General features: G+C 66.6%; 55 protein-coding genes. 44 read left to right on the top strand and 11 right to left on the bottom strand.

Going from position 1 to position 42095, the window contains the following annotated elements:
• From KK7_RS22960 to KK7_RS0113840, 7 genes are all read right to left on the bottom strand, one after another.
• Positions 1-243 (bottom strand): hypothetical protein (locus KK7_RS22960; RefSeq protein ID WP_010545245.1); only part of this gene is annotated, 243 nt, incomplete at its 3' end.
• The gene (locus KK7_RS0113865) at positions 231-497 is read right to left on the bottom strand and encodes a DUF6948 domain-containing protein (RefSeq protein ID WP_010545244.1); all 267 of its coding nucleotides are present in this window, start codon (positions 495-497) and stop codon (positions 231-233) included. The genes KK7_RS22960 and KK7_RS0113865, both read right to left, overlap by 13 nt.
• Positions 498-570: 73 nt before the next feature.
• On the bottom strand, positions 571-789 hold the full coding sequence (locus tag KK7_RS0113860; RefSeq protein ID WP_010545243.1) for a hypothetical protein: 219 nt from the start codon (positions 787-789) through the stop codon (positions 571-573).
• Positions 789-1172 carry a hypothetical protein gene (locus KK7_RS0113855; protein WP_237709215.1) on the bottom strand — a complete coding sequence of 128 codons (384 nt, stop codon included), beginning with the start codon at positions 1170-1172 and terminating at the stop codon, positions 789-791. The genes KK7_RS0113860 and KK7_RS0113855 overlap by 1 nt, the downstream gene beginning before the upstream one ends.
• Positions 1160-1309 carry a hypothetical protein gene (locus tag KK7_RS22955; RefSeq protein ID WP_158000012.1) on the bottom strand — a complete coding sequence of 50 codons (150 nt, stop codon included), beginning with the start codon at positions 1307-1309 and terminating at the stop codon, positions 1160-1162. Before KK7_RS22955 ends, KK7_RS0113855 begins: the two co-directional genes overlap by 13 nt.
• Positions 1306-1572 (bottom strand): hypothetical protein, encoded by a 267-nt coding sequence (locus KK7_RS0113845; RefSeq protein WP_010545241.1) that lies wholly within the window; start codon positions 1570-1572, stop codon positions 1306-1308. Before KK7_RS0113845 ends, KK7_RS22955 begins: the two co-directional genes overlap by 4 nt.
• An 82-nt stretch (positions 1573-1654) precedes the next feature.
• Complete coding sequence (locus tag KK7_RS0113840; RefSeq protein WP_010545240.1) at positions 1655-1966, bottom strand: hypothetical protein; 312 nt, start codon at positions 1964-1966, stop codon at positions 1655-1657.
• Positions 1967-2060: 94 nt separating this feature from the next.
• On the opposite strand from KK7_RS0113840, the gene KK7_RS0113835 reads away from it, so the two are divergent.
• The 43 genes from KK7_RS0113835 (at position 2061) to KK7_RS0113630 (ending at position 36285) form a co-directional block, all read left to right on the top strand.
• The gene (locus KK7_RS0113835) at positions 2061-2276 is read left to right on the top strand and encodes a hypothetical protein (protein ID WP_010545239.1); all 216 of its coding nucleotides are present in this window, start codon (positions 2061-2063) and stop codon (positions 2274-2276) included.
• Positions 2273-2674 carry a hypothetical protein gene (locus KK7_RS0113830; RefSeq protein ID WP_010545238.1) on the top strand — a complete coding sequence of 134 codons (402 nt, stop codon included), beginning with the start codon at positions 2273-2275 and terminating at the stop codon, positions 2672-2674. Before KK7_RS0113835 ends, KK7_RS0113830 begins: the two co-directional genes overlap by 4 nt.
• The gene (locus KK7_RS22630) at positions 2664-3020 is read left to right on the top strand and encodes a ZIP family transporter (protein ID WP_138983966.1); all 357 of its coding nucleotides are present in this window, start codon (positions 2664-2666) and stop codon (positions 3018-3020) included. The genes KK7_RS0113830 and KK7_RS22630 overlap by 11 nt, the downstream gene beginning before the upstream one ends.
• A 250-nt stretch (positions 3021-3270) precedes the next feature.
• Positions 3271-3747, top strand: a complete 477-nt coding sequence (locus KK7_RS0113825; RefSeq protein WP_010545237.1) for a hypothetical protein — start codon at positions 3271-3273, stop codon at positions 3745-3747.
• 34 nt (positions 3748-3781) lie between these two features.
• Entirely contained in the window at positions 3782-4042 is a 261-nt protein-coding gene (locus tag KK7_RS0113820; RefSeq protein ID WP_010545236.1) for a hypothetical protein, read from the top strand.
• A complete protein-coding gene (locus KK7_RS20730) occupies positions 4042-5247 on the top strand; it encodes a hypothetical protein (protein WP_010545235.1) in 1206 nt (401 codons plus the stop codon). Before KK7_RS0113820 ends, KK7_RS20730 begins: the two co-directional genes overlap by 1 nt.
• The gene (locus KK7_RS0113810) at positions 5247-6128 is read left to right on the top strand and encodes a hypothetical protein (protein ID WP_010545234.1); all 882 of its coding nucleotides are present in this window, start codon (positions 5247-5249) and stop codon (positions 6126-6128) included. Before KK7_RS20730 ends, KK7_RS0113810 begins: the two co-directional genes overlap by 1 nt.
• The gene (locus tag KK7_RS0113805; RefSeq protein WP_010545233.1) at positions 6125-6334 is read left to right on the top strand and encodes a hypothetical protein; all 210 of its coding nucleotides are present in this window, start codon (positions 6125-6127) and stop codon (positions 6332-6334) included. Before KK7_RS0113810 ends, KK7_RS0113805 begins: the two co-directional genes overlap by 4 nt.
• A 26-nt stretch (positions 6335-6360) precedes the next feature.
• On the top strand, positions 6361-6597 hold the full coding sequence (locus KK7_RS0113800) for a DUF2312 domain-containing protein (protein WP_010545232.1): 237 nt from the start codon (positions 6361-6363) through the stop codon (positions 6595-6597).
• A 2-nt stretch (positions 6598-6599) separates the two neighbouring features.
• Positions 6600-6878 (top strand): hypothetical protein, encoded by a 279-nt coding sequence (locus tag KK7_RS0113795; protein ID WP_010545231.1) that lies wholly within the window; start codon positions 6600-6602, stop codon positions 6876-6878.
• A gap of 23 nt (positions 6879-6901) precedes the next feature.
• A complete protein-coding gene (locus KK7_RS0113790; protein WP_010545230.1) occupies positions 6902-7264 on the top strand; it encodes a DUF1064 domain-containing protein in 363 nt (120 codons plus the stop codon).
• Complete coding sequence (locus tag KK7_RS21575; protein WP_010545229.1) at positions 7261-8175, top strand: DUF1376 domain-containing protein; 915 nt, start codon at positions 7261-7263, stop codon at positions 8173-8175. The genes KK7_RS0113790 and KK7_RS21575 overlap by 4 nt, the downstream gene beginning before the upstream one ends.
• Complete coding sequence (locus tag KK7_RS0113780; protein ID WP_237709214.1) at positions 8126-8692, top strand: hypothetical protein; 567 nt, start codon at positions 8126-8128, stop codon at positions 8690-8692. Before KK7_RS21575 ends, KK7_RS0113780 begins: the two co-directional genes overlap by 50 nt.
• Positions 8693-8746: 54 nt before the next feature.
• Entirely contained in the window at positions 8747-9430 is a 684-nt protein-coding gene (locus tag KK7_RS0113775) for a hypothetical protein (protein ID WP_029623282.1), read from the top strand.
• A 341-nt stretch (positions 9431-9771) separates the two neighbouring features.
• Positions 9772-10269 carry a hypothetical protein gene (locus KK7_RS0113770; protein WP_010545226.1) on the top strand — a complete coding sequence of 166 codons (498 nt, stop codon included), beginning with the start codon at positions 9772-9774 and terminating at the stop codon, positions 10267-10269.
• Positions 10232-12220 (top strand): phage terminase large subunit family protein, encoded by a 1989-nt coding sequence (locus KK7_RS0113765; RefSeq protein WP_010545225.1) that lies wholly within the window; start codon positions 10232-10234, stop codon positions 12218-12220. The genes KK7_RS0113770 and KK7_RS0113765 overlap by 38 nt, the downstream gene beginning before the upstream one ends.
• 2 nt (positions 12221-12222) lie before the next feature.
• On the top strand, positions 12223-12441 hold the full coding sequence (locus KK7_RS0113760; RefSeq protein ID WP_010545224.1) for a phage head-tail joining protein: 219 nt from the start codon (positions 12223-12225) through the stop codon (positions 12439-12441).
• Between the two features lies 1 nt (position 12442).
• Positions 12443-13933, top strand: coding sequence for a phage portal protein (locus KK7_RS0113755; protein ID WP_193378024.1), 1491 nt, complete (start codon positions 12443-12445; stop codon positions 13931-13933).
• Position 13934: 1 nt separating this feature from the next.
• Positions 13935-14477 (top strand): NUMOD4 motif-containing HNH endonuclease, encoded by a 543-nt coding sequence (locus KK7_RS21940; protein WP_010545222.1) that lies wholly within the window; start codon positions 13935-13937, stop codon positions 14475-14477.
• A 22-nt stretch (positions 14478-14499) separates the two neighbouring features.
• Positions 14500-16533, top strand: a complete 2034-nt coding sequence (locus tag KK7_RS0113745; protein WP_010545221.1) for a ClpP-like prohead protease/major capsid protein fusion protein — start codon at positions 14500-14502, stop codon at positions 16531-16533.
• A 50-nt stretch (positions 16534-16583) separates the two neighbouring features.
• The gene (locus KK7_RS0113740; RefSeq protein ID WP_010545220.1) at positions 16584-16841 is read left to right on the top strand and encodes a hypothetical protein; all 258 of its coding nucleotides are present in this window, start codon (positions 16584-16586) and stop codon (positions 16839-16841) included.
• 6 nt (positions 16842-16847) lie between these two features.
• Complete coding sequence (locus KK7_RS0113735; protein ID WP_010545219.1) at positions 16848-17183, top strand: DUF2190 family protein; 336 nt, start codon at positions 16848-16850, stop codon at positions 17181-17183.
• 60 nt (positions 17184-17243) lie between these two features.
• Positions 17244-17432, top strand: a complete 189-nt coding sequence (locus KK7_RS0113730; RefSeq protein ID WP_010545218.1) for a hypothetical protein — start codon at positions 17244-17246, stop codon at positions 17430-17432.
• Positions 17425-17733: a hypothetical protein gene (locus KK7_RS22625; protein ID WP_010545217.1), complete on the top strand. Its 309-nt coding sequence runs from the start codon at positions 17425-17427 to the stop codon at positions 17731-17733. The genes KK7_RS0113730 and KK7_RS22625 overlap by 8 nt, the downstream gene beginning before the upstream one ends.
• Positions 17733-18164: a hypothetical protein gene (locus KK7_RS0113720; RefSeq protein ID WP_010545216.1), complete on the top strand. Its 432-nt coding sequence runs from the start codon at positions 17733-17735 to the stop codon at positions 18162-18164. Before KK7_RS22625 ends, KK7_RS0113720 begins: the two co-directional genes overlap by 1 nt.
• A gap of 12 nt (positions 18165-18176) precedes the next feature.
• On the top strand, positions 18177-19409 hold the full coding sequence (locus KK7_RS0113715; RefSeq protein ID WP_010545215.1) for a hypothetical protein: 1233 nt from the start codon (positions 18177-18179) through the stop codon (positions 19407-19409).
• Positions 19410-19419: 10 nt separating this feature from the next.
• A complete protein-coding gene (locus tag KK7_RS0113710) occupies positions 19420-20109 on the top strand; it encodes a hypothetical protein (protein WP_010545214.1) in 690 nt (229 codons plus the stop codon).
• 23 nt (positions 20110-20132) lie between these two features.
• Entirely contained in the window at positions 20133-20279 is a 147-nt protein-coding gene (locus tag KK7_RS22950) for a hypothetical protein (protein WP_158000011.1), read from the top strand.
• An 89-nt stretch (positions 20280-20368) separates the two neighbouring features.
• A complete protein-coding gene (locus KK7_RS0113700) occupies positions 20369-20968 on the top strand; it encodes a hypothetical protein (RefSeq protein WP_010545213.1) in 600 nt (199 codons plus the stop codon).
• A gap of 50 nt (positions 20969-21018) precedes the next feature.
• Positions 21019-21690, top strand: a complete 672-nt coding sequence (locus KK7_RS0113695) for a DUF6441 family protein (protein WP_010545212.1) — start codon at positions 21019-21021, stop codon at positions 21688-21690.
• 21 nt (positions 21691-21711) lie between these two features.
• Positions 21712-25476 (top strand): hypothetical protein, encoded by a 3765-nt coding sequence (locus KK7_RS0113690; protein ID WP_010545211.1) that lies wholly within the window; start codon positions 21712-21714, stop codon positions 25474-25476.
• Between the two features lie 7 nt (positions 25477-25483).
• Positions 25484-25846, top strand: a complete 363-nt coding sequence (locus tag KK7_RS0113685; protein ID WP_010545210.1) for a hypothetical protein — start codon at positions 25484-25486, stop codon at positions 25844-25846.
• Positions 25846-26637, top strand: a complete 792-nt coding sequence (locus KK7_RS0113680) for a hypothetical protein (protein ID WP_010545209.1) — start codon at positions 25846-25848, stop codon at positions 26635-26637. Before KK7_RS0113685 ends, KK7_RS0113680 begins: the two co-directional genes overlap by 1 nt.
• Positions 26637-29198 carry a hypothetical protein gene (locus KK7_RS0113675; protein ID WP_010545208.1) on the top strand — a complete coding sequence of 854 codons (2562 nt, stop codon included), beginning with the start codon at positions 26637-26639 and terminating at the stop codon, positions 29196-29198. Before KK7_RS0113680 ends, KK7_RS0113675 begins: the two co-directional genes overlap by 1 nt.
• Positions 29195-29734 carry a hypothetical protein gene (locus KK7_RS20715; protein WP_138983965.1) on the top strand — a complete coding sequence of 180 codons (540 nt, stop codon included), beginning with the start codon at positions 29195-29197 and terminating at the stop codon, positions 29732-29734. The genes KK7_RS0113675 and KK7_RS20715 overlap by 4 nt, the downstream gene beginning before the upstream one ends.
• A gap of 100 nt (positions 29735-29834) precedes the next feature.
• Positions 29835-30275 (top strand): hypothetical protein, encoded by a 441-nt coding sequence (locus tag KK7_RS0113665; RefSeq protein ID WP_010545206.1) that lies wholly within the window; start codon positions 29835-29837, stop codon positions 30273-30275.
• Complete coding sequence (locus tag KK7_RS0113660) at positions 30263-30664, top strand: hypothetical protein (protein ID WP_138983964.1); 402 nt, start codon at positions 30263-30265, stop codon at positions 30662-30664. Before KK7_RS0113665 ends, KK7_RS0113660 begins: the two co-directional genes overlap by 13 nt.
• A complete protein-coding gene (locus KK7_RS0113655) occupies positions 30661-31203 on the top strand; it encodes a glycoside hydrolase family 108 protein (protein ID WP_010545204.1) in 543 nt (180 codons plus the stop codon). Before KK7_RS0113660 ends, KK7_RS0113655 begins: the two co-directional genes overlap by 4 nt.
• A complete protein-coding gene (locus KK7_RS20710; RefSeq protein WP_010545203.1) occupies positions 31200-31469 on the top strand; it encodes a hypothetical protein in 270 nt (89 codons plus the stop codon). Before KK7_RS0113655 ends, KK7_RS20710 begins: the two co-directional genes overlap by 4 nt.
• Complete coding sequence (locus KK7_RS0113645) at positions 31466-31849, top strand: hypothetical protein (RefSeq protein ID WP_010545202.1); 384 nt, start codon at positions 31466-31468, stop codon at positions 31847-31849. Before KK7_RS20710 ends, KK7_RS0113645 begins: the two co-directional genes overlap by 4 nt.
• Before the next feature lie 211 nt (positions 31850-32060).
• On the top strand, positions 32061-35375 hold the full coding sequence (locus tag KK7_RS0113640) for a hypothetical protein (RefSeq protein WP_010545201.1): 3315 nt from the start codon (positions 32061-32063) through the stop codon (positions 35373-35375).
• A gap of 305 nt (positions 35376-35680) precedes the next feature.
• Positions 35681-35902 (top strand): hypothetical protein, encoded by a 222-nt coding sequence (locus KK7_RS0113635; RefSeq protein ID WP_010545200.1) that lies wholly within the window; start codon positions 35681-35683, stop codon positions 35900-35902.
• Positions 35893-36285 (top strand): hypothetical protein, encoded by a 393-nt coding sequence (locus KK7_RS0113630; RefSeq protein WP_029623279.1) that lies wholly within the window; start codon positions 35893-35895, stop codon positions 36283-36285. The genes KK7_RS0113635 and KK7_RS0113630 overlap by 10 nt, the downstream gene beginning before the upstream one ends.
• Here KK7_RS0113630 and KK7_RS0113625 read toward each other — a convergent pair.
• Positions 36257-36553 (bottom strand): hypothetical protein, encoded by a 297-nt coding sequence (locus KK7_RS0113625; protein WP_010545198.1) that lies wholly within the window; start codon positions 36551-36553, stop codon positions 36257-36259. The two genes, KK7_RS0113630 and KK7_RS0113625, sit on opposite strands and share 29 nt — an antisense overlap.
• Before the next feature lie 430 nt (positions 36554-36983).
• Here KK7_RS0113625 and KK7_RS0113620 point away from each other — a divergent pair, with 430 nt between their 5' ends.
• Positions 36984-38099, top strand: coding sequence for a glycosyltransferase (locus KK7_RS0113620; RefSeq protein ID WP_010545197.1), 1116 nt, complete (start codon positions 36984-36986; stop codon positions 38097-38099).
• On the opposite strand, the gene KK7_RS20705 is transcribed toward KK7_RS0113620, so the two are convergent.
• The 3 genes from KK7_RS20705 to KK7_RS0113605 are packed head-to-tail and all read right to left on the bottom strand — an operon-like array spanning position 38091 to position 41889.
• The gene (locus KK7_RS20705) at positions 38091-39038 is read right to left on the bottom strand and encodes a glycosyltransferase family 2 protein (protein WP_010545196.1); all 948 of its coding nucleotides are present in this window, start codon (positions 39036-39038) and stop codon (positions 38091-38093) included. The two genes, KK7_RS0113620 and KK7_RS20705, sit on opposite strands and share 9 nt — an antisense overlap.
• 5 nt (positions 39039-39043) lie before the next feature.
• The gene (locus KK7_RS20700; RefSeq protein ID WP_010545195.1) at positions 39044-40315 is read right to left on the bottom strand and encodes a nitric oxide synthase oxygenase; all 1272 of its coding nucleotides are present in this window, start codon (positions 40313-40315) and stop codon (positions 39044-39046) included.
• Entirely contained in the window at positions 40315-41889 is a 1575-nt protein-coding gene (locus KK7_RS0113605; RefSeq protein WP_010545194.1) for a radical SAM protein, read from the bottom strand. Before KK7_RS0113605 ends, KK7_RS20700 begins: the two co-directional genes overlap by 1 nt.
• Positions 41890-42095 lie beyond the last annotated feature (206 nt).

The raw sequence follows: 42095 nt of genomic DNA, 5'->3' as shown, positions 1-42095 counted from the left end.
GCCGTCGCCGTAGCCGTAGCCGGAGCCGTCGCCGTAGCCGTCGCCGGAGCCGTCGCCGTCGCCGTCGGCCTGGGCCGCCTTCAGCACGTAGCGATGGTCCTTGGCGGGGACCAACTCCAACACCTCGCTGACAGGCATGGCGGCGGCGATCTTCTTGGCATGGCGCCGCACCAGGGTGCCGACGCCATCGAAACAGGCTCCACCCAGACGAACGACGTCGTCCGCGGTGATTACTTGTTCCATGCTGCCCAGGCCTCCGGCTTGATCGCGAAGATCGCGGTGATGTCGTGCAGCATCGGGATATCGGCCGGAGCGCTGATCTTGCTGCTGCCGGTCGGGCCGGTGTCGGCCAGCTGCATCACGCCCTTGGTGGTGCCCCAGTAGATCGCCATGCGGGCGTTGCTGAGCGGCATCGCCTTCGCCGACAGATCCTGATCGTCGGCGATCTCGCCTGCGAAGACGCCGCGATGTGCCGTGGTGACGAGAACTTGCTTCATGATGTGCTCCTGAGATGCCCGCGGGAAAGCAGCGCGGCGGCATCAGACCGCGCGACCAGAGGACGCGGCCCGCCTATCGGGCGGTGCTCGCGCTATCGAATGAGGTGCTCCGGCCGGCCTCCGCGGCCGGAGCGAGGGTGCGCGCGTTCGCGCTGCTTGCGACCACGAGGGTTTGTGCGGAGGCCACCTCGGGGGAATGGGGCTGGTACGCCGCGACGACGCACCGAATGAGCATGCTGGCCAGCAGCAGGGCGGCAACGCCGAGCATGGCGACGGGGAAGCGATCGCGCATCAGCGGCACCTTTCCTGGACGAGCTGGCGGTTGAAGGGGTGGGGCTCGTCGGCCCAGCCGTCCCGCATCACGATCTTCACATCGCCGTTCGGCGCGATCACCCGCAAGCGATGGTCCCTGGTGACCGAGAGCACCGGGCAATCGAACTGGAACACCTGCGGAACATCGCCGCGCCGGTGCCCGCCCTCGCGTTGCGTCGCCTCGCGGTAGACGGTGACGAACATCGCGTGCGCCTCCGGATCGATGCCGAGCTTCTTCATTTCGTAGCGCTGGGCGCGCGTGAACCGGTCCTCGGGCGTCTCGCCCCAGCCGATCCACGGGCTCCAGCCCGAGGGGGAGAGGTTGATGTGCTGCGGCTGCCGGGGGAACGTCACAGGAGCCACCAGCGGCGCCGGGGGCGCTCCTGCGTGTGCTCGACCTTGAACGGCTGGCGCCGATCGGCCGCAATCCATACCGAGCCCCAATGGCGGGTCTGCTCGGCGCGCTCGCTGGCGCGAAGCCGGGCGGGGGCGGGCTTCATGCCGCCACCGCCGCCCGCTCGGCGTCGATCGCCATGTTGATCAGCTCGAACAGCATCAGCCCGGACATGCCCAGGCGCACGGCGCGCAGATCGATGCCTTCAAGCAGTTCGTTCACCCGGCCGCCGATCGCGGCGCGGCGCGGGTGGCCCAGCGGCAGGCCCACCAACGGGCCGGTGATGTCGCGGATTTCCAGCACGGCCGGGCGGAAGTCGTCGACCGCCTGCAGAACGTCTGGATCGTTGAGTGAGGGATGCTGCTGCATCGGGTGCCTCCCATGCGCGGCCTTCATGGCCGGCTACGAGAGGCTGTTTAGATCATCTAAACAGGGTTCGCAACAAGAAAGTTTAGCTTATCGAAACACGCCTTGGCGCCGTGGAGGCCTGCGGGATTTCCTTACTTTCTACGAGCCGGATCATATCGGACCTGAGTCGCCGTATTGTCATCGCATCGTCTGGATGCATCAGCAGTTCGTAAGGCGCTAGGTTCAGATAGTAGGACAGCTCATTGACGGCATCGCGGGTGTAGGGCTGACCACCCCGGATCATCAGACTGACGCGCGCCTTGTTCCATCCGAGGTCCCGCACAATGTCCGCCTGGCGCTTTCCCAGCGCGGCAAGCCATTCCTTCAAATACCAGTCGTGGCGCGGTGCGGTCATGCTGTGATGATACTCTTTTACACGCGCCAATGCGTTCAGGCTGTCTAAACACGACGCTTGACGATTTACGTTTAGATAGGCTAAACCGTTTGGCATGACGCTGGACGACTATCTCGCCACCGAAGGTGCGCCCACGCTGACCGAGCTCAGCGCTCGCATCGGTGTTTCGAAGGGGCGCCTGTCCCAGCTCCGAAAATCCTCAGAATGGCCTGCGCAGCTTGCGCTTGACGCCGAGCGCGCGACTGACGGTGCGCTGGTGGCAGCGCAACTTTGCCCACTTATCGGGCGGATCCGGGGCGAAGCAGCATGATCACCAACCAACAGGAGGGCCTGATGGCCGACAATCCAGTCGCCGACGCGATCAAGGCAGCCATTGACGATGGTGCGCTGCGCGGAATCAACGGGGGCGTTGCTGGGGAAGGCGATGCGATCGGCCGGGTGGAGGCGCTGGCAGATTCGCTCGCCGAAACGGCAAGGCGCTTCGAGGCCGCGCTGGATTACCAGCGCAGCCAGACCTTGAGCATCCGGCTGGATGCCAAGGGCAAACCGCGCTGGTTCCGGCCGAACGGCACGATAATGAGCCGGCGCGAACTGGAAGATTACTATCGCGCCCTTAACGGTCCTATCCGTCCCCGCCATGAGCGTCTGCGGAAAATCGCAACCGCGCTTCGAGTGCTGGCCAGTCTTGGGGCTTATAATGCTCGCTGAACTGGCAAACACTTTCCTGGTCGGTCGGCACAGTGCACTCGCGCAGCCACCACATGCCCATCCGCATGGACACGGCCTCGTCCGCGTCGAAGCCGACGCCAGCGCTGTCGATCGCGCCCGCGGCGTTGAGGCACAAAGTCGTTCGCTCTTCGATGCAGCGGATGGTGTGCATGTCCAGAACGCCTGCATCGCGCAATCCATCAACGAGCGCGCGGATAGCATAGAGGGCAGCTTTGCCCGCATCTGCACTCGGCATTTTTCGATTTCTCCGGTGGTTGTTGGCTCCTCCACCGTAGCCGAAGGGGAGGGGTGTGAAAGCCCCTCCCCGAAGGCGGCGATCGCATGATCACGCTCGATCGCGACAGCGCCACGCGCGCCCGGCTTGCCTCTTCCTGCGCCCGTTGCGGCGTGGGCGGTTGGCACCCCGAGGCAGCCAGGTGCGCCGAACAGAATTGCGGCCTCTCGGCCGTTGGCGATTCCCTCTCCCTGCTCGCCGGCGGCGTTTCGGGAGCGGGCGCGGAGCTTTCCCCCCTGTGCTCCGCGCCCGTTGTTCCCGCGATTGTGAATTTCCCTGCTCATGTATCGGAGAATGCACGTTGAGCCGCCCGCATATCCACGGCCGTTATGCAACCGTTCCCGCATCGTTGCTGCTGGAGACGCTGGGCGACAGCCTGGCCAAGATCCGCCGCGAAGATGGCGCCACCGATGACGACCTGGGCGCCGTGCTGGGAAAGAGCGGTGACACGGCCGAGCGATACCGCGCGGGCGGCAGCGAGATGGGCGTCGTGGCCTTTCTGCGCGGCTGCCGCGCCTGGGACGGCCGCTTCGCCAATGCCGCGCTGGCGCTGGTCGGCATGAAGCTGGTGGAGATCGAGAGCGGCGCGCGCAGTGACCGCGCGGGTTTCACCGCGCTGGCCATGCTGCTCGCCCAGCTGTCCGAGGCCCTGGAAGACGACAACATCGTCGACGATCGCGAGCTGGCCGCCATGTCGGCCGCTGTCGAGAGCGCCGGCAAGCACATCGACCGCCTCCGCGAGCGGCTTCGCCCGCGGCTGATTTCGAACCGAGGATGAACCGCCGGCGCGGGGCCGGCTGAAGGAGTGCACCATGATCGCCACGAATGGCGCGGCGGCTGCTCGGGCAGCTTCCGCGAGCGAAGATTTGCGCGCTGACCCCCGGGCAGGGGAGCGGTATCCCTTTCGCAACCACCGCACCGTCGCCGAGCTCTGGGCCGACTGCGGCCCGCTGCCATGCGTCGGTGGCGTTTGGCGCATGCAAGACGAGCGTGTTTCGACCGTCCATCGCGAGATCGACGGTTTCGTGTTCATACCGATCGCCGCGCGCACCGGCGCCGCAGAGGTTTGCTGATGCCCGCGCACCGCAACCCCAGATGGACGGCGGCCGAGGTGGCCATTCTGCGCGAGAGCTATGTCGATGGTGGGATGCCGGCGGCGCATCAGGCCTTGCCCCACCGCTCGATCTACGCCCTCCGCGTGAAGGCGGCCAAGCTCAACCTGCGCTCACCCCTGCGCGCGCCTGCCCGGAAGCACATGCTGCGCGGCGAAGCGCTCGCCCAGGCTATTGCGCTGCGGGAGCAGGGCGTTCCGTTCTCCCGAATCGCCGCGCAGTTCGGCGTTTGCGAGGTGGCTGCATCCAACGCGATCACGGCGGCGCTCTGCGCGGCCCGCGGACATCGTCCGGCTGAGCGTGATCGCGCGGGCAAGCTGATGCCCGCCGAGGTCGAGCGGCTGCGCTACATGCTCAAGAAGGGCGTGAAGCACATCGAGATCCAGCAGCGCATGGGCATCAGTGCGTCTACCGTCTCGCATTACCGCAGGTCCTACAACGCCGAGCTCGAGGCGCGCGGCAAGGCGCTGCTGCCGCCGCCCGGCAATGGCGAGCGCTACTCCGGCGTTCCGGTGGATCCCAAGGATCGCAAGCAGGTCGAGGCGCTGCTGATGACCGGCCTCGGCTCGATCAAGGTGTCGGACCAGACGGGCGTGAGCAAGACGACCGTTGTAGGGATTCGCAGGGCACTGGTGAAGCGACTGAAGGTGAGGGGTGAAGTGCTCCCGGGGTGCGACAGCAACGGCCGCCGAATCAAGTTGATCGCCCAATCCGGCAGCATCCCGGAATCGACGAAGGAACGTTTTCGCGCATTGCTGCTGAAACGCATGCCGGTGCTGCGCGCGACCACGCTGTGCGGCATCAGCGCGTGCAGCGGCTATCGGCTGCGCAACGCTTTCCGCGACGAGTTGGTCGCACGCGGCGAGCAGCTGCCCACGCCGAGGCGCCCGGGCAAGCTGACCCCGCAGGCGCGCGCCATACGCAGCACCGAGGCCCTCAGCCGGGAAGAGCGCCGGCGCCTGCGTGCGCTTGTGCATGCACATGGCGAGGAAGAGGGGCGGCGCGCATTCCAGCGCGAGCGCCAGGCAGCGTCCATGGCACCCAAGAGCTTCGAGGAGCAGCTCGCCCGGGTCGCTTCTGGCGCGGCCGGCATCACCCGCAACGTCAGGATCACACGCACCGCGCCGGACATGACGCTGGGCGGCATCGCATCGGGTGCGCTGTGATGTCTTGGAAGCACGACGAGCTGGCCGCCGACCTCGCGCAGCACCTCCGCTCTGATCAGCGGATGGTGTGGACCGACATGCAGCTCGGCCCGTCCGGCAGTCCGCGCCCCGACGTCTACACGATTGAGCGCTCCTACAGCCGGCCGATGCCGACTGCCTACGAGTGCAAGATCAGCCGGTCCGATCTGCGTTCAGATACCACCTCGGGGAAGTGGCAGAAGTACCTCGCCTATGCGGGGGCAGTGGTGTTCGCTGTGCCTGATGGCCTCTGCACGGTCTCGGACATCCCGGCCGGCTGCGGCCTTATCGTACGGAAGGCCAACGTCTGGCGCCACGTCCGGAAGGCGACGCGCCAATCCGTGACGCTGCCGATGGACGCCTGTATGAAGCTCCTGATCGACGGCGTGAGCCGAACCGAGATGGTGCGCGCTGCTCAGCCGCGCAGGGTCGACCTGTGGCGGGAACATGAAGCCGTGCGCCAACGGTTCGGCGAAGCCGTCTCGCAGGCGGCGCGTGATCTCGCCAAGGTGCGCGCCGCCACCGTGGACCATCAGGCGATGATAAACGAGGCTTACGCCCGCGTTGATCGGGAAGCAGCGACGCGTCGGACGTACCTGATGGATCAGGCGAAGAAGGAGGTCGCCGAGTTCAACCAGGCGCGCGCCGAGCTTTGCGAGATCCTCGACGTCAACGTCGACGCCAGCATCTACGAGGTTCGCCGCCAGATCGTCGCCATGAGGGCGCGGTGCGACGCAGACGCGAGGGTGGAGGCGATCGAGCGGCAGCTGCGTTCGGCGCGCATGGCGGTAGAAGCCGCGCTCAATGCACTGCGCCCGGCGGAGCCGGAGCAGCCCGCCAGCGATATGAGCGCTGCGGCATGATCGACCAGCCTGAAGCCCCGAACCCCGAGCGGCTGCGCTTGGAGGTGCTGGTCGGCATGGCCGCCAAGCGCCTGGCTCGCGCCGACCACAAGGTTGCCGCCGCCCAGGCCGAGCGCGTCGCGGCCGGCATCGCCCACACCGCCGCGATCGAGCGCCTCGCCGCCTGGGACGAGGCGAACCCCGATCCGCAGCTCGCCCTAATCTGAGAGGAGCCACCATGTCCGAGAAGGCTATGACCGACCACATTTCCGCCGAGCAGCTGCGGCTGCTGATCGAAAGAGTGGAAAGACTTGAAGAAGAGAAGAAGGGCATCAGCGACGACATCAAGGATGTCTATGCCGAGGCGAAGTCGACCGGCTTCGACGTGAAGACCATGCGCGAGGTCGTGAAGCTCCGGAAGATGGAGAAGCACCATCGCGACGAGGCCGACATCCTGCTCGAGACCTACAAACAGGCGCTGGGGATCTGATCATGGCAAAGCTGCTTGTCGAAGCGCTGGGCACCGAGGACGGCGATGTATGGGGCGTTTACGCCTATGGCCATATCGACCCGTCGACGCTGACCCTCGAGCTAATCAACGAGGCGCTGGACTATGCCGGCTTCGAGCCGCTCGACCATGCCGAGCCGCAGCATCTCTGGATGTACGCAGAAGAGGACGAAGACGGCATCATTGGCGACTTCCCTTGGCGGTTTTGCCCCGAAGGGACGGAGCGCGCGATCGCCGTCACCGGCATCGACCTGCAGGCCTGACGATGGGAATGCGACCATCCGTCATGCTGCGCGTCGCGCGCAAGCCGCGGGGCAACAAGTACAGCGCCAAGCAGACCGCCTGCCGGGCTGGGCACGCACACCCGTCCAAGAAGGAGGCCCGCCGGTGCAACGACCTGCACCTGCTGCAGATGGCGGGCGAGATCAGCGACCTGCAGATCGGCCCGAAGTTCTTCTTCGAGGTCAACGGGCGCACGCTGCTGCACGATAACGGCCGGCGCGCCGTCTACACGCCGGACTTCGTCTACCGGCAGCGCGGCGGCCAGCTGACGGCCGAGGACAGCAAGGGGATGCGGGTGCGCGACTGGCCGCTCCGCAAGGCGCTCTTCCGCGCCTGCTACCCCGATATTGAGGTGATTGAATCATGAGCGACCGGGAGCGCCCTGCGCCCCTGACGCCGGCGGACGCCGACCTTCAGGACTTCCCTTTCATGCCGCTGCACGTCGCCCGGCTGCGCGATAGCGATCTTGCTGCCGAGGCGCACCCGGAGGCGTGCTGGTATGCGGTGCTGCTGTGGGCCTCGTCATGGCATCAGGTGCCGGCGGGATCGCTCCCGGACAATGATGCGGTGCTGGCGAGGCTCTGCGGGCTGGGGCGCGACCTGCGCACCTTCCGCAAGCACCGCGACGACGCGCTGCGCGGCTTCGTCCCGTGCAGCGACGGTCGGCTATACCACCCCGTCGTTGCCGAGCTGGTGATCGAGGCCTGGCGGCGGAAGCAGGAGCAGCGTTGGCGGACCGAGCTGGCGCGCATCAAGAAGGCCAACCAGCGCAACGGCACGGAACTGCCGTCCCCGACGCTGGAAGAGTTCCTTGCAAGGGACAAACCAGTCCCGGTCCCCGATCTGTCCCTAGGGACACGGCCCGAAGTCCCCAAGGACAACGCATCCAAGGGACAGGGACAGGGACAGAGAGAGGGACAGGGACATACTAGTTCCGATGCTGACGCATCGGGCGCCGCGGCGCCGCCGACCCCGCCAGATCCCGAGAAGGTCATGTTCGACGCTGGGCGCCAGCTGCTCGGCGCTGCGGGCATGTCGGCGGATGCTGCGGGCCGGCTGCTCGGCAAGTGGAAGCGAGACTACGGGCCGGAGGCGGTGATCACCGCGCTCGGCAAGGCCCAGCGCGAAGGCGCGATCGACCCGAAATCATTCATCGAAGGATGCTTGCGAAATGGACACCGAGGCAACCAACAGCACCGCGCTCGCTCTGTCGGCAACGGATTGCTCAATGCCTGCATTGACGACGAATATGCGGAGCGTTTTGGCCCGAGCCACTGACGCGAACGCCCAGTTCACCGCTGCCGAGATCGCGCTGATCGAGCCGATCGCCCGAGCCGTCGCGCCGATCAGCCCTGCCGACCGAACGAAGGTGCGCCAGTCGATCACCGCGCTCGCTGCGGCTCTCCCGGCGCAGGCGACGGACGAGGTGACCGGGCGGCTGAAGCTGACGACGTACTACAAGATGCTGGAAGGCTGCGACGAGGCAGCACTCGACTACGCCTGCCGCCGCTGCCTGGATGAACTCGACTGGTTCCCGACGATCCATCAGCTGAAGGAGAGGATGGCGCGGTTCGTCAGCACCGATCAGCATGCGATCAACGTCGCCCGCTACATCGTCCGGAACGGGAAGCGTGTCGTCGTGGACGAACCGGTCCAGCCGCTCACCGACGCGGAGATCCGGCGCATGGGACCCGACCTCCGTCGCATGGGAATGCAGATGGGCTACCTCAGCAAGGATCAGGTCGACCGAGCCTTGGCTGAGGTTCTGGCGGAGCCGGAGCAGCGCGCCGCGTGAAGGTGAGAACAAAGCGTGATTCAGGTGCCGGTTGGGAGTATTGGGGTGGTTGATATGAGCGGGACGACGGGCACGGCTGGCACCTGGTGCATTCTGCGGACGAGCGGCGGGCGCACCGTGCCCTTGGCGCGGTCGCTGACCGCGGCCGGGTTTGAGGTGTGGACGCCCGTCCGCACGATCCGCCGGCCCGCGCCGGGGCAGGGGCGCCGCCTGGTCATGGGCCAGCGGCGCAAGCTGATCGACGTGGATCTGGCGATCCTGCCGGGCTTCGTGTTCGCCCGCGCTGATCAGCTCCATGATCTGGTGCGGGCGGCTGGCGCTGAGCTGAGCCCGCATCCCGCCTTCTCCGTGTTCCACCAGGCAGGCCGCGTGCCGCTGGTGCGAGATGCCAGCATCACGGGCCTGCGGGCGGCGGAGGATGGCGCGCGCGAGCTGCGACGTGCCGAGCTGGAAGCAGAAACGCGAGAGGAGGCGCGTCGGGCGCGAGCTGAGCGCATGCGAACCGAGAGCAATCGGCGCAAGGCGTTGCGGCGGGTGTCCAAGGACCTACCCAGCAGAACCGAGGTGATGGTCGAGGGGATGCAGGCCTTCGACGGTCTGGTCGGCATCGTGGTGGAGGGCCGCGGCTCGACGGCAATCGTCGAGTTCGGCGGTTCGTTGCGCATCGAAATCGAGGCTTGGCAGCTGACGCCGACGTTGCTACAAAACGGGAACACTCGTCAGGGTGTTGCCGCTTGAGCGGCTTCGGGACGATCGATCTGGGGCATCGCCCTTGCGCCTCCCACCGCAATCTGCCCCGGCGCTACACCCCGCCGGAGCGGAAGTTAAGATAGCGCAATAATATTGCTAGGTATTGAAACAATTCGACGTGAGCGTAACAATATTACGTGTGCAGATCACGCAGCGTAATATTATTTCGCGTTACCCCCCCCCCCTTCGGGTCCTTCCGGCATCAGGGCGGTATGCGGGGGCCTAAGGCGCAACTTAGCTCTAGCCACGAAATTGCCTATGGTTCTTCCTCCTTGGGGCAGAAAATGGCGGTTTTCTGCGGGGTTCAGCCCTGTCGACCGGGGAACTGGATGGAAATCGACCTAGACAGCCCCTCGCGGCCGCAGATCGCCGCAGTGCTCGGTTGCAGCAGCCGCTGGATCGGCGAACTGCGGGCCAAGGGAGAAATGCCGGCGGACGGCGCGCCGATGTCGGAGAACATCGAGGCGTGGGTTGCTCGCCACCTGCCCAGCGCGGGCGCTGACGGCGAACTCGACAAGGAGCAGCAGCAGGCCCGCCTCGCGAAAGAGCAGGCGGACGCCAAGGCGATGGACAACGCCGAGCGCCGCAAGGAGCTGGCATCGCTGCCGGACATGACCGCCGCAGTGGTCGGCCTGATCACGCTGGCGGTGTCGAGATTGCAGCAGGTGCCGGCACTAGTCGCCAAGGGCGACCACAAGCTGCGCACCCGGATCGAAACGGCAATCAACGACGCCCTGGAAGAACTCAGCGTCACCCGGGTTGAGGAGGCGGCTGGCGGAGGCCTGGAGGATGAAGAAGATTCCTCCGGCGAAGACGAAGGAGCCTGACAGCCTCGCGGTACGCGGGGCCGACATCGGAGCAGCAGCGCGCGAATGGCTGGCGGCATTTCGCCCCCGCAAGCGCGTGCCTCTGTCGGAGTGGATGGCCGAACACGCCCGTCTGGACGACGGCAGCAAGTTCCGAGCCTTCCCGTTCCAGAACGGCATCGCGGATGCGTTCACGGATCCAGAGGTCAACCAGATCTCGGTGCGCAAATCGAGCCGCATCGGCTACTCGACGATCGTCCAGGGGTATGTCGCCTACAGCATCGAGTGCGAGCCGCGCCGGCTGCTGATCTATCAGCCGACGATCGACGACGCGGAGAAGTACAGCCGCGACGATCTCGACCCGGTGCTGCAATGGCCGGTCGTCCGGAAGGTCGCGACGTTCAAGCCGCGGCACGCCGACAACCAGATCAGGGCCAAGCGCTTCAAGGGCGGGTGGATCCAGATCAAGGGCGCGAACAGCCCGAAGGAGTTCCGCCGCGTCACCGCGGACAGCGTGCTGCTGGAGGAGCCCGACGGGTACCCGTGGGCGGCAAAGGAGGAAGGCGACCCGGCGCGGCTGGCGTTCAAGCGCAACCTGACCTCGCCGCGACGGTTTAGCGCCGCCGGATCAACGCCGAAGGTTCAGGGCAAGAGCCGGATCGACAAGCTGTTCGAGCAGGGCAGCCAGGAGTTCCGGTATGTGCCGTGTCCGCACTGCGGGCATATGCAGCTGCTGGTGTTCGGCGACGGCACAGGCGCCGGCATCCGCTGGCATCCGAAGGAGAACCCTACCACCGCGTGGTACCGGTGCGAGAATGGGTGCGACATCGACGAGGCCGACAAGGTCTGGATGGATGAACACGGCGAATGGCGGGCGCACAACCCTGCCGCGTTCCCGCGCCACCGGTCCTTCCATATCTGGGCTGCGTACAGCCAGCACCCCGGCGCCGCCTGGCTGGAGATTGCGCGCGAGTTCATGGAGGTCCGCAAGGATCCGAACCTGCTGCGGACGTTCGTCAATCAGGTGCTCGGCGAAGCATGGGCCGAGAAAGGCGAAGCGCCGGAATGGCAGCGCCTCTACGATCGCCGGGAGAAGGACATGGTCCTTGGCACCCCGCCGGCGTTCGTCGGCCTGCTCATCGGCGCAGCAGACGTGCAGCGCGCAGGCGGAGGCCGCATCGAACTGGACGTGTGGGGCTACGGGCCCGGCCGTCGGCGCGTGCTGGTCGAGCATATCGAGGTCGAAGGCTCAGCCGCTGACCAAGCGACCTGGGCGAAGATGGATCAGCAGCTCGCACGCAACTGGATGACGGCAGACGGGCGGGAGCTGAAGCTGCACCGCCTCGGCATCGACTCCGGCGACGGCGAGAATACGATGTTTGTCTACGCCTGGGCGCGGCGGCATCCCGGCGTTGTGATGGCGCTGAAGGGCCGCCCAGCGGTTGGCGTGTCCCAGGCGATCGCGGGCCCGACGCGGCAGGACGTGACGATTGGCGGGCGCAAGATTGCCGGCGGCGTGAAGCTTTGGACGGTCGGCACGTCGATGCTGAAGCTGGAGCTCTACGGGCAGTTGCAGCTCGAGAAGCCGGTCGACGGCGAGGAGTATCCGGAGGGCTACGTCTTCCTGCCGGACGGCACCTCGGACGAATGGATCAAGCAGCTGGTCGCCGAGCAGCTCGTGACACGGTCGCTGCGCAACGGGCGCAGCAAGAGCGAGTGGGAGCAGACCCGCCCCCGCAACGAGGCGCTCGATAATGCGGTCTACGCCCGGGCGATCACCTACGCGCTCGGCATCGATCGCTGGTCCGATCGTAAGTGGCAGCAGATGGGCGGGCTCAGGTCGAAGCCTGCCCGCGCCCACCAGATCGAGAAGAACGAACCACCCGCCGCCGCTCCGATGGAGCAGCCGGCACTCCGCCCGGTTGGACGCGCACCGCGACGACCGAACCCATTCACGACGCGAAGGAGATAGCTATGGCCTGGGCCGAGCAGGATCTCACCACCATCCGCGCCGCGATTGCGAGCGGGACGAAGGCTGTGACCTTCGCCGATGGACGCAAGCAGGAATATCAGTCGCTCGACCAGCTGATCGCCGCCGAGAAGGTGATCGACGCGGCGCTGAAGATGCAGGCGCAGACGACCGCCGGCGCCGTCCGCCGCCGGTTCGCGCCGTACTACCGGAGCGGCCTCTAAGGTGGCGTCGATTCTGTCGCGCCTATTCGGGCGCAGCGAGCAGTCAACGCCGCCAGCCCCTGCGAAAACGCCGCGCATCCGCACCGGGCGCGGCGCGCGCGCTGAATATGACGCAGCGACTGTCGGCAAGCGAGCCGCTGGCTGGCGCCGTACGCTACTAGACGCGAATGCTGAGCTGTCGCCGGCCGTGATGCAGGCGCTTCGCGGCATCGCCCGCGACCTCGAACGGAACAACCCATTCGCGGCGCGCGGCGTGTCGACGATCGCGAACAACATGGTCGGTACCGGCATCACCTTCCAGGTGCACCGGAACGGCAAGGTAGATGACCGGCTGAACAAGATCGCGCGGGAGCATTTCGACAAGCCGAACTGCGACGCGGCGGGGCGGCACGACCTATACGGGCTGCAACTGCAGGCCGCGCGAACACTGGTTGTCGGCGGCGAGGTGCTTATGCGCCGCCGTTGGCGCAGGGCGAGTGATCGGCTGCCGATGCCCTTCCAACTGCAGGTTCTAGAGCCAGACTATATCGATTCTTCGAAGCACGGGCTCGCCGCGAGCGGCGGCGGGTACTTCGTGCATGGCATCCAGTTCTCGCAGATTGGGCGCCGGACCGGGTACTGGCTCTTCGCGGGACATCCTGGCGACGCACGGCCGCGGCAGACCGGATCGAGTTTCGTTCCCGCCGCCGACATCGCTCACGTTTTTCGCGCCGATCGCCCGGAACAGGAGCGCGGTGCCACCTGGCTCGCCCCCATCGTTCTGCGAATGAAGGACTTCGCGGACTACGAAGACGCGCAGCTGACGCGCCAGAAGATCGCCACCAGCTTCGTTGGGTTCGTGTCCAATGAGGAGGGCGATGGCATCCCAGGCGTCGAGCAGGATGAGCAGGACGAACGCCTGGATTATGTCGAGCCCGGCACGTTTCAGTATGGCCGACCGGGCGACAAGATCGATTGGTCAAATCCGCCTGGCGTGGACGGCTATGCAGACTATTCGCGCGTCTCGCTTCGCGCCATCTCGGCCGGTCTCGGCGTGCCCTATGAGGCGCTCACCGGCGACCTCTCGAACGTCAACTTCTCCTCCGGCCGCATGGGCTGGCTGGAATATCAGCGCTCGCTCGCCGCCTGGCAGTGGACGATGTTCATCCCGCAATTCTGCGGCGCGGTCGGTCAGTGGATGATCGAGGCGCTGGAGGTGATGGGCGAGGACGTCAGCGGCGTTGAAGTCCGCTGGACCCCGCCGGGCCGAGAAATGATCAACCCGTCCGAGGAAGTGAAGGCGACCCGCGACGCGATCCGCGCCGGGCTCGACACCATCTCGGCGGCAGCACGCCGCCGCGGCGAGGATCCCGACGTTTTCCTGGCGGAATGGGCGGCTGACGCGGCCCGCATCGACGCACTGAAGCTCACCTTCGACAGCGATCCCCGCAAGGTCACCGCGGTCGGCAACCCCGCCGACCAGGGCGCGGCGAACAGCACCCAAGGAGCCTAGAATGGCAGAAATCTGGCGCCCTGTGCCCGGCTGGGAGGGATATTACGAGGCATCCTCTGAGGGGCGAGTACGGTCTCTCGACCGGGAAGTTCGTTTCCGCAACTCGCGAGGCACCGAGGTTAGGCGGGTACTCAAGGGCCGGGTTCTCAAGCCTCACAAAAACGAGGGACGAGGCGGATACCTATCGATCAACCTCAGCGTAGATGGGGTTATCAATCATCGTGAAGTGCATACGCTGGTCTGCGCAGCATTCCACGGGCCGCGCCCCGGTGGGATGCAAGCCGCGCACCGCGACGGCAATCCTTCAAACTGTCGATCAGATAACCTTAGGTGGGCAACGCCAAGTGAGAACGCGCTAGATCGCGTCGACCACGGCACCATGCAATGCGGTGAGCGGCACTACGCGGCGAAACTCACAGCGGATGCGGTAGCCGGCATTAAGGCCAGCAACCTGAGCCTTGCCCGGCTCGCCGACGAGTACGGCGTGGCTCCTCAGACGATAAGCAAAGTCAGGACCGGCAGGGCCTGGCGGCTCGCAGCATAACCACTTCAACAAGGAGGCTGCCGTGGCAGAGATCCTCATTTATGGAATAGTTGGGGATTCGTGGGACGGTCTCGACGCGAACACGCTCGTGTCCGCGATCTCCGGCAGCGAGGGCGACCTCGACATCCGCATCAACAGCCCCGGCGGCTATGTGATGGAAGGCCTCGCCATCTTCAACGCCATTGCGCGCGAGAAGGCGAAGGGCCGCAAGGTCACCACGCATGTCGACGGGCTGGCGGCCTCCATGGGCTCGGTGCTGGCGATGGCCGGCAACGAAATCGTCATGGCTGATAACGCCCTGATGATGATCCACAATCCGTGGGACTGCGCCTGCGGAGATGCGAACGAGCTGCGCCGGAAGGCCGACCAGCTCGACGTGCTGCGCGATCAGCTGGTGGGCATCTACGCGCGCCAGACCGGCCTAACCGCCGACGAACTGATTCCCATGCTTGATGCCGAAACCTGGCTGACCGCCGATCTCGCGCTCGCACAGGGCTTCATCACCTCCATCGTCACGGCAGAGCGCGCGGTAGCCGCATGCAACGTGCAGAAATTCGGGTTCCGGAAGGCTCCCGAAAGCCCGCTCATCGCCGCCGCGGCGATGGCGCGCACCACCGGGACGGCCCCCGCCGCTCCGCCCCAGAAGAAGGAACACACCATGCCTCAGGGTACCCAGCCGGGCGGCGACAATCAGCCGTCCATCACCGAGCAGGACGTCCAGGCGCGCGAGAATGCCGCTCGCGCAGCCGAGCGCCAGCGCGTCAGCACGATTCGCGCGCTCGGCACCAAGCACAACCTCGACGCTGCGTTCATCGACGGCCTGATCGACAGCGACACCGGCATCGACGATGCCCGCGCCAAGATCCTGGACAAGCTCGCCGACGCAGGCGACGCCGTCAGCATCGGTCACAACTCGCCGGCGCGAGTGACGCAGGACGCGCGCGACAAGTTCGTCGAGGGCGCCACCAGCTGGCTGCTCGTCAAGTCGGGCGTCGCCTCGCTGGTCGAGAAGGCTGCCGCGCTGAAGGGCGAGAAGGTCCGCATCGATCCCGGCGAGTTCCGCGGCATGCGCAACGTCGATCTCGCCCGCGAAGCAATCGAAATGGCGGGCGGCCGCGTTTCGGCGCGCGACCCCGATACCATCGTCAAGGATGCGATCACCGCGCGCGGCACGATCACCCAGACGACCAGCGACTTCCCGATCCTGTTCGAGAACGCGGTCCACAAGATCCTGCAGGCGTCCTATGCGACCACGCCGGACACCTGGAGCCGGTTCTGCGGCATCGGGTCGGTGACCGATTTCCGCGCCCATACCCGCTACATGCGCGGTTCGTTCAGCGCCCTCGATCAGGTCAACGAGGCCGGCGAGTTCAAGAACAAGCCGATCCCGGACCTGGCGAAGGAGCAGATTATCGCCAGCACCAAGGGCAACATCATCAACCTCTCGCGTCAGGCGATCGTCAACGACGACATGGGCGTGTTCACCGGCCTGGCCGTGGACCTCGGCCGCGCCGCGAAGCTGACCATCGAGGTCGACGTCTACGCCCTGCTGGCCGCGAACCCGCTGATGTCCGACGGCTTTGCGCTGTTCTCGTCGCAGCACGGCAACATCCTCACGGCAGCGGCCCCCAGCGTCGCCGCGTTCGATGCCGCTCGTCAGTCGATGGCGCAGCAGAAGGATGTGAGCGGCAACGAGTTCCTCGACCTCCGCCCGGCGGTCTGGCTCGGGCCGCTGTCGCTTGGCGGCCTCGCGCGCGTGACCAACGGCAGCCAGTACGACCCGGACGCAAGCAACAAGCTGCAGCGCCCGAACATCGTCGCCGGCATGTTCTCGGACATCGTCGACACGCCGCGCCTGTCGGGCACGACCTGGTACGTCTTCGGCGACCCGAGCGTAGCGCCGGCAATCGAGGTCGCGTTCCTGAACGGTGTGACCGAGCCGTTCACGGATAGCCAGGACGGCTGGCGGGTCGACGGGGTCGAGTGGAAGGTCCGCCACGATTACGGCGTCGGCGCCGTGAACTGGCGCGCCGCCGAGCGCAACCCGGGCGCCTAACCTGACCCGCTGGGCGGGTGCTTTGCATCCGCCTCGACAGGAGAACGACCATGAAGATGATCAAGCTGCTGGACGCTGCCTATGTCGGCGGCGTCCTCCACTATCCGCGCGACGGCGTGCTGAAGACGACCGAAGCCGAAAGCTCGCACCTCATCAAGGAGGGCATGGCCGAGGACGTGACGGCGGACTTCGATGCCGAGGCCGAGGAAGCGCCGACGATCGCGGAAGCGCCCGTTGGCGAAGCGCCGGCCGACGATACCCCCGACACCAAGCAGGCGCGCCGCAAGGCCGCCGATTCCAAGGAGTAAGCCATCATGGCAGCCAATTTTGTTCAGGACGGCGAAGCGCTCACCTTCACCGCCCCCTATGCCGTCTCCAGCGGAAGCGGTTTCCGCGTGGGCGCCGTGTTCGCGGTTGCCCTCACTGCAGCAGCTTCTGGCGCTCAGGTCGAAGGCCGTCGCCGCGGCGTCTGGACCCTCACCAAGGCCACGGGCGAGGCGTGGACGGCCTATACCACGGTTCTCTACTGGGATGACACGAACAAGCGCGTCACCTCGACGGCGGGCAGCAATCTGAAGATCGGTGTCGCCGGGACAAACGCCGCCTCGGCAGACACCACAGGCCGCGTGGTTCTGTACCCGCAGGTCTGATGATCCTCCCCACCTCGGCCGGGCAGCAGCACGCCGCCCGGCCAACCTTTGGAGGCGACCATGTCCGCCATTCACCTGCACAGCCCCGCCACCACCAATGCTGGCACGTTCATCGATGCCGGCGAAGACGTGACGATCGGCAACGGCAAGACCCAGATCGACGCCGATCGCGCTACCGAGCTGGTCAACGCGAAGCGCGCCGTTCGCGTCGCGAGCCAGCCAGCAGCGAAGAAGGCGGATAATGCCTGATCCTTGGTCGGCAGCGGCCGCGGCGATCCGCGCGCAGTCTCCCGACACCGTGACCTATACCGGGGGCGGCCTGCCTGTGCCGACCGAGATCCGCGTCATCTGGACGGACGCCCCCGGTGACCCATTTCAGGGCCCTGGCAACACGACGCGAACGGTCTCCATGGAGATCGCCGTCGATGCGCTGCCGCAACGGCCCAGCAAGGCAGATCGAGCGACGCGCAACGGCATCGTCTGGGCACCACAGCAGGTGACCAAGGACGAGAACGTCGGTGCCTATGTCGTCGTGCTGGAGCGTGCCTGATGACCGCCATTCGCGCTCAAATCGTCGCCGAGATCGCCCGCCGCATGGCGCTGGTGCCCGGCATCAACGAGGTGGAGGTGATGCCTAGCACCGACCCGGATGTCTGGCCCGCCCTCCACCTGTTCGACGATGGGCAGGAGCCGTCCGAGTATGGGGCAGAGATCACCCGCCAGAACTTCGCGCCGCGCATCGAATGCTATGTCGAGCAACCCGGCGGCGCCGCAGCCTACGCACTGCTGAACGATATCTATTCCGCCGTCATCGCCTCGCTGATCGACGGCACCCAACTTGGCGGCCTTGTCGAGACGATCGATGAGGGTCGCATGGAAATAGATGTCGCGCCGCTCGCCTCCGCGCCGCGCCTCTATTTCAGGCTCGACCTGCCCATCACCTTCGCCGCGCGCCGCGGCGATCCCAGTCTACCCGCCTAGAAGGAGTTCCACATGGGTGACGTTACGCAGCGCTCGGCGTTCATCGCCGTGGGCATCCGGCTAATGGCCGATGAAAATGACACCGCGCTTCCCGATCCCTCGACCGACTTCATCGGCATCGAGCTGGATGGTATCACGCGCGGCTCGCCGTTCACGCAGGAGCAGTCCAACGAGGCGACCGGCTCGATGGTGTCCGGCGCCGCGCAGGTAATCGGCCAGGCGGCGACCTTCGCCTTCCGCTCCCGCATCCGCGGTGCCGGCGCAGGCGTGACCTATACCTCGACCGTGAAGCCGCCGCTGCACGCCGCGCTGTCGGCCTGCGGCAAGCGCGCGCAGTTCCAGGCAGCCGTTGCCGCCGCGGCGATCACCGCCGGCACCGCGACCAGTGCGACGCTCGCAACGAGCTTCCCGGCAACCGCCGGCGCGCTCGTCGGCATGCCGCTGCTGTTCACGTCGGGCGCAAACAGCGGCCGCTCGCCGCTGATCACCGGCTATACCGCTGGGCGCCTCGCCACGCTGTCGGAGACCTTCGACACGCCGCTGACCACGGAAGCTGCCGCGATCCCGGCGAACTGGACCTATTCCGGCACGTCGCCGGCGGACGCGACCGCGAAGGCGACCGATCAGCCTATGGCGGTCATCGCGTTCTATCGCGACGGCGTGCTGTTCAAGTACACACACTGCCGCGGCGTCGTGAACCTCGACGGCCGCGCTGCCCGCCCGGGTTTCGCCGCCTTCAACTTCACCGGCATCTTCGCCGGCAAGAGCGATGCCGCCATGCCCAGCCTCGCCGCGCTCAAGCAGCACGCGGCGCCGAACCTCGCCAAGGGCACGGATGCGTCGAGCGTCGCGATCATGAATCGCAAGCCGCTGTCGCTGTCGACCTGGTCGTTCAACGACGGTGCGAACGTCACCTCGAGCGAGGACCCGAACACCGCCATCGGCTTCGGTGCCGGCGAGATTGGGCAGCGTACCCCGGTGCTCACCGTCGATCCGCTGGCGACGCTGGTCGCCACGCGCGACGTGCTCGCCCAGATCGCAGCCGGTGCCGTGGTGCCGGCCTCGTTCCGCTATGGCACGCAGGCGGGCAACCGCTGGGCGCTGACCATCCCCGCCGCCCAGGTGACCGGCGAGAGCGACACCCAGCGCGACAACCTCGTCGGCGAGCAGATCACCGCGCAGGCGATCAGCCTCGGCAAGGACGCCTACGCGCGCGACACCGACTCCATCCTGACGTTCTACTGAGCTCGGCAGCATGATCCTCACCAGCACCACCGAAACCGTGCCCTTCACGCCCCCGTGGCTGGAGGGCACACCCGGCGCGCCGATCTTCCACCTCCGCGCGGGCTCCACCATTGAGCGCGGGCAGATGTGCGCGCAGCTGGACGGCCCGCTGCAGGCTGCCAAGGTCTGGAGCCACCAGCTGCGCGAAGCTCAGCTGTCGGGCATCGACAAGCTGTTTGCGGAAGATCCGGAATATGACCGGCTGGTCGCGCTCTTCAGCGCCGAGGGAGACGAGGCCGAAGCGCTCACCGACGACGACCGCAAGCTGATCGAGCAGGTCACCAACCTGCTGGTGCAGCACTGGCCGGACTTCGCCGACCTAGTCGCCCAGATGCAGCGCCGGCGCGAGCTGGTGCCGATCGTGGCGCTCACCCGATTCTGCGCGGGCTGGGAAAATGTACGGGACGTAGCCGGCGAGCCGGTGCCCTTCGAGGCCGACCGCAACGGCCATGTCGCCGATCGCGCGCTGCGCCGCGTCCAGGAGCTGGATCTGCTGGCCGCAGGCAACTGCGCCTATGCGATGCAGTTCGGCGCGGGTGAGGAAAAAAACTCCGAGCGGCCGTCTTCGTCCGAAGGCGGCCAGACGACTTCGGAGGAGGCCGCACCGCCGGCGAAGGCTGGGAAATCGAAGGGACGCGCTGGCGCGAAAACCCGCGCATAGTCCTGCCCTCGTGGACCTGGGCGGTGGTCGACCTCTATTTCCAATGCCGCCGCTTCGCCTCCCCGCTGACCGGTCGGGCTCTGCCTTGCCCGGGCAGCGTCGGCGAGCAGCCGGCGGCATTGATGGATGCCTTCCAGATCTTGGAGAGCATGGAAGAGAAGCAGCAATAGCTGGAAATAAACCGGCTATACATTGCGAGCGATTGGGGTAGCTTCTGCGCCCGGCCAAGCATGGCCGGAGAGGGCAAACAGGGGCAAATATGAACACGTTGCAAGTTGCGGCTGCGATCGCGGCTGTTCTCGTCGGTGGTGCTGCGCAGGCGCAGACTATGGCGCAGCCAGCGGTAGCAGTCGTCGCACCAGCGAGCGGATCTGTTCTGCGGGTGGGGTCGGAAGTTCCGCTGAAACTCAGCGAGGAGCTGACGACCAAGGGGAAGAAGCTGAAGACCGGCTATCGATTCCACCTTGAGGTGGCAGAGAATGTGCTGGTCGATGGTCGGGTTGTCATCCCTGCGGGAACGCCCGCGTTCGGGGAAGTCACCGACGTGCGAAACAAGGGCATGTGGGGAAAGTCCGGGCACATCCATGCTCGGGTTCTGTATGCACTTGTCAATGGCCGCCAGATCCGCCTGACTGGCAACTTCGACGACAAGGGCGTCACGGGCACGGCAGGAGTGGTCGGCGCGGTGGCGTTCGTCCCGGTAGCAGGGTTCTTCATGACCGGTACGAGCGCGAAACTAGCGGTGGGCACTCCGGTCAAGTCGTTCGTCGACGAGGACGTGCCTTTGTCGTTCAGCGCAGCTGCGCCCCCCGCGATGGAAGTTCCGGCCGCAAAGCCTGCGACGGGAACAGCGCAGTAATTTTCTGAGGCCCCGATGGTTTCGGGGCCTCCTTTTGACAGGAGGAGCGTATGGCCTCGGCTGCCGACCTCATCCTCGACGGAAAAGCGCTGGACGCCAGCGCCGACAAGCTGATCCGGCAGTATCTCAGCGCGGGCACGAAGGCCGTCTCAACCACAGGCCGGAACCTTGAGAAGAAGCTGGAATCCGCGACCCAGGCAGCCGTCCCCGGCAAGCTCTGGCGGGCATGGCAATCCAGCGCATTCCCCAAGACAGGACCTGCCCGTAATCCAACCTCGACTGTCTGGCTGAAGGGCAATGCGAACGGACGCACCGGCGGCGCGGTGACCTTCTGGACGCAGCCTGGCACCATCCGCGGCAAAAACGGCCAGTTCCTCGCCGTCATGCTGCCGTCCGCTGGCGGCAACAATCGCCAGCGGAATATGACCCCTGGCGAATGGGAGCGGAGGACGGGCCAGAAGCTGCGATTCGTCTATCGCAAAGGGCGCGCCTCGCTATTGGTTTTAGACAACGCCACGCTGAACGGGCGCACGGGTTCAGCCCGAACCCTCACCGATCGCCGCAAAGCCAGCGGACGGGGCGCTACCACAGTCCCAATTTTCGTCCTGCTTCCGGTTGTCCGCTTCCGGAATGCCTTCGCGATTGAGCCGCTCGTCAACGCTTCTGATGGCGAGCTGGCCCGAGAGTTCTTCAACGCGGTGCGCGGCATCTCGCTGCGCTGACCCTCACCGAAAGGCAGCCCCATGGCACAGACGGACATCATTGCCCGCCTGCAGCTGAAGGCAGAGCAGTTCACCTCCGAGGCCGGCGCGTCCATGACCCGGCTGAAGGAGTTGTCCCGCGCGGCCGCTGCCGACGTGCGTCGCGAGTTCAATTCCAGCTTCGCGGACGTTCAGAAGACGGCGCAGACGGCGCTGCAGCTTCCGCGCACCACCACGGGCGGGCTGGACCTGTCGTCGCAGATCGCGCAGCTGAAGGCGCAGGAGGCGGCGGCGCAGGCCAGCGCGCAGGCCCAGCGGGAGCTGGCGGCGGCGGCGAACGCGGTTGCAGCGCGCGGCGGCGAATCTGCGGCGGCGCAGCGCCTGACGGCTGACGCCTCCATGGTCGCCGAGCGCGCGTCTGTGCAGGAGGCAACCGCCATCCGCGCGAAGATCGTGGCGCTTGAGGAGCTGCAAGCCGAGCTGAACCAGGCCGCCACCGGCACCTACCGCTTCACCGAAGAGCAGAAGCGCCTTGCCACGGCGAGCCGGGCGGGCGGCGCGGGGTTCACGAACCTTGGCCAGCAGCTGGGCGACTTCACCGTTCAGGTGGTGTCCGGCCAGAGCGCTGCCGTCGCATTTGCACAGCAGCTCCCGCAGGCGGCCTTCGCGCTCTCCACGATGGGGGGCGCCGCCGGGAAGGTCGGCGCATTCCTCACCGGCCCCTGGGGTACTGCGCTGACGATCGCCACGATTGCCATCACTCCGCTGGTTGCCAAGCTCATCGAGGGGTCGAACGCGGCCGACGAGAGCGCAAAGAAGCTGCAGCAGGCCACAGCCGCAGCGGATTCGTTCGCCTCTGCGCAGTCCCTGCTCGGGCAGATTATCGACCTGACGACCGGCAAGCTGAAGAGCCAGAACGAGGTTCTGATCCAGTCGATCAAGCTGCAGGCGCAGGCGAACCTGCTCGCGGCGAACAAGAAGATCGACGGCCTGACGGGCAAGAAGGATCCCGAATCAACGCTCGTCCAGACCGTGGGCGGCTTGTTCGGTGCCGTGGGACCGGGGGGCGGTATAAGCCCAGACCGGCGCGCGATCGAAGCCGGCGCAGTCCAGGCGCGTGCGCAGCGTCGACAGGAGGCTGTGCAGGCCCAACTGCTGGCCCAGCTGACGCGGTCGGTCGCCAACGACAAGCTCGCGAACGCCGATCCCTCCCTCTACGCCAAGCAGGTAGGCGCGGATCTCACGATTGCGCTCGGGCAGCTGGACCAGCTGGCTGTGAACGGCAAGTTTGCTGGGCAGTCGCTGGTTGACGTGAAGGCGAAGTTCACGGACCTCGCCAAGACCGCGACCGACAAGGCCGCAGCGCATCAGGTCATCTCCGTTGCCGAGGGCGGCCCGCTGCCGGACGAGCTGCGGCGGGAGAAGGCCGCGCGAAAGCCGCGCGCGCCGAAGAAGCCCCGCGACTTCTCCCGCTCCGACGACGCGGCTGAGCAGGCCATCACCGCAATCAACGCCGAGTGGGACGCGCAGCCGCGCCTCATCGACCGCGCCCGCCTGGCTACGCTGAAGCTCGACAATCTGCAGGAGCAGCTGAGCAAGCGGAAGCTGACCCCCGAGGTGCAGAAGCTGCTCGGACTGATCGATCAGGCCAGAGGCTCCATTCGCGATGGGCTGGACCGGCCGTTTCAGGACTTCGTGAAGTCCCAGCGCGAAAGTCTCGAGGTCGGCAAGCTGGTGCTGGCCGGTCGCGACGCCGAGGCGGAGGCGATGCAGAACATCCTGCGCCTGCAGGACCAGCAGGGCCCGCTCACCGACGCCCAGATCGCCCGCGTCTACCAGCTCGCGCGGCAGCACGAGGCCATCAGCCGCCTGCTGGAAGACCAGCGCCGTATCGTCGGCATCTACGAGAACGCCTGGGGCGGAGTCCGCGACCAGATCGATGGCGTGTTCGCCAAGATCCAAGGCAACGCCGGCGGCATCGTAGGCGTGGTGCAGAAGCTGCAGCGGGACCTGCTCAGCAACGCCCTGTTCGGCGGCATCGATCGCGAGATCGAGGATTACATTCGCAAGGCAACCGGCAAGCAGACCCCGGCGGAGATCCTGCAGGATCAGGCGCAGGGTGCAGGTGTCGCCCTACACAACAGCGTCGCGAGCGCGGGCTCTGCGCTTGACGAGTTCGTCGCGGCCATTTCCGATGCCACGTTGCGCATCAAAGGCGTGGACCCGTCGGCAGCGCGGGCAGCCGCTGGCTTCATCGGTGCAGGCCCTGCCGGCCTTGCCGCGGGCTTCAGCTCTGCGCTCTACGGCTTCAATGACAACGACATCGTCGTCAACGGCAAGGCCTCCCTTGGCGCGGAGCTCGGCCTTGTTCGGTCGAGCAAGGTTCTTGAAATCGCGATCGACGGCTGGGCGCGTCGCATGGAGCGCCTCGGCATCACGGTTCCCGAGACCATTACCAAAGGGCTGAAGGGCAATCTCAGCACCATCCTTGAAGGCGCGGCCTTTGGTGGCATCGGGGGCTCGGTGTTCTCGGCGATCGGCGGCGGCAAGGCCGACGGCACTGCCAGCAGCATTGGCGGCATCCTGGGTGAGTACGGGGGCAAGGAACTCGGCAAGCTTGTGCCCGAGGCGGCTAAGGGCCTGATGAAGACCCTGGGCGGCCTCGCCGGCCCGCTCGGTGGCATCGTCGGTGGCATCCTGGGCAACGTCGTGGGCGGGTTGTTCAAGAAGACCGAGCGAGGCTCCGCGCAGATCACCGGCGTCGATCAGGCGGCGGTCGTCAACGGCAACTATTCGGCCGTGCAGTCGGACCTGGGCGGGCTCGCCACGAACGTGCAGACCGGCATCCGCCAGATCGCCGACGCGCTCGGCGCGGATGTTGGCAACTTCGCGGTGTCGATCAACAAGTACAAGGACAGCTACCGCGTCGACCCGTCGGGCGGCACCAGCGTCGGCGGCAAGTACGGGACCAACGACGGCGTCCTGAAGTTCGACAAGGATCCCGAAGGCGCGGTGCGCGCGGCAATCGCCAACGCCCTGCAGGACGGCGCCGTCAAGGGCATCAGCGACGCGGCCCAGCGCATCCTCGCCAGCGGCAAGGACCTCGAGACTTCCATCAACAAGGCGGTGCTGATCGAGGCCATCCCGAAGAACCTGAAGAAGATGCTGGACCCGGTCGGCGCCGCGATCGACGACCTCAACCGCGAGTGGCGGAAGACTGTCGCCGCCCTGAAGGAGGGTGGTGCCTCCGCCGAGCAGATGGCGCAGGCCCAGCAGCTCTACAACCTGCAGCTGGATCAGGTGAAGAACTCGACCGCCAGCGCGAGCCAGACGCTGAAGGATTTCGCCTCCAGCCTGAAGCTCGGCAGCAACTCGCCCTACTCGCTGGGCGACCAGCAGGCCGAGGCGCTCGCAAAGCTGCAGCCGTTCCTGGACAAGATCGCGACCGGCTCGACGATCGACCAGCAGGCTTACCAGTCGGCGGCGAACACCGCGATCGACATCCAGCGGCAGATCTACGGCTCGACCAAACAGTTCTTCGACTTCCTCGACCTCATCCAGGGCGCGACGAACAAGGCAATCAGCACCATCGACAACGCGACGCCGGTGTCTGGCGCGGTCGAGAGCCCGTTCGCCAAGGCGACGGCCGACAGCGCGGCCAGCACCGCCCAGAACACCGCGGCTGCCAACGACCTCCTCGACCAGCTGTCCCGCCAGGCCGAGATCACGAACCAGCTGCTCGCCCAGCTCGCCGGCGGCGGATCGTCATCCACCGGCTTCCTCTCCGCCGCCCGCAACTTCGCATAGGTGACCCATGCCAGCTACTGACGCCGATATCGCGGCCGCGTCGCGCGACGTGGTGACCGCAACCTGGTCGAACGCGACGATCGCCGCCCGCTACCCCTCGGCCCGCGACGGCTCGCTGGACCCGGCACGCGGCTATTTCGACAGCCTCGCCGATGCCCAGGCGATGGCCGACGCCCGCGGCGCGCTGATCGGCGTCGAGCGGCGGCGCTTCGCGGTGGCAGTCGAGGAGGTGCTTACGATCGATCCGGCCGCCGGTGTGCCTCAGGCGCGCGTGATCGACAGCGAGCAGGCGCTGGACGCCACCATGCTGGCGGCGCGGCTGGAGGTGGACCTGGAGCAGGACCGCTCGAGCCTGGAGGTGTTCGGCTGATGGCGAATGCGTTCTTGGTCAAGCCGCTCGACATCGTTGGGGCACAGGCGTTCAGCACGGTCACCAAAGGATCGGCGATCAACGTTGCCAATGACTATGCGGGCGTGACGGTCGGGCTGGCGTGCGATGCGAGTCCGAACGCGGCCGCGCTCCGGGTGGATCTCGGCGCTGACTTCGCCTTCGACACCATCATGGTGTTCGGCGTCACGACGCTGCCGGCGAGCGGCACCTACGCGGTCCTCTATTCTACGGCGGCGGTCCCGGGGTCCTTCAGCGTGATTGCGACGGGCCCCGCATATGCTGGCGCGACCGCGCGCACGGATGGCAAGGGCGTCACGCTCGTGCAGTTGTCCGCACCGATCGCCGGCAGATTCATCCAGATCAACTATTATGCCCCCGCCGCCGGGCAAAGCGTGGAGCTGGCGCGCGTCGTCGTTGGCCGCCGGTTCCAGCCGGCTATCGGCTTCGAATATGGCGCGCAGTTTGGTGTTCGCGATCTCGGCGCGCTCGATGTCAGCCGGCGCGGCGTGCTGCTCCGCAACCGCGGCAAGAAGCTCCGCACGGTTTCGCTGAACTTCCCGGCCATGACCAGGCAGGAGGCCGAGGGCACGGCGCAAAAAGTGATGGAGCAGGTCGGAAACACCGAATGCATCGGGCTCTGCACCGACCCCGCCGCAGACGCTGAGCTGCAGAATCGCTGCTATTTCGGGCCGCTGGTGGGCGACCTTGGCCGCACTTGGGCGACGGCCCGTGGCCACGAGGTGCGCGTCAACCTGCTGGGACTCCTGTGATGCCGGTCTGGATCCAGATCGACGCATTCGATCCCGTAGCCGGCGCGGCGGTCACGCTGCGCGCGAGCAATCAGGACGAGGCGGCCGTCTGCATGGCGGCGAACGGCCCGTGGTGGCCGATGGTCGCGAAGGCGCCGGTCCTGCGCTACGATCTCTTCGACGGGGCGTTCGGCGGCGAGATCACGGCGCCCACCACCGCGTTCGATCTTCAGGTCGAGGCTTGGCCGGCCTTCGCCCGCTACGCCATCGCCGATGCGCGCGTTCGCATCTGGACCGACATCGCCGGAAGCCCGGTCTTCGACGGCCGCGTGACGACGCAGCCCCAGATTGCCGACGGCCGCGCGCAGATCAGCATCAAGGTCGATGACAGCTGGCTCGATAAGCCGCTGCTCGCGACCTACGGGGGCACGACCGGCATCGAGGGGCCGGCGGCGCTCAAGGGGCAGCCCAAGCCGCTGGCCCTCGGCGCGCCGCGCTATGTCGCCGGCAAGCTGATCGACAGCGTCAACAACGTGTTTCAGGTGTCGGCCTATGGCGCGGTGCAGGGCTTCGAGGCAGCGCTGGAGCGGCTGGCGCGGTTCGGCTCACCGGTAGCCAACTATTCGACCTATGCCACCCTCGTCGCTGCTTCGATCCCGGCGGGGGCTTGGGCGACCTGCAACGCCCAGGGCTTGGCGCGCTTCGGTGCACCCACAACGGGGCAGGTATCATTCCTGCTCCAGGGCGATGCCGCCGGCCCGGATGGCTGGGCGCGGAAGCCCGGGCAGTTGATCCGCCGGCTGGCGCTGCTCTCCGGCGGCTCGGGCAAGATTCACGACGCTTCGCTGAACGCGTTGGACACCGCACGGCCCTACAACCTGTCGATCTACGTCGACCAGCAGACCACCGCCCGCCAGCTGATCCAGTCGATCGCTGCGAGCGTCAACGCCGTTGCGGGGGTCAGCTGGACCGGCCAGCTGTTCGTCGTGCCGGTCGGCCTCGGCACCGCCACCATGACGCTGGCGGCCGACGGCACCGCGCTGCCGCCTGTGCGCAGCGTCGAGCAGATGGAGATCGCCGCGCCCTTTGCGAAGATCGCTCTGACCGCCGAGCGCGCATGGACGGTGCACCAGCTGGCCGATATCGCCTTCGTTGACCCGCTGGTCGACATGGGGGTCTACAATAACGGCACCTACTACCGCCCGGGCAACATCGTGCAGTTCGCCGGGGCGAGCTGGCGCTACAGGACGGGGGTGGCGCCGGGCAGCGGCAATGCGCCGCCCACGCCGCCGACGACGAGCAACACCTGGTGGACCGTCCTCGCTCAGCAGGGCCTTCAGGGTGTGCAGGGCGACAGAGGCTCCGACGGCACCAACACGGCCACTATCAACATCTTCCAGCGGGCGACGTCGGCGCCGGCACTGCCTAGCGGCACGACCACATACACCTTCGCGACCGCGTCGCTCGCCGGGCTGAACAACGGGTGGTCGACCAGCATCCCAAGCGGGTCAGATCCCATCTGGCAATCCGCCGCGACCGCCGTCAGCACAGGCCCCTCCGACACCATCGCGGCAGGTGAATGGGCGTCGCCGGTGCAGATCGCGGCCAACGGCGCGACCGGTGCGACGCCTGCCAAGTCCGCGCCGGTGCTGCTATACCAGCGCACCGCCACCGCCACCCCGCCCGCGGTGCCCAGCGCGACGGTGACCTACGATTTCACCAGCGCGGTGGCGACCGGCGCGAACAACGGCTGGGTGCAGAGCCTGCCGGCAAGCGGTGGCGCCTATCGCTGGCAGATCAACGCGACCGCTGTCAGCACCTCGGGCTCGGATACGATCGCGCCTGGCGAGTGGAGCACGCCGCAGATCCTCGCGCAGGATGGAAGCGACGCGCTCAGCGTGTCCATCACGCCCTCGGCGGTGAGCGTGCCCAGCACGGCCAACGGCACCCCCAAGGGGGCGCTGCCCGGTGCCCAGGTAACGGCGTTCAAGGGAACCGCCGACGTTACCGGCTCGTCCAGCTATACCTTCACCTCCAGCGGCCTTTCGGGGGTGAGCGTGTCCAGCACGGGCGCCGTGTCGGTGACCGGCATGTCAGCGGATGTCGGCCATGTGGAGGTGACCGCGACGAAGGACGGTTCCAGCCAAAAGGCGCAGGTAATCTATTCCAAGGTCCGCGACGGCGCTCCCTTTGTCACCGACTCGAGCGGCGTGTCTTTCCCGACTTCCACGAGCTACGAGACGGTAGCCCAGATCGCGCTGCTGATGGGGCCGAACGGAACGATCGGCTTCGACACCAATGGCGGGTTCCTGGTGTCGAGGGGCACGGTGAACGTGCAGGGCACGGTGGACTGTTCGCTGAACGGGGGCGGGGCCTGGACGACGCTGGCCAGCTTCACCGGCAATCCTTCCTCGGCCGGCGCGGGCGAAGGCAATTGGGCATCGGCCAACACCGTATCCGGCGCCTCGATCGGGCTCAGCACCAAGCAGACGGTCCTCTTTCGGGTGACCATGCGCAAGACGAATTCGGGGGGCTTCGCCGACTGGTTCGGCTCGAGCTTCGCCGTGACCTGGAGCGGATGATGGGCAAGGTAATCCTGTGGCCGGATCGTCCGGAGGCGCTGCACCGCGCCGATGGCGACACGGACGGCTATGACCTGACGGGCGCGACAATCATCGACGTGCCCGCCGATTTCAACTGGCTCGGCCGCTGCGTTGATTGGGCTACGCTGACGATCGCGGACGAGCTGACGCCGATCCGCTCCCGACTGCGCGATGCGGTATGCGCGAAGGCGGAGGATGTCCGCAGCCGCTTCATCACGACCGGCAGCGGGCAGGCGATCACCTACACCCGGAAGGAAGCCGAAGCGCGGGCCTGGGCGGCGGGCAATGATCCTGCGACCGCGCCCTTCCTCGCGGCGGAGGCGGCGGCCACCGACACGACGATCGACGCGCTTGCGGCGCTGGTGGTGCAGCTGGCGGACGCATGGGTCGCAGCCGGGTCCGCGATCGAGGCGCGGCGGCGCGCGCTGCTCGTCGCAATCGAGGCGGCTGCCACGCGAGAGGCGCTCGACGCAATCGACATTGCTGCCGGCTGGCCGGAGGCCGCCGACGCCTGAGTTCACCCTGAAGGAGAAGCACAATGCCGGACGATCAAGCACACCCTGTTCCGACCCCAACCCCGACCCCGACACCTCCCAAGCCCGCGGAGGACTGATCATGCAGCACCCCGAATATCTCTACTGGCTTGCCCTGGCGGTGTTCGGGGTGCCTGCCATCAGTATCGCGCGGGCGTTCGTCCCGGCAGCCGCAATTCTGATCGTCGCGGTCAATGTCCTCGTCTGGCGCGCAGGCATATCGATCGCCGGAGAAGGCATCATGCTCGCCGGGCTCTATGCCGCGATGCTCGCCGCATCGCTGCGTATGCGGCTCGGCACCGCAGAAACAGTGGCTTCGGCGCTCTGGTCGCCCATGTGCGTCTGCGCCCTTGCCCAAGCATGTGGCGCGTACCCGGTGGCGACCTATTGGACAATCTACTGGCTCGCGATGGCGCAGGCCGCAGCCTTCATGTTCGTCGGCAACTGGCCCGCGCGGCTTGTCCGCCGGCTCACCACCCGTTCGCGGGCTCGCAGCGGGGGGTATGAGGCATGCCAGGCGTAGAACTGATGGGGCCGCACGGCGGCGAGCTGGCAGCGGCCTATGCGGGCGGGTTCGTCTCCGCCACCGGAATCATGATGGCTGCCGGACGCTGGGTCTGGACCAAGTTCGGCGACAAGCGAATCGACGAGCTGAAGGCCGAGCTGGCGAGCATCAACGCCGCGCGGGTGGAGGATCAGCGCCGCCACGAGGAGGAGCGCAACCGCGACCGCGAAATCTACCGGCGCGAGCTCGACCGGCAGTCGGATCGCATCCTCGTGCTCGAAAGCATGCTGCTCCAGGCGGGCGGCGCACAGCGGCAGTCGGTCCAAGCCGCACTGTCCGAGCAATCCGTCCGCGTGACCGAGGTCGCCCATGGGGCGGTGAAGATCGAAACGGAGCCGAAGCAATGAAAACCATCGACGACATCATCGAGGACGTGCTGCGCGCAGAGGGCGGCTATGTGAACGATGCCGCGGATCGCGGCGGGGAGACGAACTTCGGCATCACGATCGCCGTCGCCCGCCAGAACGGCTACACCGGGCCGATGCGCGCTCTGCCGCGCGACCTCGCGAAGGAGATCTATCGGCGCAAGTATGTGACTGCGCCGGGCTTCGACAAGCTCGCAGGCATCTCGATGCCCATCGCTGCCGAGGTGATCGATACCGGCGTCAACATGGGGCAGAGCGTCGCCGCCAGTTTCCTGCAGCGCGCGCTGAACGGGCTGAACAATCAGGGCCGCGACTATGCCGACATCGCCGTCGACGGGATGGCTGGTCCGGGCACGCGGGCGGCGCTTCAGACCTATCTCGCCAAGCGCGGCAGCACGGGTGAGACGCGTCTCCTCCGGTTGCTCAATGCGCTCCAGGGCGCGCGATATCTCGAGCTTTGCGAAATGCGGCAGGCCAACGAGAAGTTCCTGTTCGGCTGGCTCGATCGGATCGCAGCATGACCGACGAAACCAAGATGCTCGGCCCGCCGCCGGCAGAGGGCAACCGCTTCCGTGCGGCTGTCGGCATTGCCGCCCTCTCCGCTGGCCTGCTCGGCCTGATCCTGCTGTTCTTCGTCGAGATCCCGCAGCGCAACGAGAACGCGCTGCTGCTGGCCCTCGGCATCGTGCTCGGCTGGGGCGGCTCGGTCGTCCAGTCCGAATACGGCGCCAGCACCACCGGGCGGAAGGCTGCTGACCTCGCCCTTCGCAAGGCTGGCGAGCAATGATCGGCTGGACCTGGCTCGTTGCCACCTTCGGGCCGCGCGACGCCCGGCGCGTCGCGATCGGCGGCGGCATCATCCTCGCGCTGGTCGTGATCGTCGGCGGGCTCGTGCTGTGGCTGAACCGGCACGATGACCGGGTGATTGAGCAACATGCCGCCCAGCAGCAGGCGGCCGCGCGCCCGGCAGACGCCGCCGCAGCAGATGATCGCCTCAGCACCACCCAGACCATTGCGAACGAAACCCAGGAGGTGAAGCATGCCGTCGACAAGCTACCGGATGCCCCGCTCACTGATCGCCAGCGCGCTCGTGCTTGCGCTGTGTTCCTGCGCCAACACCCCGGCGCTAATCCACCCGCCGCTTGCCGACCTGAAACCGGCCGCTGAGCCGGTCATCCCAGCGGAAGCGCTGACCTCGGCCGCTGCGCTCGACGCGTTCGACATCGCGCACGAAGCATGGGGCCGCGGCGAGCATGCCAAGATCGTCCGCCTGTGCCGCTGGTATCGCGACATGGGCCTGAAGCAGCTGATCTGCTGACCACCTGACCCGCGCGCCCGGCGCGCCAACACCACCCGTCATCAAAGGGGCACCTACCACATGGCTGACATTCTCCTCTGGGACCAGCGGTTCCCGGATCGCCACCCGCGTCGTCTCTCGGTCAACGATACGCTCGCCTCAGCCGCCGTTCGCGCGGGTGTGGCCGCGCCGGTCAACCAGGCCGACTTCGCGACGCTCAACGCAGGCGGTGCCCTTGATCCGGCCACGCCGACCGAGATCGTGGTGGAGGACGGCTTCGCAAAGCGGATGCGGCGCATTGTGGTGCCGGTCAGCGTCGCTGCCATCGCGCTATCTCTCGGCATAGGCGCGAGCGTTGGTGTGCCGGTCACGCCGTCGCCCACCCCGACACCGACGCCTGCTCCGACCATCTCCCAGCCTTCAATCAGCCCGACGAGCGGTACGGCTGGCAGCACGATCTTCACCGGCACGGACGGAACGCCGACGAACGGCTCGATCACGGCTCGTGAGTGGCTGCTGAACGGCATCGTGGTGGCGACCGGCGGCGTGTTCGCTCCTACCAGCGGCCAGACTGGTACGCTGATCTATCGCAACACTGTCAGCGGCGCGGGCGGCACGGCATCGAACACCAGCACGCCGGTGACGATTGCCGCCGCAGCGGCGACCGCAGGTGCGCTGCTTTCGCTCACCGCTGCCAACGGCACTGTCACTACTGATAGCGGCTTCTCTCCGACCGTCACGGGTGCCGCCATCGCGCTCAAGTTCGCGGATATGGGGCGGCGCCATCCGATCAACGATCCGGTGTTCGACGCATCGAAGATCACCCTCACCGTCACCGATCCCGGCTACGATGTCTCGGGGGGCGCAATCGTGCCGGTCACCCGCACGCGGACGGTGAAAGGGACGCTGCCTCTCAAAAATCCGTGGCCCGCAGCATGGACCGATATCGCGTCAAGCGTCCCCGCGCGCAGCTATTGCTGGTCCACCGCTGGTGGCGTCCGCCGTGCCTATTATACCGAGGCTGGAGGCACCAAGGGGGCGACGGCGCCGTCCCATACCACGGACGGGCAGACCGTTTCGGATGGCGGCGTGCTGTGGACGCTGGTCGCGAACAACAGCTACACGGGCTTCGTCGAGCAGGCGGATGGCGCGGACGTCTGGGTCTATGCAATGCTCGACATGCCGATCTATGCTGGCTCCACCATCACAAGCATCACGATCGACGCCGGGGCGTATACGGTGGGCGCCACCAGTTCGCTCGCCGCAACGATCTCGGGAGCCGCGATCACGAACAGTTCGACGCTGCCCTACCCGTCCGTGATTCCGCTGATCCTGACACCTCCGCATCAGCGCACGACAAGCGGCTCGGTGCGCGTCGAAGTGCTGGCCGATCATGGCTGGGGGATACACTACGGCGGCGGTAGGCCGATTGCGGGCATCCGTGGGCGGGCCTGGAATATGGCCCGAACCACGGGTTCGGCAGCGGTCGATATTGTCGATACGAGCCTCTCCACGCTGGTAACCACCTCCAGCCCCGGCGCGGCAGCGGTCGAAGTGTTCCCGGTCGTGATCGATACTTCGGCTGTTCCTGCGGGCGATGCCTTTGTCGAGCTTGAGTTTTACCCGTGGCTGGGGACGCCGTTGGTCACGCGGACCGATTGCGAGGGGGCCGACTGGCGCGGGAACCAAAACTATAGCTTGGTAGGGACGATCAGTCGCAACGGTGCCAATTTCTACCAGTTGATCACGCCGGGCACCTCCGCCGCGTCTGGCGGGCCGACCGGCACGACTGTGGATTCCGCCATCGTCGACGGCACCTGTGTCTGGAACTATATCGGCAACGATAGCATCATTCAGAACAGCCCTAACATCCCCGCACGTTGGCACTTCTACAATGACCCTGCCGACGCCTATAAGGTCGGATATTGCTTTGTGGATCCCTCGGGGACCGCGACCGGCACCGCTGGCATTTTCTCAACCTTTGCCGCTGCTGACGCGGCAAAGGGCACGCTCTCCAACTGCTACCCGACCATTTCCGCGGCGGCGCTCGCGCTGGAAACTTTCAATAACACCTCAGGCGCCGGGAAGACTACGCACAATGATGCGGGCGGCGGCATGATCTATCTCAAGGCCGGCACGCACTCCGGCTTCGGCAGCTCGCTCGGGACTCGACCCAGGGGCAGCGTGTGGCTCTACGTTCGCGCGGATCCGGCAGCATCGGCCGGCAGCGTGGTCTTCGCAGCCGGGGCGGTGAAGGCCAACCATCCTCGTATGTGGTTCGGCGAGGGGATCGCCAGCACTGCCTCGGGCACCGGCACCGCCAATGTCTTCCTCGACCGCGGGGCAGACAACACGACCGCTGGCAAGAGGCAGGTAACAGGCGAGTTGGTTGTGAGTGGTCTTACCACCACGCAATTCGACACTGCCCAACCCTATGCGTATCGCAGCGGCCTGATTTGGACGATCAACTGCCGGATCAACAACGCTGTCCTCTTCCGGGAGGACGCTAATGTGCAGTACCGCAATGTCCTGGTCGCCGGTTGTTACCTTTGGGGCTCTGCCGGAGCATCGGCCATCGCGATCAGCACCCCGAATTTGGTTGGCAACACGATCTACGGGACCAACCCGATCCGAGATTATCGCCTTGGATCGATCCCGACCCAGTTCTCGACCCATGCGGATAACCGTGTGATCGGGAGGGCTGCGACCTCGTCCGGCATGCTCGTAAAACTGTATGCATCGGTCGCAGGCAATGACACGCCTGCCCTCGGGTACTCCCAGAGGGGTAACCTCGTAAAGTCGACCAATTACTCTGGCATCGACAAATGCGGTGAAATTGCAGCGGATGGCAACAATCTGCAATCCTACAACGTGGTCCAGACCTACAATACCTTCGTAGGCCAGCGGCTTAACTACGGCTACAATGACACCAATTATCAATACCATACGCAATGGTATCGCGGCTTCAACGTCGAAACCACGACCAACACTGTTTTTGACTCGGTGACGCACGGCGCGACTTTGCGCAACGGCTTGCGCTGCCAGAATTATTGGGTGGTGTACGATGTGGCATCGGCGCTCAACGTCAACCTGCTCGGATCGGAGTCCGGAACTGTGCCTGGCCCGAATACCTACCTCGGCACGCGCAAGGATCCGAGCAGCCTTTACAACGCACTGAACGGCACAACGTCCCTTTATCCGGCACAGTTCGTGCAGGACACGACCAGTGTGGCGGCTGGCAGCAGTCCGGCGGACACGGCCGGCGACTTCCGGCCGGTGGCTGGTTCGGTGATTGTCAACAAAGCGGCGCGGCAGGCGAAAAAGTTCGACTTGCTTGGCGTCACACGGCTCACAGACGGGTCTGGCGCTGTCGGTGCATATGAGCGGGCGTCCTAAAACCTATTCGAGGTAGCAGCTGGTGCAGTCCTTGTGGCCTGCGTCAGCTGGATTCTCGTGACAGATAACGCATTTGCCGGGTGTGGGATTATAGTTTTTCCGCACCCACATAAGCCAAGCGATTAATACAAAAAGGCAGCTGGCGGAGGCAATGCCCAAGTAGAACGTCATTGGCCTCCCTCCCGCAACCACTTTGTTTCAGTCAAGAAACGAAGTCAACGGGGTGGGCGCGGATTGAAGCCGCCAGGCGCGACTAGCGTGACGCTCCGGCCATAGGCGGGGCCAGTATCTGTAAGGAGTACCCTATGTCCCAAGCTGCTTCCGGCGCATTCGTTTTGGCGACAATCCTGCCGGTCGAGGAATTGCCCGGCTTCGCGATTGTCGCCACCGCGAACGGTGACGCGCTCTTGGTCGGCCGCGGGCAGTATGTCGCCCTGCCGACGGGGATTGAGGATGCCGAGTTCACCGCGCGCGTCGTTCACCTTCTCCGAGCAACCCGACGCGACGGCGAGCCCGAGTGGCCATGACCAGCGGCTGTGCCTTCTGCCCCGCCTGCGGGCGGGAAACGCCGGAGCGGCTCACCTGGGAGGAGTGGGCGACCGAGGGTGTACTCGACAAGCCCCCTTTGATCTACTGGCGCGGCGTCCGCGTGGCGATCGGCGGCCGCGCCGCGGTGATCCTGGCAGCGTTGATCCGCAACCATGGCGCCCTGTCGATGGGTGGGGCGGCGTTGCTGGCCGCGAAGGCGTGGGACACCGACGGAAAGTCGGTCGTCGGCGTCGTCGTGTGGCGGCTTCGGAAGGCGGTGGCCCAGGTCACCGGCAGCGCCTGGGCGATCCCGCGCGGCGGGGCGGGGGACTGTCAGTATCGGCTCGTGCGGGTCACGTCGCCCGGCGAAGCACCGTCCTGAAGCCGCGCGGCTGGCGCATGCGGATCGCGTGCGCTCGGCGGTCGTCCATCCGCGCCGGCGCGCCGAAGTGCGGCCCGGGCAGGCCGAAGTAGCGAGCCACCTTGTCGCGGTCGGCCGAGGCCAGCTCGTATGGCACCTGGTCGCGGACGAAGCGGGCGATATAGCCGTCTTGCTTGCCCAGGATCCGCGAGAGCTGCGCGAGCGATATGCCGCTCTTCGCGCACTGCTCCGCAACGCGCTGCCGGATGACGTCCGGTGATGGTCCCATGATGTGCGCCCGATCTGTTCTCTGTGGAACCTAACATAGGGCATGTTCCCGATGCGTTCCACTCGGGAAGATCCCGGCAAGGGCTCGGCCACCGCGTGGGACGGCAGTTCGAATCACTCCTGTCGCCCAGCCAGAGCCAAGAGGAGTCGGCGCGACTGCTCAGTTCGAGGTGCCGAAAGCGCCGTTTCAGGGTCGGGGTACAAGTCGGGGTATCAAAAATGATGCGGTGGACAGAAGTGGCGGAATTCTGCGGCTGGCGCGACGTAGTTCGACGGGCTCCCTCTCCGCCATTGGGGCTTCGGGCTGTTGATCCACCACATCGCCAAAGCCGCTTTCTGACGGGCCATAGTGCTCGATCGGCCGGTATTCCCGTTGTCGGGACAAGCGCTTCCGCATATCGCGCTGCCTCGGGGAAGTTCGGGGGGATCGGGTGCGGCTGTTGTTTCTGACGACGACGCTGCCTGCCGGCATGTGCAATGGCGGCGAGCTTTGGTCACAGACGATCGTCAACGCCCTGGCTGGTGCGGGTGCGCGGATAACCGTGCTCGGCTATGGCGATTGCCGTGCGCCCTACGAGATCAGCGCTGGCCACCGCCTGGTCGAGACGCGCGGGGCACCGCTGTTCGCGGCGCTGGCCGCGTTCCAGGCGGTGGGGCGCTCCGCCTTCACCGTCCAGAAGTGGAAGAGCGCGGCCTATCGGCGAGCGCTTGAGGGGCTGCTGGACGAATGCTGGGATGCGGCGGTGATCGACCATGCCCAGATGGGCTGGGTGCAGCCGCTGCTCGAGACGCGATCGATTCCCTTTTTCTACCTGGCCCACCACGCCGAGCATCATCTCTATACGACGCTCGCCGCAGCCGTCCGACAGCCGATGCGCGCGGTGTATCGCCGGGAGGCACGGTGTCTTGCGGCGGTGGAACGCCGCCTGCTCCACGGCGCAGTCGAAAGTTGGTGCATCAGCGAGCGAGACGTCGCGCTGCTTCGGGCCTGCGCGGACGGCCGGGTGCGCAGCCTGCCGGCGCTGGGCGCGGCGGCGCTTGCGGATCCGGATGCGCCGTCGTTCGGACCTGATCTGGCCTTGCTCGGCAACTGGCGCTGGGCGCCGAATCGGCATGCGCTGGACTGGTTTCTGCGCGAGGTAAGGCCGAAACTACCCGCCCCTTGGGTGGTCCATGTCGCGGGTGCGGCCGATGCTGATCTGGTTGATCGCCATCCCGGCGCCGTTTTTCTGGGGCCGGTGCCGGACGCGGGCGCCTTTCTCCGCGCTGCCCGACGGATTGCCGTGCCGTCTTTCGCCGCGCAGGGGCTGAACCTCAAGCTGATCGATGCGATCGCCTCGGGGCGCCCCGTGGTCGCCAGTGCAGCGGCGCTCGCGCTCGCGGGCGAGGTTCCGCCCGACATCGCCGGCGCTGAGTCGGCCGAGACATTCGCCACTGCGCTGATTGATGCGGAAAGCGTCGACCGCGAGGCGCGTCGGCGCTGGCTCGAGGCGCGGCAGGCGCAACTCGGCGCGGCCATGGCGGACGCACTGGCCCGTCTAGGCTGACCGGGCAAGTGGGCGGGTGATGGCTCCGGCGCGCCACAACGCGCGCCGCCGCCACACCGTTCTCCAAAGATGCGCCTTGCCCCCGAGGTGCGGCCTGAAGGCGCTGCCCGCGCTGAACAGGGCTGCCCGTGCTCCCGCGCCGAGTACGAAGGCCGCAGCCGCCAGCGGGCCGCGCACCGGACCGAGATAGCGCCGGACCAGTTCAATCTTCGCGCTGAGCAGATATGTCCACATGTCCTCCGGCCGGCTGCTGGCGCTGCCGGTGTGGCGGATGGTCGCACGCGGCGTGAAGCAGGGGCGTGCGCCTGCCGCCCGCGCACGGATGCAAAGATCGACATCCTCGCCGTAGAGGAAAAAGCGCTCGTCAAATCCGCCAAGGCTCAGGAACCTATCGCGCGGCATCAGCAGGAAGCAGCCGGCAAGCGCGCCCACGGCGCGCACGGTGTCGCGCTGCCAGCCGCCATAGCCTTCGGGGTTGAACCATCTGCTCCCGGGCAATGCGCCCGACAGACCGAAGCCCACGCAGATGCTTCCCCACAGCGTGGGAAGCGCGATGCTCTCGGTGGGGTTTATCGTGCCGTCGTCGCGCAGCGTGCGCCCGCCCCACAGCCCGGCCTCGGGTCGGGTGCGGGCAAAGTCCAGCAGCGCATCGATCGCACCCGGCAGCACCTGCGCGTCGTTGTTGAGGAACAGCAGCATGTCGCCCACCGCCTGCGCCGCCGCGAGGTTCGCGCCGGCCGCGAAGCCGAGATTGCTGCCGCTCTGCACGACGCGGACCCACGGGAAGTCCCTCCGCACCATGGCTGTAGTGCCGTCCGTCGAGCCGTTGTCGACCAGCACGACCTCATGCGCCCCATCGGGCGCCGCGCCGGCCAGGGAGTGCAGGCACCGCTTCGTCGCGGTCGCGTTGTTCCAGCAGACCAGGAGGATCGAAAGCATGCCGGTCAGTGCTGGAGCAGGTGATCGCGACGTCGCCGCCAGTCCCGCCACCGCTGCTTGGCTCGGTCATAGCGCCGCAGCCATCGGTTGCGGCGTTCGTCGACGCGTATCACGCGCAGATCATTGCCGTCGATCGCGCGGCTGATGAAGAAGTTCGGCACCGCGTTCAGGTTGGTCATGCCGAGGTGGAAGACCGGGCATGCGGAACTCGCCTGGGGCGGCACAATCCACGACCAGTCGGCCGAGAGCGTGCGGCCCTCGCGCTGCTCGCGTTTCACGAATTCCATGAACTGTTCGCTCGCAGTATGGTGATCGACGATGTCGACGCCCTGCGCGCGAAAGCTGTGGAGTACGGCGGCGTTGAGCTCGGTCAGTGCCCGGTCGCGCCACAGCGGATCGGCATTCTCCGACGTGTCGAACCCAAATGCCTCGGCGATTTGCGGCAGCAGATCGTAGCGCTTGCGATCGGCGAAGTCGCGCGACGCGATCTCGGTCGCCATGTAATGGCCGTTGAAGGGCGCGCACGGATATTCGATGCCGCCGATGGTCAGGTGCATGTTCGCGACGCAGGGGACCGCATACCAGCGCAACCCCAGCGTGCCGAGGCCCGGGAAGTCCGGATGCTCGATCGCCACTTCCTGGCGCAGCGCGTCCGGGATCTCGAACAGATGCCGGTGTCCCTCGGCGTCGCGCACGATCAGCGGCAGGAGATCGAAGGCAGAGCGCTCCATTGGCGGCGCCCATCCGAGCGCGATTGCGGTCCGCGTCAGCTCGATATTCTGCCGGTCGCCCAGAATGGTGCCGTCTTCTCGCAGATAGCCGGCATATTGCAGCACCTGCGGGCTCTCGATCGTAGCAGGCGACTGGCCAGGCCGGGCGGGGGCGAAGATGCTGATCCGGGACCGGATCCGCCCGCCTGCGAACGCGCCCTCCATATGGTTGAACACCTGCCCGGCGATCTGCGCGGGGGAGGCGAGGGCGCGGCAGTCATATACCTCCAGCGACTTCCACCACAGCCTGCCGATGCAGCGGGCGTGATTACGCCAGGCGAGACGTGCGCCGAACGCCAGTTCTTCCGCGGTGTGCACATAGGTACCGGTACGGCGCAGCTCCCGCACGACCGCGCGCTGCCGGGCCTTTGCCTCGGCCGCCGGCTGTGCGGTCTCCCGCGCGAACGTCTCGAGAAAGGAGACCGCCTCTTCCCGCTGCTCTCCGGGCGAGATGCGGCGCATGCGCCGCAGGACGGGATCGGCTTTGACGAAGCTGTCGACTGCCATCACATCGTCCCGTCGAACATCTGGGCGCCCGGCCGCAGCCTGCGGCGATTGATCGCGTAGACCACCTGCAGCACGCGGGACTTGGCGCGACGATACGCCGCCGTCTCGGTCTCCCGATTGTTGGTGAAGCTTCGGCCCAGGCGCGGGTTCTGCGTCACCAACTCCAGCTCCGGCAGTTCGCCTCGGCGGAGCTGCCACCAGATCGGCGTGTCCTCAAGGATCGAGAACTCGTTGAACCGGACGCGGTCAAGATAGGGCATATGCGCTTCGAGAAACGTCGCCGTCTTCTCGAGGTCTTCGGCCGTCTCCCCCGGATAGCCCTTGAACATCGTACAGCGCACCGAAATGCCCGCTTCAAACGCATGGCGGATGAACGCCGAATTGCCTTCGACCGTCGATCCCTTGCGCATCAGATCGAGCATGCGCTGGCTGCCGCTCTCCAGCCCGAAGCTGACGCGCCGCATGCCGCTTGCCGCAGCGGCACGCAGGTCGGCGCGGGAGAGGCCGTTGTCCGGGCGCTCGTCGACATGCACCGTGCCGATCCACTGGGCGCCGGGCACCACCGCCTGCGCATGTTCGGCGATGCCGCGGAACATCGCCGGGTTGCTGTTCAGCTTGAGATCGAGAAACAGGAAGTTGGATGTGGCGTGCCGGCGTGCCTGCTCGCGCATCTCGTGCAGCACCGATTCCAGGCTGCGGGTGCGGTAGGTGCGGCCGTTGGCGGAGACCACGTCGCTGCAGAAGCTGCACTTGGCCCATTGGCAGCCGCGCCCGGTCATGACCGGCACGATCCGGACCCGGTAGCGGTCCCAGGGGAAGTCGGTGAAGTCCGGAACCGGTGAGGCGTCGAGAGGCCGGAAGGGCAAGGCGGGTCGGCTGCTGCGCCCGTCGGGCAGTACGACACCGTCGAACTGCAACAGGTCTTCCCCGCGGGCGATCGCCTCGACCAGGCGGGGCACCACCACGTCCGCCTCGCCGCCGAAGATGGCGGTGAGGCCCGGAATGCTCCGCCAGGCTTCGGCGACTTCCTTGAGGTTGAAAGCCGGGCCGCCGAGGAGCAGCGGCACCCCGGCCGCCTTCGCAAGCTTGCCGATCTCCGCTACCGTCGCATGGTGCTGCAGATAGGCGGAGAGCATCAGCACGTCTGGCTTGGCGGCCAGTGCCTTGGCGACTTCACGCAGGACCCTGGGGTGCGGGCGCTGCTGCCACCAATAGCGCAGGCGCCGGGCACCGTCGCGCACCCCGCGCACCGCCGGGTTGGTGGAAAGGTGCAGGCGGCGCTTGTAATGGTCGAGCCGCCACTCGCGACGTTCCCGCTCGGTGGCGGGTACGTCATAGGCCAGCGGCACGAGCAGACGTACATCATGCCCGGCGTTGCGAAGCGCCGCCGTCAGCAGGCCCACCGCCAAGGTGGGAAACGTAGCGAAGTTGTTGAGGTCGACGAGCAGCGCCGCATAACGCTGTCTTGCGATACTGGAGGCGCTGGCATCCGCTTCGATGACGGTTGCCGCCCGCCCGCGCCCGTCCACTGGACCATCGGGCCGCGCATCGGCCCCATCGCGCCTAATATACATCCGACTCTCCCCCCGTCGGGCTGCATATTACTTCAACGTGGAAGCCGCAATTGTTGTTATATGTTAACGAGTAGACCAGCGTATCGGGTTGGTATGCGGACCTGCCACCACGCAAGGCATGGGGCGCCCGGGATCGTTTAATGGAGCAACGCTGCGGGGAGGGGTGGTGGACACACTTGGGCTCGAACCAAGGACCCGCTGATTAA

The sequence above is a fragment of the Sphingomonas elodea ATCC 31461 genome, assembly GCF_000226955.1.
GTDB lineage: Bacteria > Pseudomonadota > Alphaproteobacteria > Sphingomonadales > Sphingomonadaceae > Sphingomonas > Sphingomonas elodea.
This window is presented reverse-complemented; position numbering and strand designations above follow the sequence as displayed.

What these genes read in the sequence shown, in the direction of transcription:
- KK7_RS0113660 (WP_138983964.1), top strand. Translation starts at nt 30,263, where the DNA reads ATGCCAGGCGTAGAACTGATGGGGCCGCACGGCGGCGAGCTGGCAGCG.
- KK7_RS0113840 (WP_010545240.1), bottom strand. Translation starts at nt 1,966, where the DNA reads ATGACCGCACCGCGCCACGACTGGTATTTGAAGGAATGGCTTGCCGCG.
- KK7_RS20730 (WP_010545235.1), top strand. Translation starts at nt 4,042, where the DNA reads ATGCCCGCGCACCGCAACCCCAGATGGACGGCGGCCGAGGTGGCCATT.
- KK7_RS0113665 (WP_010545206.1), top strand. Translation starts at nt 29,835, where the DNA reads ATGCAGCACCCCGAATATCTCTACTGGCTTGCCCTGGCGGTGTTCGGG.
- KK7_RS0113780 (WP_237709214.1), top strand. Translation starts at nt 8,126, where the DNA reads ATGCCTGCATTGACGACGAATATGCGGAGCGTTTTGGCCCGAGCCACT.
- KK7_RS0113645 (WP_010545202.1), top strand. Translation starts at nt 31,466, where the DNA reads ATGATCGGCTGGACCTGGCTCGTTGCCACCTTCGGGCCGCGCGACGCC.
- KK7_RS0113740 (WP_010545220.1), top strand. Translation starts at nt 16,584, where the DNA reads ATGAAGATGATCAAGCTGCTGGACGCTGCCTATGTCGGCGGCGTCCTC.
- KK7_RS22955 (WP_158000012.1), bottom strand. Translation starts at nt 1,309, where the DNA reads ATGAAGCCCGCCCCCGCCCGGCTTCGCGCCAGCGAGCGCGCCGAGCAG.
- KK7_RS0113635 (WP_010545200.1), top strand. Translation starts at nt 35,681, where the DNA reads ATGTCCCAAGCTGCTTCCGGCGCATTCGTTTTGGCGACAATCCTGCCG.
- KK7_RS22625 (WP_010545217.1), top strand. Translation starts at nt 17,425, where the DNA reads ATGCCTGATCCTTGGTCGGCAGCGGCCGCGGCGATCCGCGCGCAGTCT.
- KK7_RS21940 (WP_010545222.1), top strand. Translation starts at nt 13,935, where the DNA reads ATGGCAGAAATCTGGCGCCCTGTGCCCGGCTGGGAGGGATATTACGAG.
- KK7_RS0113835 (WP_010545239.1), top strand. Translation starts at nt 2,061, where the DNA reads ATGACGCTGGACGACTATCTCGCCACCGAAGGTGCGCCCACGCTGACC.
- KK7_RS20700 (WP_010545195.1), bottom strand. Translation starts at nt 40,315, where the DNA reads ATGGCAGTCGACAGCTTCGTCAAAGCCGATCCCGTCCTGCGGCGCATG.
- KK7_RS0113800 (WP_010545232.1), top strand. Translation starts at nt 6,361, where the DNA reads ATGACCGACCACATTTCCGCCGAGCAGCTGCGGCTGCTGATCGAAAGA.
- KK7_RS0113860 (WP_010545243.1), bottom strand. Translation starts at nt 789, where the DNA reads ATGCGCGATCGCTTCCCCGTCGCCATGCTCGGCGTTGCCGCCCTGCTG.
- KK7_RS0113685 (WP_010545210.1), top strand. Translation starts at nt 25,484, where the DNA reads ATGCCAGCTACTGACGCCGATATCGCGGCCGCGTCGCGCGACGTGGTG.
- KK7_RS0113730 (WP_010545218.1), top strand. Translation starts at nt 17,244, where the DNA reads ATGTCCGCCATTCACCTGCACAGCCCCGCCACCACCAATGCTGGCACG.
- KK7_RS0113865 (WP_010545244.1), bottom strand. Translation starts at nt 497, where the DNA reads ATGAAGCAAGTTCTCGTCACCACGGCACATCGCGGCGTCTTCGCAGGC.
- KK7_RS0113810 (WP_010545234.1), top strand. Translation starts at nt 5,247, where the DNA reads ATGTCTTGGAAGCACGACGAGCTGGCCGCCGACCTCGCGCAGCACCTC.
- KK7_RS20715 (WP_138983965.1), top strand. Translation starts at nt 29,195, where the DNA reads ATGATGGGCAAGGTAATCCTGTGGCCGGATCGTCCGGAGGCGCTGCAC.
- KK7_RS0113680 (WP_010545209.1), top strand. Translation starts at nt 25,846, where the DNA reads ATGGCGAATGCGTTCTTGGTCAAGCCGCTCGACATCGTTGGGGCACAG.
- KK7_RS0113795 (WP_010545231.1), top strand. Translation starts at nt 6,600, where the DNA reads ATGGCAAAGCTGCTTGTCGAAGCGCTGGGCACCGAGGACGGCGATGTA.
- KK7_RS20710 (WP_010545203.1), top strand. Translation starts at nt 31,200, where the DNA reads ATGACCGACGAAACCAAGATGCTCGGCCCGCCGCCGGCAGAGGGCAAC.
- KK7_RS0113770 (WP_010545226.1), top strand. Translation starts at nt 9,772, where the DNA reads ATGGAAATCGACCTAGACAGCCCCTCGCGGCCGCAGATCGCCGCAGTG.
- KK7_RS0113605 (WP_010545194.1), bottom strand. Translation starts at nt 41,889, where the DNA reads ATGTATATTAGGCGCGATGGGGCCGATGCGCGGCCCGATGGTCCAGTG.
- KK7_RS0113625 (WP_010545198.1), bottom strand. Translation starts at nt 36,553, where the DNA reads ATGGGACCATCACCGGACGTCATCCGGCAGCGCGTTGCGGAGCAGTGC.
- KK7_RS0113775 (WP_029623282.1), top strand. Translation starts at nt 8,747, where the DNA reads ATGAGCGGGACGACGGGCACGGCTGGCACCTGGTGCATTCTGCGGACG.
- KK7_RS0113640 (WP_010545201.1), top strand. Translation starts at nt 32,061, where the DNA reads ATGGCTGACATTCTCCTCTGGGACCAGCGGTTCCCGGATCGCCACCCG.
- KK7_RS0113790 (WP_010545230.1), top strand. Translation starts at nt 6,902, where the DNA reads ATGCTGCGCGTCGCGCGCAAGCCGCGGGGCAACAAGTACAGCGCCAAG.
- KK7_RS0113655 (WP_010545204.1), top strand. Translation starts at nt 30,661, where the DNA reads ATGAAAACCATCGACGACATCATCGAGGACGTGCTGCGCGCAGAGGGC.
- KK7_RS0113715 (WP_010545215.1), top strand. Translation starts at nt 18,177, where the DNA reads ATGGGTGACGTTACGCAGCGCTCGGCGTTCATCGCCGTGGGCATCCGG.
- KK7_RS0113765 (WP_010545225.1), top strand. Translation starts at nt 10,232, where the DNA reads ATGAAGAAGATTCCTCCGGCGAAGACGAAGGAGCCTGACAGCCTCGCG.
- KK7_RS0113830 (WP_010545238.1), top strand. Translation starts at nt 2,273, where the DNA reads ATGATCACCAACCAACAGGAGGGCCTGATGGCCGACAATCCAGTCGCC.
- KK7_RS0113805 (WP_010545233.1), top strand. Translation starts at nt 6,125, where the DNA reads ATGATCGACCAGCCTGAAGCCCCGAACCCCGAGCGGCTGCGCTTGGAG.
- KK7_RS0113845 (WP_010545241.1), bottom strand. Translation starts at nt 1,572, where the DNA reads ATGCAGCAGCATCCCTCACTCAACGATCCAGACGTTCTGCAGGCGGTC.
- KK7_RS0113690 (WP_010545211.1), top strand. Translation starts at nt 21,712, where the DNA reads ATGGCACAGACGGACATCATTGCCCGCCTGCAGCTGAAGGCAGAGCAG.
- KK7_RS22630 (WP_138983966.1), top strand. Translation starts at nt 2,664, where the DNA reads ATGCTCGCTGAACTGGCAAACACTTTCCTGGTCGGTCGGCACAGTGCA.
- KK7_RS20705 (WP_010545196.1), bottom strand. Translation starts at nt 39,038, where the DNA reads ATGCTTTCGATCCTCCTGGTCTGCTGGAACAACGCGACCGCGACGAAG.
- KK7_RS21575 (WP_010545229.1), top strand. Translation starts at nt 7,261, where the DNA reads ATGAGCGACCGGGAGCGCCCTGCGCCCCTGACGCCGGCGGACGCCGAC.
- KK7_RS0113820 (WP_010545236.1), top strand. Translation starts at nt 3,782, where the DNA reads ATGATCGCCACGAATGGCGCGGCGGCTGCTCGGGCAGCTTCCGCGAGC.
- KK7_RS0113675 (WP_010545208.1), top strand. Translation starts at nt 26,637, where the DNA reads ATGCCGGTCTGGATCCAGATCGACGCATTCGATCCCGTAGCCGGCGCG.
- KK7_RS0113720 (WP_010545216.1), top strand. Translation starts at nt 17,733, where the DNA reads ATGACCGCCATTCGCGCTCAAATCGTCGCCGAGATCGCCCGCCGCATG.
- KK7_RS0113735 (WP_010545219.1), top strand. Translation starts at nt 16,848, where the DNA reads ATGGCAGCCAATTTTGTTCAGGACGGCGAAGCGCTCACCTTCACCGCC.
- KK7_RS0113760 (WP_010545224.1), top strand. Translation starts at nt 12,223, where the DNA reads ATGGCCTGGGCCGAGCAGGATCTCACCACCATCCGCGCCGCGATTGCG.
- KK7_RS0113710 (WP_010545214.1), top strand. Translation starts at nt 19,420, where the DNA reads ATGATCCTCACCAGCACCACCGAAACCGTGCCCTTCACGCCCCCGTGG.
- KK7_RS0113700 (WP_010545213.1), top strand. Translation starts at nt 20,369, where the DNA reads ATGAACACGTTGCAAGTTGCGGCTGCGATCGCGGCTGTTCTCGTCGGT.
- KK7_RS0113695 (WP_010545212.1), top strand. Translation starts at nt 21,019, where the DNA reads ATGGCCTCGGCTGCCGACCTCATCCTCGACGGAAAAGCGCTGGACGCC.